At 65.0% G+C, this 56,547-nt stretch carries 52 protein-coding genes (1 of these 52 only partly in view); 17 read left to right on the top strand and 35 right to left on the bottom strand.

Features of this window, described 5'->3' with window-relative positions; all coding sequences use genetic code 11:
* The 5 genes from leuS to PF66_RS20975 all read left to right on the top strand — a co-directional run.
* Positions 1-1,632: the 3' portion of a leucine--tRNA ligase gene (gene leuS / locus PF66_RS20995; protein ID WP_054063737.1), read on the top strand. The gene continues 975 nt to the left of window position 1, outside the view; only the last 1,632 of its 2,607 coding nucleotides appear in the window; its start codon lies beyond the left edge, outside the window; its stop codon occupies positions 1,630-1,632.
* 85 nt (positions 1,633-1,717) lie between these two features.
* On the top strand, positions 1,718-2,323 hold the full coding sequence (gene lptE, locus PF66_RS20990) for an LPS assembly lipoprotein LptE (protein WP_054060071.1): 606 nt from the start codon (positions 1,718-1,720) through the stop codon (positions 2,321-2,323).
* Positions 2,324-2,363: 40 nt separating this feature from the next.
* Positions 2,364-3,401 carry a DNA polymerase III subunit delta gene (holA, locus tag PF66_RS20985; protein ID WP_054060059.1) on the top strand — a complete coding sequence of 346 codons (1,038 nt, stop codon included), beginning with the start codon at positions 2,364-2,366 and terminating at the stop codon, positions 3,399-3,401.
* Between the two features lie 66 nt (positions 3,402-3,467).
* Entirely contained in the window at positions 3,468-3,629 is a 162-nt protein-coding gene (arfA, locus tag PF66_RS20980; RefSeq protein ID WP_017123357.1) for an alternative ribosome rescue factor ArfA, read from the top strand.
* A gap of 72 nt (positions 3,630-3,701) precedes the next feature.
* On the top strand, positions 3,702-5,018 hold the full coding sequence (locus PF66_RS20975; RefSeq protein ID WP_054063736.1) for a lytic murein transglycosylase: 1,317 nt from the start codon (positions 3,702-3,704) through the stop codon (positions 5,016-5,018).
* Positions 5,019-5,205: 187 nt separating this feature from the next.
* Here the strand turns inward: PF66_RS20975 and PF66_RS20970 are convergent, their stop codons facing one another.
* From PF66_RS20970 to PF66_RS20910, 13 genes are all read right to left on the bottom strand, one after another.
* The gene (locus tag PF66_RS20970) at positions 5,206-6,159 is read right to left on the bottom strand and encodes a S66 peptidase family protein (protein ID WP_054063735.1); all 954 of its coding nucleotides are present in this window, start codon (positions 6,157-6,159) and stop codon (positions 5,206-5,208) included.
* Between the two features lie 5 nt (positions 6,160-6,164).
* Positions 6,165-7,193, bottom strand: coding sequence for a lipoyl synthase (lipA, locus tag PF66_RS20965; protein WP_054060062.1), 1,029 nt, complete (start codon positions 7,191-7,193; stop codon positions 6,165-6,167).
* A gap of 1 nt (position 7,194) precedes the next feature.
* On the bottom strand, positions 7,195-7,845 hold the full coding sequence (gene lipB / locus PF66_RS20960) for a lipoyl(octanoyl) transferase LipB (protein ID WP_054060063.1): 651 nt from the start codon (positions 7,843-7,845) through the stop codon (positions 7,195-7,197).
* Positions 7,845-8,120 (bottom strand): DUF493 domain-containing protein, encoded by a 276-nt coding sequence (locus tag PF66_RS20955; RefSeq protein WP_017903133.1) that lies wholly within the window; start codon positions 8,118-8,120, stop codon positions 7,845-7,847. The genes lipB and PF66_RS20955 overlap by 1 nt, the downstream gene beginning before the upstream one ends.
* Positions 8,121-8,228: 108 nt before the next feature.
* Positions 8,229-9,392, bottom strand: coding sequence for a D-alanyl-D-alanine carboxypeptidase family protein (locus PF66_RS20950; RefSeq protein WP_054060064.1), 1,164 nt, complete (start codon positions 9,390-9,392; stop codon positions 8,229-8,231).
* 241 nt (positions 9,393-9,633) lie between these two features.
* Positions 9,634-10,653 (bottom strand): septal ring lytic transglycosylase RlpA family protein, encoded by a 1,020-nt coding sequence (locus PF66_RS20945; RefSeq protein ID WP_054063734.1) that lies wholly within the window; start codon positions 10,651-10,653, stop codon positions 9,634-9,636.
* Entirely contained in the window at positions 10,653-11,663 is a 1,011-nt protein-coding gene (mltB, locus tag PF66_RS20940) for a lytic murein transglycosylase B (protein WP_054060066.1), read from the bottom strand. Before mltB ends, PF66_RS20945 begins: the two co-directional genes overlap by 1 nt.
* A gap of 17 nt (positions 11,664-11,680) precedes the next feature.
* Positions 11,681-12,784, bottom strand: coding sequence for a rod shape-determining protein RodA (gene rodA, locus PF66_RS20935; RefSeq protein WP_010446724.1), 1,104 nt, complete (start codon positions 12,782-12,784; stop codon positions 11,681-11,683).
* 38 nt (positions 12,785-12,822) lie between these two features.
* On the bottom strand, positions 12,823-14,709 hold the full coding sequence (gene mrdA, locus PF66_RS20930) for a penicillin-binding protein 2 (protein ID WP_054060067.1): 1,887 nt from the start codon (positions 14,707-14,709) through the stop codon (positions 12,823-12,825).
* A gap of 9 nt (positions 14,710-14,718) precedes the next feature.
* On the bottom strand, positions 14,719-15,186 hold the full coding sequence (gene rlmH, locus PF66_RS20925) for a 23S rRNA (pseudouridine(1915)-N(3))-methyltransferase RlmH (protein ID WP_003185785.1): 468 nt from the start codon (positions 15,184-15,186) through the stop codon (positions 14,719-14,721).
* Positions 15,187-15,195: 9 nt separating this feature from the next.
* On the bottom strand, positions 15,196-15,621 hold the full coding sequence (rsfS, locus tag PF66_RS20920) for a ribosome silencing factor (RefSeq protein WP_054060068.1): 426 nt from the start codon (positions 15,619-15,621) through the stop codon (positions 15,196-15,198).
* A 66-nt stretch (positions 15,622-15,687) separates the two neighbouring features.
* A complete protein-coding gene (nadD, locus tag PF66_RS20915; protein WP_193394222.1) occupies positions 15,688-16,350 on the bottom strand; it encodes a nicotinate-nucleotide adenylyltransferase in 663 nt (220 codons plus the stop codon).
* Positions 16,351-16,378: 28 nt separating this feature from the next.
* Positions 16,379-17,650 carry a glutamate-5-semialdehyde dehydrogenase gene (locus PF66_RS20910; protein ID WP_054063732.1) on the bottom strand — a complete coding sequence of 424 codons (1,272 nt, stop codon included), beginning with the start codon at positions 17,648-17,650 and terminating at the stop codon, positions 16,379-16,381.
* A gap of 179 nt (positions 17,651-17,829) precedes the next feature.
* On the opposite strand from PF66_RS20910, the gene PF66_RS20905 reads away from it, so the two are divergent.
* Both PF66_RS20905 and PF66_RS20900 read left to right on the top strand, forming a co-directional pair.
* Complete coding sequence (locus tag PF66_RS20905; protein ID WP_054061509.1) at positions 17,830-18,516, top strand: DNA-3-methyladenine glycosylase; 687 nt, start codon at positions 17,830-17,832, stop codon at positions 18,514-18,516.
* A gap of 15 nt (positions 18,517-18,531) precedes the next feature.
* Positions 18,532-19,848, top strand: coding sequence for a bifunctional DedA family/phosphatase PAP2 family protein (locus PF66_RS20900; RefSeq protein ID WP_054063731.1), 1,317 nt, complete (start codon positions 18,532-18,534; stop codon positions 19,846-19,848).
* Positions 19,849-19,877: 29 nt separating this feature from the next.
* Here the strand turns inward: PF66_RS20900 and PF66_RS20895 are convergent, their stop codons facing one another.
* From PF66_RS20895 to PF66_RS20885, 3 genes are read right to left on the bottom strand one after another with little or no spacing between them, the layout of a single operon-like run.
* Complete coding sequence (locus PF66_RS20895) at positions 19,878-20,468, bottom strand: LON peptidase substrate-binding domain-containing protein (RefSeq protein ID WP_054058561.1); 591 nt, start codon at positions 20,466-20,468, stop codon at positions 19,878-19,880.
* Between the two features lie 12 nt (positions 20,469-20,480).
* Entirely contained in the window at positions 20,481-21,197 is a 717-nt protein-coding gene (locus PF66_RS20890) for an LrgB family protein (protein ID WP_054063730.1), read from the bottom strand.
* Positions 21,194-21,556, bottom strand: a complete 363-nt coding sequence (locus PF66_RS20885) for a CidA/LrgA family protein (RefSeq protein ID WP_054063729.1) — start codon at positions 21,554-21,556, stop codon at positions 21,194-21,196. The genes PF66_RS20890 and PF66_RS20885 overlap by 4 nt, the downstream gene beginning before the upstream one ends.
* Before the next feature lie 162 nt (positions 21,557-21,718).
* Between PF66_RS20885 and PF66_RS20880 the strand changes: the two genes are divergently transcribed.
* The 3 genes from PF66_RS20880 (at position 21,719) to PF66_RS20870 (ending at position 24,673) form a co-directional block, all read left to right on the top strand.
* Positions 21,719-22,174 (top strand): MaoC family dehydratase, encoded by a 456-nt coding sequence (locus tag PF66_RS20880; RefSeq protein ID WP_054058564.1) that lies wholly within the window; start codon positions 21,719-21,721, stop codon positions 22,172-22,174.
* 111 nt (positions 22,175-22,285) lie between these two features.
* The gene (locus tag PF66_RS20875) at positions 22,286-24,004 is read left to right on the top strand and encodes a C13 family peptidase (protein WP_054063728.1); all 1,719 of its coding nucleotides are present in this window, start codon (positions 22,286-22,288) and stop codon (positions 24,002-24,004) included.
* Positions 24,005-24,031: 27 nt separating this feature from the next.
* Entirely contained in the window at positions 24,032-24,673 is a 642-nt protein-coding gene (locus PF66_RS20870) for a nucleoside-diphosphate sugar epimerase (protein ID WP_054058566.1), read from the top strand.
* Between the two features lie 308 nt (positions 24,674-24,981).
* On the opposite strand, the gene PF66_RS20865 is transcribed toward PF66_RS20870, so the two are convergent.
* The 7 genes from PF66_RS20865 to PF66_RS20835 form a co-directional block, all read right to left on the bottom strand.
* Positions 24,982-25,269, bottom strand: a complete 288-nt coding sequence (locus tag PF66_RS20865) for a YceK/YidQ family lipoprotein (RefSeq protein WP_054063727.1) — start codon at positions 25,267-25,269, stop codon at positions 24,982-24,984.
* Positions 25,262-25,891 (bottom strand): flavin prenyltransferase UbiX, encoded by a 630-nt coding sequence (gene ubiX / locus PF66_RS20860; protein WP_081009897.1) that lies wholly within the window; start codon positions 25,889-25,891, stop codon positions 25,262-25,264. The genes PF66_RS20865 and ubiX overlap by 8 nt, the downstream gene beginning before the upstream one ends.
* A complete protein-coding gene (gene mpl / locus PF66_RS20855) occupies positions 25,888-27,237 on the bottom strand; it encodes a UDP-N-acetylmuramate:L-alanyl-gamma-D-glutamyl-meso-diaminopimelate ligase (RefSeq protein WP_054058568.1) in 1,350 nt (449 codons plus the stop codon). The genes ubiX and mpl overlap by 4 nt, the downstream gene beginning before the upstream one ends.
* A gap of 114 nt (positions 27,238-27,351) precedes the next feature.
* Positions 27,352-27,720 (bottom strand): glyoxalase superfamily protein, encoded by a 369-nt coding sequence (locus PF66_RS20850; RefSeq protein ID WP_054058569.1) that lies wholly within the window; start codon positions 27,718-27,720, stop codon positions 27,352-27,354.
* Positions 27,721-27,860: 140 nt separating this feature from the next.
* Positions 27,861-28,754: an NAD-dependent epimerase/dehydratase family protein gene (locus PF66_RS20845; protein WP_054063726.1), complete on the bottom strand. Its 894-nt coding sequence runs from the start codon at positions 28,752-28,754 to the stop codon at positions 27,861-27,863.
* Positions 28,755-28,883: 129 nt separating this feature from the next.
* Positions 28,884-29,792, bottom strand: coding sequence for a LysR family transcriptional regulator (locus PF66_RS20840; RefSeq protein WP_054058577.1), 909 nt, complete (start codon positions 29,790-29,792; stop codon positions 28,884-28,886).
* Positions 29,793-29,847: 55 nt separating this feature from the next.
* A complete protein-coding gene (locus PF66_RS20835) occupies positions 29,848-30,438 on the bottom strand; it encodes an NAD(P)H-dependent oxidoreductase (RefSeq protein WP_054058571.1) in 591 nt (196 codons plus the stop codon).
* Positions 30,439-30,632: 194 nt separating this feature from the next.
* Here PF66_RS20835 and PF66_RS20830 point away from each other — a divergent pair, with 194 nt between their 5' ends.
* Together PF66_RS20830 and PF66_RS20825 are read left to right on the top strand one after the other, a co-directional pair.
* Positions 30,633-30,947, top strand: a complete 315-nt coding sequence (locus PF66_RS20830; RefSeq protein ID WP_054058572.1) for a putative quinol monooxygenase — start codon at positions 30,633-30,635, stop codon at positions 30,945-30,947.
* A 134-nt stretch (positions 30,948-31,081) separates the two neighbouring features.
* The gene (locus tag PF66_RS20825) at positions 31,082-31,429 is read left to right on the top strand and encodes a cupin domain-containing protein (protein WP_017903103.1); all 348 of its coding nucleotides are present in this window, start codon (positions 31,082-31,084) and stop codon (positions 31,427-31,429) included.
* Positions 31,430-31,514: 85 nt separating this feature from the next.
* On the opposite strand, the gene PF66_RS20820 is transcribed toward PF66_RS20825, so the two are convergent.
* From PF66_RS20820 to PF66_RS20795, 6 genes are all read right to left on the bottom strand, one after another.
* The gene (locus PF66_RS20820) at positions 31,515-31,958 is read right to left on the bottom strand and encodes a phage infection protein (RefSeq protein ID WP_152973066.1); all 444 of its coding nucleotides are present in this window, start codon (positions 31,956-31,958) and stop codon (positions 31,515-31,517) included.
* A gap of 272 nt (positions 31,959-32,230) precedes the next feature.
* Positions 32,231-33,448, bottom strand: coding sequence for a cytochrome c biogenesis protein DipZ (locus PF66_RS20815; RefSeq protein ID WP_054058573.1), 1,218 nt, complete (start codon positions 33,446-33,448; stop codon positions 32,231-32,233).
* A gap of 94 nt (positions 33,449-33,542) precedes the next feature.
* Positions 33,543-33,779 (bottom strand): DUF2790 domain-containing protein, encoded by a 237-nt coding sequence (locus PF66_RS20810; protein WP_054063725.1) that lies wholly within the window; start codon positions 33,777-33,779, stop codon positions 33,543-33,545.
* Positions 33,780-33,941: 162 nt separating this feature from the next.
* A complete protein-coding gene (locus PF66_RS20805) occupies positions 33,942-36,305 on the bottom strand; it encodes a DNA polymerase II (RefSeq protein ID WP_054063787.1) in 2,364 nt (787 codons plus the stop codon).
* 125 nt (positions 36,306-36,430) lie between these two features.
* Complete coding sequence (mmsB, locus tag PF66_RS20800; RefSeq protein WP_054063724.1) at positions 36,431-37,318, bottom strand: 3-hydroxyisobutyrate dehydrogenase; 888 nt, start codon at positions 37,316-37,318, stop codon at positions 36,431-36,433.
* 14 nt (positions 37,319-37,332) lie between these two features.
* On the bottom strand, positions 37,333-38,856 hold the full coding sequence (locus PF66_RS20795) for a CoA-acylating methylmalonate-semialdehyde dehydrogenase (protein WP_054063723.1): 1,524 nt from the start codon (positions 38,854-38,856) through the stop codon (positions 37,333-37,335).
* A 128-nt stretch (positions 38,857-38,984) separates the two neighbouring features.
* On the opposite strand from PF66_RS20795, the gene PF66_RS20790 reads away from it, so the two are divergent.
* The gene (locus tag PF66_RS20790; protein WP_054060412.1) at positions 38,985-39,932 is read left to right on the top strand and encodes a LysR family transcriptional regulator; all 948 of its coding nucleotides are present in this window, start codon (positions 38,985-38,987) and stop codon (positions 39,930-39,932) included.
* A gap of 35 nt (positions 39,933-39,967) precedes the next feature.
* On the opposite strand, the gene PF66_RS20785 is transcribed toward PF66_RS20790, so the two are convergent.
* The 3 genes from PF66_RS20785 to PF66_RS20775 are packed head-to-tail and all read right to left on the bottom strand — an operon-like array spanning position 39,968 to position 42,229.
* Entirely contained in the window at positions 39,968-40,471 is a 504-nt protein-coding gene (locus PF66_RS20785) for an OmpA family protein (protein ID WP_054060413.1), read from the bottom strand.
* 4 nt (positions 40,472-40,475) lie between these two features.
* The gene (locus PF66_RS20780; RefSeq protein WP_054063722.1) at positions 40,476-41,747 is read right to left on the bottom strand and encodes a diguanylate cyclase domain-containing protein; all 1,272 of its coding nucleotides are present in this window, start codon (positions 41,745-41,747) and stop codon (positions 40,476-40,478) included.
* Positions 41,744-42,229, bottom strand: a complete 486-nt coding sequence (locus PF66_RS20775) for a YfiR family protein (protein ID WP_241494414.1) — start codon at positions 42,227-42,229, stop codon at positions 41,744-41,746. Before PF66_RS20775 ends, PF66_RS20780 begins: the two co-directional genes overlap by 4 nt.
* Positions 42,230-42,664: 435 nt before the next feature.
* Between PF66_RS20775 and PF66_RS20770 the strand changes: the two genes are divergently transcribed.
* The 4 genes from PF66_RS20770 to PF66_RS20755 all read left to right on the top strand — a co-directional run bounded on the left by PF66_RS20770 (position 42,665) and on the right by PF66_RS20755 (position 47,101).
* Positions 42,665-43,516: a sugar phosphate isomerase/epimerase family protein gene (locus PF66_RS20770; protein ID WP_054063720.1), complete on the top strand. Its 852-nt coding sequence runs from the start codon at positions 42,665-42,667 to the stop codon at positions 43,514-43,516.
* Between the two features lie 12 nt (positions 43,517-43,528).
* Positions 43,529-44,587 (top strand): isopenicillin N synthase family dioxygenase, encoded by a 1,059-nt coding sequence (locus tag PF66_RS20765; protein ID WP_054063719.1) that lies wholly within the window; start codon positions 43,529-43,531, stop codon positions 44,585-44,587.
* Between the two features lie 37 nt (positions 44,588-44,624).
* Complete coding sequence (locus PF66_RS20760; protein ID WP_054063718.1) at positions 44,625-45,416, top strand: ABC transporter substrate-binding protein; 792 nt, start codon at positions 44,625-44,627, stop codon at positions 45,414-45,416.
* A gap of 140 nt (positions 45,417-45,556) precedes the next feature.
* Positions 45,557-47,101 carry an amino acid ABC transporter permease/ATP-binding protein gene (locus PF66_RS20755; RefSeq protein WP_054063717.1) on the top strand — a complete coding sequence of 515 codons (1,545 nt, stop codon included), beginning with the start codon at positions 45,557-45,559 and terminating at the stop codon, positions 47,099-47,101.
* A gap of 39 nt (positions 47,102-47,140) precedes the next feature.
* On the opposite strand, the gene recD is transcribed toward PF66_RS20755, so the two are convergent.
* Genes recD through recC form a run of 3 tightly spaced genes read right to left on the bottom strand, consistent with a single transcriptional unit; the run spans position 47,141 to position 56,372 of the window.
* On the bottom strand, positions 47,141-49,228 hold the full coding sequence (recD, locus tag PF66_RS20750; RefSeq protein ID WP_054063716.1) for an exodeoxyribonuclease V subunit alpha: 2,088 nt from the start codon (positions 49,226-49,228) through the stop codon (positions 47,141-47,143).
* Entirely contained in the window at positions 49,225-52,914 is a 3,690-nt protein-coding gene (gene recB / locus PF66_RS20745) for an exodeoxyribonuclease V subunit beta (protein WP_054063715.1), read from the bottom strand. The genes recD and recB overlap by 4 nt, the downstream gene beginning before the upstream one ends.
* Positions 52,911-56,372, bottom strand: a complete 3,462-nt coding sequence (recC, locus tag PF66_RS20740) for an exodeoxyribonuclease V subunit gamma (protein ID WP_054063714.1) — start codon at positions 56,370-56,372, stop codon at positions 52,911-52,913. The genes recB and recC overlap by 4 nt, the downstream gene beginning before the upstream one ends.
* Positions 56,373-56,547: the final 175 nt, after the last annotated feature.

The raw sequence follows: 56,547 nt of genomic DNA, 5'->3' as shown, positions 1-56,547 counted from the left end.
GTCGCCAACTACGTGCTGATGCACTACGGCGACGGCGCCGTAATGGCAGTGCCGGCCCACGACGAACGTGACTTCGAGTTCGCCAGCAAGTACCACCTGCCGATCAAGTCGGTGGTGCGCACCAGCTCCGGCGACACCCACCCGGCCCCGTGGCAGGACGCCTACGGCGAACACGGCACCCTGATCAACTCCGGCGAGTTCGACGGCCTGGACTTCGCCGGCGCGTTCGACGCCATCGAAGCCGCGCTGATCAGGAAGAACCTCGGCGCCTCGCGTACCCAGTTCCGCCTGCGCGACTGGGGCATCAGCCGCCAGCGCTACTGGGGCTGTCCGATTCCGATCATCCACTGCGACAGCTGTGGTGACGTACCGGTACCGGAAGACCAACTGCCGGTCGTGCTGCCGGAAGACGTGGTGCCGGACGGCGCCGGTTCGCCACTGGCGCGCATGCCCGAGTTCTACGAGTGCAACTGCCCGAAATGCGGCCAGCCGGCCAAGCGTGAAACCGACACCATGGACACCTTCGTCGAGTCGTCCTGGTACTACGCCCGCTATGCCTCGCCACGCTACGAAGGTGGCCTGGTCGACCCGAAAGCGGCCAACCACTGGCTGCCGGTGGACCAGTACATCGGCGGTATCGAACACGCGATCCTGCACCTGCTGTACGCGCGCTTCTTCCACAAGCTGATGCGCGACGAAGGCCTGGTCAGCTCGAACGAGCCGTTCAAGAACCTACTGACCCAGGGCATGGTGGTCGCCGAGACCTACTACCGTCGCGAAGCCAACGGTGGCTACACCTGGTACAACCCGGCGGACGTCGAGCTGGAGCGCGACAGCAAGGCCAAGATCATCGGCGCCAGGCTGATCAGCGACGGCCTGCCGGTGGAGATCGGTGGCACCGAGAAGATGGCCAAGTCGAAGAACAACGGCGTCGATCCGCAATCGATGATCGAGCAGTACGGCGCCGACACCTGCCGCCTGTTCATGATGTTCGCCTCGCCGCCCGACATGAGCCTGGAATGGTCCGACTCCGGCGTCGAGGGTGCACACCGCTTCCTCAAGCGTGTCTGGCGTCTGGCCCAGGCCCACGTGACCCAGGGTCTGCCGGGCAAGCTGGACCTGACCGCGCTGAACGACGAGCAGAAAGCGGTCCGCCGCTCCATCCACCTGGCGATCAAGCAGGCCAGCCAGGATGTCGGCCAGAACCACAAGTTCAACACCGCCATCGCCCAGGTGATGACCCTGATGAACGTGCTGGAAAAGACGCCGCAGGGCTCCACCCAGGACCGCGCGCTGATCCAGGAAGGCCTGGAAACCGTGGCCCTGCTGCTCGCGCCGATCACCCCGCACATCAGCCACGAGCTGTGGAAACAGCTGGGCCAGGACGGCGCCATCATCGACGCCGGCTGGCCGGTGCTGGATGAAAGTGCCCTGGTCCAGGACAGCCTGGTGCTGGTGATTCAGGTCAACGGCAAGCTGCGTGGTCAGATCGAGATGCCGGCCAGCGCCACCCGCGAGGAAATCGAAGCGGCGGCCCGGGTCAACGAAAACGTACTGCGCTTCATCGATGGCCTGACGATCCGCAAGGTCATCGTCGTGCCCGGCAAGCTGGTCAACATCGTCGCCAGCTAATTGGACCAGGCGCCCGTCAGAGCGGGCGCCTTACAGGATTTCCGGGGCCGCCATGCCGGCCCGCGGTTTCAAGGGGAGCAACAAGATGATCAAACGCAATCTGCTGGTAATGGGCCTTGCGGTGCTGCTGAGCGCGTGCGGCTTCCAGCTGCGTGGCACGGGCACCTCCGAACTGACGATCAAGGAATTGTCGGTCAGCGCCCGCAACGCCTACGGGGATACGCTCAAGCAACTGACCCAGGTGCTGGAGCACAGCGGCGTCGACGTCCACAAGGGCGCGCCTTACAAGCTGGTACTGACCAACGAGCAGGAAACCCAGCGTGCAGCGAGCTACAGCGGCTCGGGTCGTAACGCCGAGTACGAACTCAACACCGCGCTGAACTACGAGATCCGTGGTGAGAAGGACCTGCTTCTGACTGGCGGCAAGCTGGAAGTGCAGAAATACTATGTGCACGACGGCAACAACATCACCGGCGGTGACGCCGAGGCCGCAGAGCTACGCAAGGAAATGCGTCGTGACCTGGTGCAGCAGATGGTCATCCGCCTGCAGGTGCTGACCCCGCAACAGCTGGACAGCCTCCAGCAGGCCGCTGATGCCAAGGCCAAGGCGGATGCCGATGCCCTGGAAGCCGCGCGCAAGTTCGAGGCCTCGCAGCCACAACAATCGCCTCTGGAACTGCCGACCCCGTAAACCATGTGGGGCGCCCCTGGCGCCCCCTGGCAACCCGCCCATGAAACTCGCTCCCGCCCAACTCGCCAAACACCTGCAGGGTGGCCTCGCGCCGGTCTATATCATCAGCGGCGACGATCCGCTGCTGTGTCAGGAGGCTGCCGACGCCATTCGTGCCACCGCCCGCCAGCAAGGCTTCGATGAGCGCCAGGTGTTCAGTGCCGACGCCAACTTCGACTGGGGCACCCTGCTGCAAGCCGGTGCCAGCATGTCGCTGTTCGCCGAGAAACGCCTGCTGGAACTGCGCCTGCCGTCGGGCAAGCCGGGTGACAAGGGCGCCGCCGCGCTGATGGAGTACTGCGCGCGACCGGCCGACGATACCCTGCTGCTGATCAGCCTGCCCAAGCTCGACGGCAGCGCGCAGAAGACCAAGTGGGGCAAGGCGCTGATCGAAGGCCAGCAGACCCAGTTCATCCAGATCTGGCCGGTGGATGCCAACCAGTTGCCGCAATGGATTCGCCAGCGCCTGGCCCAGGCCGGGCTTTCCGCCCAGCAGGATGCCGTGGAACTGATTGCCGCACGGGTCGAGGGCAACCTGCTGGCCGCCGCCCAGGAAATCGAAAAGCTCAAGCTGATGGCCGAGGGCGGGCAGATCACCATCGAGACGGTGCAGGCGGCGGTGGCCGACAGTGCCCGCTTCGATGTGTTCGGCCTGGTCGATGCCGTGCTCAATGGCGAGGCAGCCCACTCCCTGCGCATGCTCGAAGGGCTGCGTGGCGAAGGGGTCGAGCCGCCGGTGATTCTCTGGGCCCTGGCCCGGGAACTGCGGCTGCTGGCCAACCTGTCCCAGCAGTACAGCCAGGGCGTACCGCTGGACAAGGCCTTCAGCCAGGCCAAGCCGCCGGTGTGGGACAAACGCCGACCACTGATGAGCAAGGCCCTGCAACGCCACTCGGCACAACGCTGGAGCCAGTTGCTGATGGATGCCCAGCGCATCGACGCGCAGATCAAGGGCCAGGCTGCCGGCTCGCCATGGAGCAGCCTGAGCCGACTCAGCCTACTGATGTGTGGACAGCGTCTGGCGCTGCCAGCGGAATAACCCCACTGGACAGACAGGTGCATCTGCCTGATGATTCGCGCTCTTCCAACCCAAGAGTGCACTGCCATGAGCAAGCCGTCCCGGCGCCGTCCCAACAAAGCCAAATCGATCATCGCCCAGCCACTGTTCCGAAGCCGCCAGGAACAGCCGGCCAAAGGCAAGGGCAGCTACCGTCGCGAAGCCTTCCAGTCCAAAAGCTGGGAGGCTTCTGACTTTCTGGCCGCGTGAAAGTGTCATCACGACCTGCACCCCCAAGGCATGATAAGGTCAACACCTGATTCGCATTCTTCGGACCCGCGCATGCCCTTTAGTCTCACCCTCGGTTGGCCTTTGCGCCGACTGTTCGCCGCCACCAGCTTCATCCTGCTCGTCGCCTGTGCGGAAAAGCCCACGGCCGCCGACGCCCAGCCGCTGCCAACACTGCCCGCTACGCCGGTGCCGACTCCCGCAGCAGCACCTGCCACCGATACCCCGTTTATCCAGCCCGCCCAGAGTTTCGAGGATTGGCGCGCGGCATTCCGTATCGAGGCATTGCGCGCCGGGATCACCCCGAATACCTTCGACAACGCCTTCGCCGGCGTCAGCCCCGACATGAGCGTGATCAAGGCCGATCGCAGCCAGCCGGAGTTCACCCGGCCGGTGTGGGAATACCTCGACGGCGCACTGTCGGCGACCCGCGTGCGCAAGGGCCAGGCCCTGCTGGTGCAGAACAGCGCGGTGCTGCAGAGCATCGAGCAGCGTTATGGCGTCGACCGCGAGGCCCTCGTCGCGGTCTGGGGCATGGAGAGCAACTTCGGCCAGTTCCAGGGCGATAAATCGGTGATCCGTTCGCTGGCGACCCTGGCCTACGAAGGCCGTCGTCCGGGCTTCGCCCAGAGCCAATTGCTGGCCGCCCTGCAGATCATCCAGCATGGTGATATCCGTCCGGAACAGATGCTCGGCTCCTGGGCCGGCGCCATGGGCCAGACCCAGTTCATCCCGACCACCTACAACAGCTATGCGGTGGACTTTGACGGCGATGGCCGCCGGGATATCTGGAACGATTCGGCCGATGCCCTGGCCTCGACCGCCAACTACCTGCAAAGCTCGGGTTGGCAGAAAGGCCAGCCTTGGGGTTTCGAAGTCGCGGTACCGGCCGGTTTCGACTACTCGCTGGCCGACGGCGCCATCCGCAAGCCGGTCAGCGAATGGCTGCAGATGGGCGTGCAACTGCCCGCCGGCGTCGCCCTGCCCTATGGCGCCGCACCGCTCTCGGCTTCGCTGCTGCTACCGGCGGGTTATCGTGGGCCGGGGTTCCTGGTGCTCGACAACTTCCGCGCCATCCTCAAGTACAACAACTCGTCGTCCTATGGCCTGGCGGTCGGGCTGCTGTCCCAGCGGTTCAACAGTGGTGGCGTAATTCGCGGCAGTTGGCCCAAGGATGACCTGCCACTGAGCCGCAGCGAGCGGATCGAGTTGCAGACGCTGCTCAGCAGCACGGGCTACGATGCCGGCAACCCGGATGGGATCATCGGGGCCAACACCCGCAAGGCCATTCGCGGTGCACAGCAATCGCTGGGTTGGCCAGCGGATGGCTATCCGAATCACAAGCTGCTCGAGAGCCTGCGCAAACGCTAGAAAGCAACGCGCTCCCTTAGGAGCCGGGCTTGCCCGCGCAGCTTTCAGTGGCTGCGCTGTCCTCTTCGCAGGCAAGCCTTGCTCCTACAGTGCATGTCGTAACAGTTTGGGAGCGGGCCCTGTTCGCGGGCAAGTCGGATCGCCGCACCGCCTGCCTCTACAGGCCTCGTGTCGAATCTGGACGAAATCAGATCCGCACCACATCCTGCTCCAGCACCAGCCGCCGTGCATCGGCCTCCAGGCGCACCTGCGCACCCAGCGGCAGCGTCAGGTTCGGGTCGCAATGCCCACTGCGCCAACCGGCCAGCACCGGAATCCCCAGGGGGCCCAGTTCCTGCTTGAGCAGCCTCGCCAGGGCATCGCTGTCGACCCCGGCAAAATCCCCCACCAGCACGCCCTTCAGGCCTTCGAGCTTGCCTGCCAGGCGCAGGTGGGTGAGCAGCCGATCCACCCGATACATAGGCTCGTTGACGTCCTCGATGAACAGGATCACGCCATCGGTATCGATTTCGTAGGGCGTCCCCAGGCTGGTGCAGATCAACGTCAGATTACCGCCCTGCAGGCGCCCATGGGCGCTTCCCGGGGCCAGGGTGCTCAGTGGATAGGCTTCGGGGTGTTCGAGCGTATCACCGGCCTTGAGACGGCCACCAAGCAGGTCGAACAGGGACGCTTCGGTCGGTGGCAACTTGCCCTTGAGCAGATCGATGTTGAACATCGGTCCATGGAACGTCATGAACCCGGCGTAACGGGCAATTGCCAGGTGCAGGGCGGTGATATCGCTGTAGCCGACCAGCAGCTTGGGATTGCGGGCGAGCAGCGGGTAATCGATCCGCTCCAGCAGCCGCGGGCAGCCATAACCGCCTCGCAGGCAGAGGATGGCGTCGATTTCCGGGTCGGAGAAGGCATCGTGCAGGTCCCGCAGGCGAACCTCGTCGCTGCCGGCCAGGTAACCGTCCCGTTGCGAGACACCTGGAAAGATCCGTAGCTCATAACCGCGCGAGCGTACCCACTGCCGGGCTTCCTGCGGGTCGATGGCGACCGGGCCGGCCGGGGCGATCAGGCCGATCACCCCGCCCTGGGGCAGTGCCGACACCGCGCTTTGTTCCGGGTAGAAGTCCCGCACGGGTCGAAGGCTGCCCATGGGTCTTACGACGCTCCCAGCAGTTCGGCCTTGACCAGCTTTGCCTGCTCGTCGGCGTGGTACGAGGAACGCACCAGCGGGCCCGAGGCAATGTTCTTGAAGCCCATCTTGTAGCCTTCCTCGGCGAACCAGGCGAAGGTGTCCGGATGGACGAAACGCTGCACCGGCAGGTGACTGCGCGATGGCTGCAGGTACTGGCCGAGGGTCAGCATGTCGATGTCATGCTCGCGCATGCGCTTCATCACTTCGATGACTTCGTCGTCGGTCTCGCCCAGGCCGAGCATCAGGCCGGACTTGGTCGGTACGTGCGGGACCATCTGCTTGAAGCGCTGCAGCAGGGTCAGCGACCACTGGTAGTCGGAACCCGGACGCGCGGCCTTGTACAGGCGCGGTACGGTTTCCAGGTTGTGGTTGAACACATCCGGCGGCTCGGCCGCGGTGATTTCCAGGGCGACGTCCATACGGCCGCGGTAGTCCGGGACCAGGGTCTCGAGCTGCACGTTCGGCGACAGCTTGCGGATCTCGCGGATGCAGTCGGCGAAGTGCTGGGCACCGCCGTCACGCAGGTCGTCGCGGTCCACCGAAGTGATCACCACGTACTTCAGGCGCAGGTCGGCAATCGCCACCGCCAGGTTCTTCGGCTCGTCGACGTCCAAAGGCTTCGGCCGGCCATGGCCGACGTCGCAGAACGGGCAACGACGGGTGCAGATGTCACCCATGATCATGAAGGTCGCGGTACCGCCGCTGAAGCACTCGCCCAGGTTCGGGCAGGAGGCCTCTTCGCAGACACTGTGCAGCTTGTGCTTGCGCAGCAATTGCTTGATGCGGTCGACTTCCGGCGACACCGGGATGCGCACGCGAATCCAGTCGGGCTTCTTCGGCAGCTCGGTAGTCGGGATGATCTTCACCGGGATCCGCGCGACCTTCTCGGCACCACGCAGCTTGACGCCGGTTTCGACTTTCGCACGGGCCGGGCGCTCGGAAACATCCAGCGCCGGGATCAGGGTTTGCACAGCGTCTTGCGCAGTAGTCATATCAATCGATTCCGCCCGTGAGGGTCGTCTGCTCAGCATAGTCGAGGTGTTTGACGAGCTGCGCACGCAGCCGGGCACTTACCTCGGCAAATTCAATCGGTCCTGTGTGGTCGCGCAGCTGGGTCATCGCCAGCCCCGCATAACCGCAGGGGTTAATCCGTCGGAACGGCGCCAGGTCCATGTCGACGTTCAACGCCAGGCCATGGAAGGAACAGCCGTTGCGAATCCGTAGGCCCAGGGAGGCGATTTTCGCGCCATTGACGTATACCCCGGGAGCATCGGCCTTGGCCTCGGCCTGCACGCCATACTCGGCGAGCAGTTCGATCAGGCTGCGTTCCATCCGGCTGACCAGTTCGCGCACGCCGAAACCCAGGCGGCGAACGTCCAGCAGCAGATAGGCCACCAGTTGGCCAGGCCCATGATAAGTCACTTGGCCGCCACGATCGACCTTCACCACCGGAATGTCGCCCGGCAGCAGCAGGTGCTCGGCCTTGCCGGCCTGGCCCTGGGTGAAGACCGGCGGGTGCTGCACCAGCCAGACTTCATCGGGAAACTCTTCGGACTTGCGTCCGTCGGTGAATCGCTGCATGGCATGCCAGACCGGCTCGTAAGGCGTCTGGCCGAGCTCGCGAAAGCCCAACATGCCTGCCATCACAGCACCATGTGTACGAAGCCGGTGGCCCGCAACTCGCTGTTGATGTTGTACAACTGGTCCTGGTCGGTGGCCACGATGTGCAGCTGGATCGTGGTGTACTTGCCGTTGCTGCTCTGGCGTTCGTCCACCCGCTGGTCGTTGATCGTCGCATGCTTGCGGACGATCTCGACGATCTTGTCCTTGTTGCCCACACCCGTGTCACTGATCACCTTGACCGGATAGTCGGTAACCGGGAACTCGATTTTCGGAGCTTTTACTTCAGTGTCTGTCATGACAATAACGGCCTCGTAAGCCCAGGCAACGGACGTGCCTCGCACCCGGGTCGGGTGGAGGCACGCAAATCGACACTATGTGATGAAAATGCCGCTGGTGAAACCGCGTCAGTTGAACATGCCGTAGAAGAACATGCGGATGCTATCCCACAGGCGACGGAAGATACCACCTTCCTCCACCGCGTCCAGCGCGATCAGATCAGTGCTGCGCACCACCTTGTCATCCAGTTTGACTTCCACTTTACCGATGACGTCACCCTTGGCGATCGGCGCGACCAGTTTCGGGTTGATGGTCATGCTGGCGGCGAGCTTTTTCAGCTGGCCTTTAGGCATGGTCATGGTCAGGTCTTCGGCCAGGCCGGCCTTCACTTCGTGGGTGGTGCCTTTCCAGACCGGCGCCTTGGCCAGCTCGGTGCCCTTCTGGTAGAAGGTCTGGGTTTCGAAGAAGCGGAAACCGTAGGTCAAAAGCTTCTGGGTCTCGGCCGCACGGGCCGCTTCGCTGTTGGTACCGAACACCACCGCGATCAGGCGCTGGCCGTCACGCACCGCCGAGGACACCATGCAGTAGCCGGCTTCTTCGGTGTGGCCGGTCTTCAGGCCGTCAACGGTCTTGTCACGCCACAGCAACAGGTTGCGGTTGGGCTGCTTGATGCCGTTCCAGAAGAATTCCTTCTGCGAGTAGATGGCGTAGTGCACCGGGTCGACACGGATGATCGCGCGAGCCAGCAGCGCCATGTCGTGGGCCGACGAGTAGTGCTCGGGGTTCGGCAGGCCGGTCGGGTTCATGAAGTGGCTGTTGCTCATGCCCAGATCGCCAGCGGTCTTGTTCATCATGTCGGCGAAGGCATCTTCGCTGCCGGCGATGTGCTCGGACAGCGCCACGCTGGCGTCGTTGCCGGACTGAATGATGATTCCGTGCAGCAGGTCGCTGACGGTCACCTGCGAACCGACCTTGACGAACATCCGCGAACCACCGGTACGCCAGGCGTTCTCGCTGATGGTCACCGGATCGTTCTCGCCGATCTGGCCGCGACGGATTTCCAGGGTCGCGATGTAGGCGGTCATCAGTTTGGTCAGGCTCGCCGGCGGCAGGCGCTGGTCGCCGTTGTTCTCGACCAGCACGTTGCCGCTGGCGGCATCCATGAGCACGTAGGACTTGGCGGCAAGTTGCGGCGACGCCGGCAACGCCATGTCATCGGCAGCCCAGGCGGCGGGCGCCATGATCAACGGCACAAGCAGGCACAAACGTTTGGCAAAGGTGGTGATGTTCATCCGTCTCTCGAAATCGCTAATGGAAACTTGCCCTCACGGGCAAAACTAATCAGACAGCCAGAGGCTGCCCCGTGTTCGGTTGCTCGCTCCACCACCCTTTCCAGGCTTTTATTATTAAACGAACCAACAACCAGGCCCCGGCCCCAGGCTCAGCACCCCATGTATCCGCGCTCGCCCAGGCGGCGTTGAGACATTCTGTACAGAGCCTTGGAAGGCTGCCCAATCCGCCATTTTGCCTGTGTTACTCCGACGTCACCAGACTTGGCGAGCCGAGATTGGCCAGGCGGACACTGTTCTGCACCTGCTGGACCTCATCCGGCGTGCCGATCGGCCCCATCCGCACCCGATGCAGTGTCTGCTGGTTGCGTACGATCGAACTGACGAACACCGGCGCCTTGACCATCGAGCTCAGCTTCGAGCGCAGCAGTTCGGCAGCGTCCGGGTTCGCGAAGGCGCCCACCTGGAGATACTGGCCAGAGGCTGGTACCGCACCGTTTTTTTTTGCATCGGCCTGTGCCTGCACAGGGACCACGTCGGTGGCGTGCTGTTGCGGCGGTGGCGTCCACTGCTCGATGGTGCCGGTGGAAGCCGACAGAGCCGGCGTGGACGTCTGCGCCACCTGCGGTTCATTGAGCATCAGCGGCGCCGGCCGGCCACGCTGGGCCCACCATTGTTGCGGATCGATGCCTTCGACCCGGACCCGCGCCGTGCCGATCTCGGCGTAGCCGAGCTTCTTGGCGGCGGCGTAGGACAGGTCGATGATCCGGTCGGAATAGAACGGCCCGCGGTCGTTGACCCGCAGGATCACACTGCGATTGTTTTCCAGGTTGGTCACCCGCACGTAGCTGGGCAGCGGCAGGGTCTTGTGTGCGGCACTCATGCCGTACAGGTCGTAGACCTCGCCGTTGGCGGTGTTCTGGCCGTGGAACTTGGTGCCGTACCAGGACGCGGTACCCTGGGCGATGTAGTTCTTCGAATCCTGCAGCGGGAAGTAGGTCTTGCCCAGCACCGTGTAGGGGTTGGCCTTGTAGGGACCGGAATGCAGGGTCGGGGTGGCGTCGGGAATCCGCGATACATCGACGTCCCACCATGGCGCGCCGTCCTTGTGGGCCCGGTTGATGTCCAGCCCGGGCTTGGAACGGATCGCATTGGAAGACGACGACTGATAGGGCGAACGGCTGGACGAGCAACTGACCACCAGCACCGCCAGCGCGGTGCAAGCCAACAGCTTCAGTGGTTTGGAAATCGGCAAAGCCTGCATTACTTGACGCCCCGTGCTTGGACCAACAGGTCGGACAGCTGATGCACGGCCATGGCGTACATTACGCTGCGGTTATAGCGCGTGATCGCATAAAAATTCTTCAGGCCCATCCAGTATTCAGGCCCATTGTCGCCTTCCAGGCGAAATGCCGTCACCGGCATGTCATCGCGCAGCGCATCATGACTCGACCAGCCCAGTGCCCGCAACTCCCCCACGGTCTTCACCGGGTCGAGACCGGGGCTCAGCCCCTGGTCGACCTGGTCACCGCGCACATCGGCGCGACTGACCACCGGCTCGCCGGTCACCCAGCCGTGGCGCTTGAAATAGCTGGCGACACTGCCGATGGCGTCGTCGGCGTTGGTCCAGATATTGATGTGGCCGGTGCCGTCGAAATCCACCGCATAGGCGCGGAAACTGCTCGGCATGAACTGCGGCAGGCCCATCGCCCCGGCGTAGGAGCCCTTGAGGCTCAGCGGATCGAGCTGCTCCTCGCGGGCCAGCAGCAGGAACTCGCGCAGTTCCTTGCGGAAGAACTCGGCGCGGGGCGGGTAGTCGAAGCCCAGGGTCGACAGGGCATCGATCACCCGGTAGTTGCCGGTGTTGCGGCCAAAGAAGGTTTCCACGCCGATGATCGCGACAATCACCTGGGCCGGCACGCCATATTCCTGCTCGGCGCGGGCCAGGGCGGCCTCGTGCTGGCGCCAGAAGTCGACGCCACGGGCGACCCGGGCATCGGTGAGGAACATCGGGCGGTATTCCTTCCACGGCTTGACCCGCTCGGCCGGCCGGGAAATCGCATCGAGAATGCTCTGCTTGCGCTCGACCTGACGGAACACGTCCATCAGTTGCTCGCCGGCGAAACCATAGTCGCGGGTCATTTCACCGACGAACTCGGCGACTTGCGGCGATCCTTCGTAATCACCGGCCAGCGCCCCCGGCGCGGCCCCCAGGCAGCCGAGAAGGCCCATCCAGGGAGCGCATCGAGCCGCCCAGTCGCGCATCACTTGCATTGAACTGTTCACCTTAATCAAACCTGTGCGATCCACTTACGGTGGGTATGGATCGACATCAAAATCCCAAACGCTGACAGCAGTGTCACCAGCGAAGTTCCGCCGTAGCTAATGAACGGCAACGGCACCCCGACGACAGGCAACAGGCCACTGACCATACCGATATTGACGAAAACATAAACGAAGAAAGTCATGGTCAGGCTGCCAGCCAGCAGCTTGCCGAACAGGGTCTGGGCCTGGGCGGTGATCACCAGCCCACGACCGATCAGCAACAGGTATAGCAGCAGCAGGACGCAGATCCCCACCAGGCCGAACTCCTCGCCCATCACCGCGATGATGAAGTCGGTGTGGCTTTCCGGCAGGAAGTCCAGGTGCGACTGGGTGCCCAGCAGCCAGCCCTTGCCGAACACGCCGCCGGAACCGATGGCGGCCTTGGACTGGATGATGTTCCAGCCGGTCCCCAGCGGGTCGCTTTCCGGGTCGAGGAAGGTCAGGATCCGCTGCTTCTGGTAGTCGTGCATGATGAAGAACCACATGCCCACCGCCACCGGTACCGCCGCTGCCAGCACGCTGAGGATCCAGCGCCAGCGCAGCCCCCCCATGAACAGCACGAACGCGCCACCCGCCAGCACCAGCAGCGAGGTGCCGAGGTCGGGCTGGCGGACGATCAGGATGAAGGGCACGCCGATCAGCATCAGGCTGATCCCCACATGCTTGAGCTGCGGCGGCAGGGTGCGCTTGGACAGGTACCAGGCGATGGTCGCCGGCATCAGGATCTTCATGAATTCCGACGGCTGGAAACGAATCACCCCGGGAATGTTGATCCAGCGCGTGGCGCCCATGGCGTTGTGGCCCATGACGTCCACCACCACCAGCAGCATGACCCCCAGCACATAGGCCAGGGGCACCCAGCGGGCCATGAAACGCGGCTCGAACTGGGCAATGACGATCATCGACACCAGGCCGATACCGAAGGACGTCGCCTGCTTGATCAGCAGGTCCCAGCTCTTGCCGCTGGCCGAGTACAGGACGAACAGGCTGCCGGCCGCCAGGGTCAGCAGCAGGACCAGCAACGGGCCGTCGATGTGCATGCGCTGCAACAGGGTGGCCCGGCGGCGCATCACATCCTCACTGGAGAGGATGCGATCGAAATTGGCAATCACGGCGTAGCCTCCGCGGTAGTAGTGCCAGCGTATTCAGGTTTGAGCCGGCCATCCGGGCCGAGCAGCCAGGCATCCATCACCTGGCGGACCACCGGCGCCGCGACGCCGGAACCGGACTCGCCGTTCTCGACCATCACCGCGACGACGATCTTGGGGTTGTTGGCCGGGGCAAAGCCGACGAACAACGCGTGGTCGCGATGGCGTTCCAGGACCTTCGAGCGATCATATTTCTCACCCTGCTTGATCGCCACGACCTGAGCCGTACCACTCTTGCCGGCGATCAGGTACTGCGCGCCGATCGAGGCCTTGCGCGCGGTACCACGGGCACCGTGCATCACCTGCTGCATGCCGTGGTTGACCTTGTCCCAGTCCGACGGGTTGCGCAGGACGATATCCGGCATCGGGTTGTCATCCTTGGGCCGCTGGCCCTCGATGGTCTTGGCCAGGTGCGGCCGGTTCCACACGCCCTTGTTCGCCACCAGGGCCGTGGCCTGGGCCAGTTGCAGCGGCGTGGCCTGCATGTAGCCCTGGCCGATCCCGAGGATCAGCGTCTCGCCCGGGAACCAGGCCTGGCGGCGCGTGGTGCGCTTCCACTCGCGCGACGGCATCAGCCCCGGCGATTCCTCGAACATGTCCAGGGAGACCTTCTGGCCCAGGCCGAACTTGTTCATGTAGCTGGCCAGGCGGTCGATCCCCAGCTTGTGGGCCAGGTCGTAGAAATAGGTGTCGTTGGAACGCATGATCGCCGTGTCGAGGTCGACCCAGCCGTCGCCGGTGCGGTTCCAGTTGCGGTATTTGTGATCGTAGTTCGGCAACTCGTAGTAGCCGGGGTCGAAGACTCGCGTCGAGGCGTTGACCACACCGCTGTCCAGGCCGGCGATCGCCACCGCCGGCTTGATGGTCGAGCCGGGCGGGTACAGACCGCGCAACACCCGGTTGAACAGCGGCCGGTCGATGGAATCGCGCAGTTCGGCGTAGGCCTTGAAGCTGATGCCGGTGACGAACAGGTTCGGGTCGAAACTCGGCTGGCTGACCATTGCCAGCACCTCGCCGGTGCTCGGATCGAGCGCCACCACCGCGCCGCGACGGCCACCCAGGGCTTCCTCGGCGGCTTCCTGCAGCTTGATGTCCAGGCTGAGGACGATGTCCTTGCCCGGTACCGGATCGGTGCGCTTGAGCACCCGCAGGATACGGCCGCGGGCGTTGGTCTCGACCTCCTCGTAACCGACCTGGCCATGCAGCTCCGCCTCGTAGAAGCGTTCGATGCCGGTCTTGCCGATATGGTGGGTACCGCTGTAGTTCACCGGGTCGAGGACCTTGGCCTCCTTTTCGTTGATCCGCCCCATGTAACCCACCGAATGGGCGAAGTGCGCACCCTGTGGATAATGGCGAACCAACTGCGCGACCACCTCGACGCCCGGCAGGCGGAACTGGTTCACGGCGACGCGGGCGATCTGCTCCTCGGTGAGCTCGAACAGGATCGGCACCGGCTCGAACGGCCGGCGCCCCTGGCGCATGCGTTTTTCGAAGAGCACGCGATCCTCGGGCGTCAGTTGCAACACCTCGACGATCACATCCAGCACTTCCTGCCAGTTGCCGGCCCGTTCGCGGGTCATGCTCAGGCTGAAACTCGGCCGGTTATCGGCCACCACCACACCATTGCGGTCGTAGATCAGGCCGCGGGGCGGCGGGATCGACTGCACATGGACGCGGTTGTTTTCCGACAGGGTCGAGTGGTAGTCGTACTGGATCACCTGCAGGAAATACAGGCGGGCGATCAGCACACAAATCAGCAGCACGACCACCACCGCGCCGACCACGACACGGTTACGCACCAGACGGGCGTCTTTCTCGTGGTCCTTGAGGCGAATCGGCTGGGTCATTCGGCAGGCTTATTTGTGATAGGGGTGGCCGGACAGCACGGTCCAGGCACGATACAGCTGTTCACCGATCAGAATCCGCACCAGCGGGTGCGGCAGCGTCAGCGGCGACAGCGACCAGCGCTGATCGGCCCGTGCACAGACTTCCGGCGCCAGCCCCTCGGGGCCACCGACCATGAAGTTGACCGTACGCGAATCCAGGCGCCAGCGATCCAGTTCGACCGCCAACTGCTCGGTGCTCCACGGCTTGCCGTGGACCTCCAGCGTGACGATCCGCTCGTTGGGGCCGACCTTGGCCAGCATGGCCTCGCCTTCCTGACGAATGAAACGAGCCACGTCGGCATTCTTGCCCCGGGTATTGAGCGGTATCTCCACCAGTTCCAGCGCCAGTTCGGAAGGCAGACGCTTGGCATACTCATGCCAACCCTCTTCCACCCATTTGGGCATGCGGGAACCGACGGCAATCAGACGCAGACGCACGGGCGACCCTTATTCCATGTCCTTGTTGAGCTTGGCGAAGTGCTCATGGGAGTTTTCCGGGCTGTGGTGGGCAGCGCTGGCCGAACGGCTCTGCTCGGCACCGGCCCACAGGCGCTCCAGGTCATAGAACTGGCGAGCCGAGGCGGTCATCATGTGCACGATGACGGTGTCCAGGTCCAGCAGCACCCAGTCGCTGTCGCCCTTGCCTTCCTCGCCCAGCGGACGCAGGCCCTTGGCCTTCACGTTCTCGCGCACCTTGTCCAGCATCGCGTTGATCTGGCGGTTGGAGGTACCGGTGGCGATCACCATGTAGTCGGTGATGCTGTTCTTGTCACGCACGTCGATGACCTGGATATCCTGGGCCTTGACGTCTTCCAGTGCGGCCTTGGCCACTTCGACGATGTCCGCGCCGTTCAAAACTTCTTTGTTCGTCATATAAAACTCATTCAGCTCGTATGTTTGGCGATTTCTTCGCGCAACTTGCGGCGTTGAAACCCACCTTCAGTTCGACGCACGGTACAGACCGTGCGCATCGATATAGGCCAGGACCGCGTCAGGCACCAGGAAACGTACCGACTTACCGCTGGCCAGCAGTTGACGGATCTGGGTGGCCGACACCGCGAGAGGCGTCTGCCAGACGAATGTAATATGCCCGCCAGGCCCCGGCAGGGCCTTCGGGTCGCTGACCGACCGTGCGGCCAGCAGGTTGCGCAAGGCATCCGGCGGCTCGCTGTCGGCATCCGGGCGTTGCAGCACCAGGATGTGGCAATGCAGGAGCAACTCCTCCCAGCGATGCCAGGTGGGCAGGCCGCAGAATGCGTCCCAGCCCAGCAACAGAAACAACTGGTCCTCGGCGGCCAACTCGGCCCGCATGAGTTCCAGGGTGTCGATAGTGTAGGACGGCTTGTCCCGCTGCAGCTCCCGGTCGTCGACCACCAGCGGCGCGATGCCGGCCACTGCGCATTCGACCATCGCCAGCCGGGCGCGCGCCGAAACCTGCGGCGTGTCGCGATGAGGTGGCCTGGCGCTGGGCATCAGGCGCAACTCATCGAGGTCCATCAGTTCCGCAACCTCCAGGGCACTGCGCAAATGGCCGATGTGCACCGGGTCGAAGGTTCCGCCGAGCACACCGATGCGCCGAGGTGGAACTTCGCGAGGGGGCACGGCGGCTGACTGGCGTTTGCCGACCAAGTCAGAGCGACTCCTGGCCACGCAACTGCCCGTCGCCGACCACGATGTACTTCTCGCAGGTCAGGCCTTCCAGACCGACCGGTCCGCGGGCGTGCAGCTTATCAGTAGAGATGCCGATCTCGGCACCCAGCCCGTATTCGAAACCATCGGCGAAGCAGGTCGGGGTGTTGAGCATCACCGAGCTGGAGTCGACGTCGGCCATGAAGCGCCGGGACTCGGCCAGATCCTCGGTGACGATCGAGTCCGTGTGATGGGAACCGTAGCCGTTGATGTGCTCGACGGCCATGTCCAGGCCGTCGACGACGCGGATCGACAGGATCGGCGCCAGGTATTCGGTGTTCCAGTCCTCTTCGGTCGCCGCCACGGCCTCGATGATCGCCCGGGTCCGCGCGCAGCCACGCAGCTCGACGCCCTTGGCCCGGAACTGCTCGGCCATGGCCGGCAGGAAGGACTCGGCCACGGCCTTGTCCACCAGCAGGGTCTCCATGGCGCCGCAGATGCCGTAGCGATAGGTCTTGGCGTTGAAGGCGATGCGCCGGGCCTTGTCGAGGTCGGCACGGGCGCTGACATACACGTGGCAGATGCCGTCCAGGTGCTTGATCACCGGCACCCGGGCATCGCGGCTGATCCGCTCGATCAGGCCCTTGCCGCCACGGGGTACGATCACGTCGACATACTCGGGCATGCTGATCAGCGCCCCGACGGCGGCCCGGTCGGTGACTTCCACCACCTGCACGACGGCCGCCGGCAGGCCGGCCTCGTCCAGGCCGCGCTGGATGCAGGTGGCGATGGCACGGTTGGAGTGGATCGCTTCGGAGCCGCCACGCAGGATCGTCGCGTTGCCGGACTTCAGGCACAGGCTGGCGGCATCGATGGTCACGTTCGGCCGCGATTCGTAGATGATCCCCACGACCCCCAGCGGCACGCGCATCCTGCCGACCTGGATACCCGACGGCCGGTAGCTCATGTCGCGGATCGCCCCGACCGGGTCCGGCAGGTTCGCTACCTGGCGCAGACCGACGATCATGCTGTCGATCCGCGCCGGCGTCAGTGCCAGACGCTCGACCAGCGCCGGCTCCAGACCATTGGCGCGGGCAGCGGCCAGGTCGAGCTCATTGGCGGCGACCAGTTCGTCACGCGCCGCATCCAGCGCGGCGGCGGCGGCGTGCAGCGCGCGATTCTTCTGCGCGGTGCTGGCACGGCCGATCACGCGGGAAGCCTCGCGGGCTGCGCGACCCAGGCGGGTCATGTAGTCAGGAACGGACTCGGTCATGGTCTTGAGGAGGTCTTGGCAAAGAAGAAAGCGGCCGATTATAGCTGTCGCGCCGCCTGACGGACAGCGGTGCCGGGCGGATGGTCGAAATGCCGCACAAACAGCCGCCATTCAGCCTGAATTAAGCACAAAATCGGTATGATTGGCCTCCAAACAGTCCGGAATGCCCATCAGCGACGATGTCCAATCTGACACCCCTCCCCCTGCCAAACGCCCTGCCAGACAGCTTTTTCGACCGCGACGCGCAACTGCTCGCCCGCGAACTGCTGGGAAAAGTCATACGTCATCGGGTCGGCGATCTGTGGCTCGCGGCACGCATCATAGAGACCGAAGCCTACTACTTCGAGGAAAAAGGCAGCCATGCCTCCCTCGGCTATACAGAAAAGCGTAAGGCTTTGTTTCTGGATGGCGGGCACATCTATATGTACTACGCTCGCGGTGGCGACTCGCTGAACTTCAGTGCCCGGGGGCCGGGGAACGCCGTGCTGATCAAGTCGGCCTATCCCTGGACCGACGACCGCTCAGGCCCCGCCAGCCTGGCGCAGATGCAACTGAACAACCCGGACGCCCAGGGTGGCCCGCGCCCGGCGCAGAAACTGTGTGCCGGCCAGACCCTGCTGTGCAAGGCGCTGGGCCTGAAAGTGCCGATCTGGGACGCCAAGCGCTTCGACCCGCAGCGGCTGTTCGTCGAAGACGTCGGCAACCGGCCGGCACGCATCATCCAGACCACCCGCCTGGGCATCCCCCTGGGCAGGGATGAGCACCTGATGTATCGCTTCGTCGATGCCGAATATGCCACCTGCTGCACCCGCAACCCGCTGCGCCGGGGCCAGGTCGAAGGCAGGGACTACCACCTGCTACCCTGAACAAGGAAATCGCCCATGGGCCCATGGCTCGATAGCATCACCGGCTGGCTGACAGCCAATCCGCAGTGGCTCGGCCTGGCCGTGTTCATCGTCGCCTGCGTCGAATGCCTGGCCATCGCCGGCATCATCGTGCCGGGCACCGTCCTGCTGTTCGCCATCGCCGTCCTGGCCGGCAGCGGTGCCCTGCCGCTGGGTGAAACCCTGCTGCTGGGGTTTCTCGGCGGCCTGCTCGGCGACGGTTTGTCCTACACCCTGGGCAGGCGTTTTCACCAGAACATCCGTCGCCTGCCCGGCCTGCGCCAGCACCCGGAATGGATGAACGGTGCCGAGTCCTACTTCCAGCGCTACGGCATCGCCAGCCTGCTGGTGGGACGCTTCATCGGCCCGTTGCGGCCAATGCTGCCGATGATCGCCGGCATGTGCGACATGCCGCTGCCACGCTTCATCGGCGTCAGCCTGCTTGCCGGCGCCGGCTGGTCGGTGGCCTACCTGCTGCCGGGCTGGGCCACCGGCGCGGCGTTCCGCCTGCCGCTGCCCGAGGGGTTCTGGCCGCAGACCGCGGTGGTCGCGGCGGGCCTCGCGGCCCTGATCGGCCTGTGCATCCATTGCAGCCTCCAGCGCCATCCACGGGCCACGCTGCTGATTTCCGGGCTGAGCCTGTTGCTGCTGGCCGGCCTGTTCCTCGGCTACCCGCACTTGCAGGCGTTCGACCAGGGGCTGATGGCACTGGTCCAGGAACACCGTGACAGCAGCTTCGACCTGATCGCCGTGATCATCACCCGCCTGGGCGACTTCCGCACCCAGTTCACCGTCGCAACGGTGCTCACGCTGCTGTTGCTGCTGGCCCGGCAATGGCGGCATGCGCTGTTTTTTGGCGGCACCCTGGCCGTCACCGCCATCGGCAACACCGCCACCAAGCATCTGTTCGCCCGCATGCGTCCGGAAGTCCTCAGCGACCCGATCACCAGCTACAGCATGCCCAGCGGTCACAGCTCGGGCTCGTTCGCCTTCTTCCTGGTACTGGCGGTGCTGGCCGGCCGCGACCAGCCACCCCGGATGCGCGTCACCTGGCTGCTGCTCGGCTGCCTGCCAGCGTTCGCCGTGGCGTTGTCACGGGTCTACCTGGGCGCGCATTGGCCCACGGACATCCTGGCCGGGGCCTTGCTGGCGATTGCCGTCCTGGCTGCCAGCCTGACCCTGAGCCAGCGCCACCTGCCGCTGGGCAGCATGCCACCACGGGCCTGGTGGCTGATCCTGCCGGCCGCCGTGGCGCTGTACGGCTCACATGCGCTGTGGCACATACCTCAGCAGTTGCTGCGGTATTCCTACTAGTGGCCTGTGCGAATTAGCCACACAGGCCACTAGGCGAACAGTTCGCCCTGCAACTCGTCGAGCAGTTCCTGGATCGCATCCAGGCGCTGCTGCGGATCATCGAGCTCCAGCAGATCGATCTTGTCCAGATCGGAAAACGGCAGCAGATAAGCCAGCTGGTTCGCCAGCGACTGCTGCCCACCGGCCTCGGTGCCCATGTTCAACGCCGCGACCATCGGGTGCTCGGCCAGGGCCTTGAGCAGGGCCACCAGGTCTTCGTCCTCATCCTGCAGCGGCTGTTCGGGAACCTCGTCCAGCCACTGCACCTGGGCGACGGTCAACTGGTCCTTCTGCAATTCGCTGTCGAGCACACGAAAGCGCCGGCCGCCCTCGACCCGGATCCCCAGCAGACCGTTGTCCTGCTGCTGGAAATCGCGAATCAGCGCCTCGCAGCCGATCCGGGCGAAGCCCTGCGGCGCCGGGCCGACCTCTTCGCCTTCAAGGATGCACACCACGCCAAAACCGCTGCCCTGCTTCATGCAGCGACTGATCATGTCCAGGTAACGCGCCTCGAAAATCTGCAGATCGAGGGTGCAGCCGGGAAACAGCACGGTGTTCAGGGGGAACAGCGCCAAGCTCATACAAGGGTTTCCTTAAACCATCCAGGTGACGATCAGGGGCAACAGTACCGCAGTGGTCACGCCCATCAAACTCATCGCCAGCGCCGCGAAGGCACCGCATTCGTCGCTTTCCTGCAGGGCCACCGAGGTGCCCACCGCATGGGCGGTCATGCCCAGGGCCATGCCCCTGGCCTCGGGCCGCAACACACCCAGGCGGGTCAGCATGGGCGGGCCGGCAATCGCGCCGATCACCCCGGTGATCAGCACGAACACCGCGGCCAGGGCGGCCACACCGCCGATCTGCTCGGCCACCAGCATCGCAATGGGGGACGTCACCGATTTCGGTGCCATGGTCATCAGCATCCGCGGCTCGGCGCCGAACCACCAACCCAGCAGCACGCACAGGCCAGTGGCAATCACGCCACCAATCACCAGCGTAGTAAAAATCGGCCAGAACAATTGTCGGATCCGCCGCAGGTTGAGGTACAGCGGCACCGCCAGGGCAACGGTCGCCGGGCCGAGCAGGATGCCGAGAATCTCGGTGCTCTTGCGATACTCGGCATAGTCCAGGCCACACAGCAACAGCACACCGACCACCAGCGCCATCGACGCCAGCACCGGCTGCAGGAAGATCCAGCGGGTTTTCTCGAACCCCGCCAGCACCAGTTGATAGGCGCCCAGGGTGATTCCGATACCGAACAGCGGATGGTGAATCACCGCCGCCCACGCCCCTTGCCAATCCAATGTCATCGTTCGCCCTCGCGTCGATCCTTGCGCCGGATCAGCCAGTTCATCAGCACCCCGACCAGGGCCATGGAAATCAGTACCGACAGCACCAGCGAGCCGACAATGGCCCAGAAATCCGCGGCGATATCGCTGGCATAGACCATCACGCCCACGGCCGGCGGCACCAGCAGCAACGGCAGGTAGCGCAGCAGGCTGCTGGCCGCCTCGCTCAACGGCGCCCCGACCTCACCCCGATTCAGCAGGAAGGCCAGCAACAGCAGCAGGCCGATGATCGGCCCCGGCAACATCGGTACACACAAATGATTGATAGCCGTGCCAAGCAACTGGAACAGCACCAGCCAGGTCAGGCCGCGCAGCAACATCCGTACTCCCCCTTGTCAACGCACCCCATTATAAGCATGCCGATACGCCGGCATTCGCCAAAGCCATGGTCGCTTGACCGGGCACAACGGCCGTGATGATCTACAGTGGATGCCAAGGGCTGCAACCCAAGGCCTGACCCCGAACGACCAAGGAGAGGCTCAATGCCCTATGTACCCGTAGCGCAACTCAAAGACTATGTCGGCAAGGAACTGGGACGTTCCGAATGGTTCACCATCGACCAGGAGCGCATCAACCTGTTCGCGGAGGCCACCGGCGATTATCAGTTCATCCACGTCGACCCGGTCAAGGCCGCGCAAACACCTTTTGGCAGCACCATTGCCCACGGCTTTCTCTCGCTGTCGCTGATCCCCAAGCTGATGGAGGACATCCTGATCCTGCCCGAAGGCCTGAAGATGGTCGTCAACTATGGCCTGGACAGCGTGCGCTTCATCCAGCCGGTCAAGGTCGACTCGCGGGTGCGGCTCAAGGTCGAGCTGGTCGACGCCACCGAGAAAAAGCCGGGCCAGTGGCTGCTCAAGGCAACCGCCACGCTGGAGATCGAAGGCCAGGAAAAACCTGCCTATATCGCTGAACCTCTGTCGCTCTGCTTCGTCTGAAGCGACATCCGGGCTGCGGCACGAAGCGGCGACGGTGCTGTTTCGTGCTTTACCTCTGGACACGACACAATGCTTCGGCATACTCGGTCCCCTAATTGCCCGGATCCCGTCATGCGCCCATTTGCACCCCTTGCCCTGACCCTGTTGCTCACCGCCTGCGGTGATGGCGAATCACTGCTACCGCCGGACGCCCGTCTGCCGGACGGCGGCCGCTACCGCGGGGAAGTGGTCAATGGCCTGCTGCAAGGCCAGGGGCGCATCGACTACCCGAACGGCAGCTGGTATGCCGGCCAGTTCCTCAATGGCCAGTGGCATGGCGACGGCGAGTGGCACGGCAGCAACGGCGAGGTCTACAAGGGCCAGTTCCAGCAGGGCCTGTTCCATGGCCAGGGCACCCTGACCCTTCATGACAGCAGCTACACCGGCGGTTTCAAGCTGGGCCGACGCAACGGCGAAGGCACCCTGAAGGAAGCCGGCATGACCTACCGCGGCGAATTCAGGGACGACCAGTATTCCGGCCTCGGCCACCTCGAACTGGAAGACGGCAGCCAATACCAGGGCGAGTTCGCCCACGGCAAGCCCAACGGCGAGGGCCAGCGCAGCGATGCCAGCGGCAACCAGTTCACCGGGCGCTTCGTCAACGGCCAACTGGAAGGCGTCGGGACCTTCAACAGTGCCGAAGGCGACCAGTACGCCGGCGGTTTCCGGCACAACCAGCTGAACGGCAAGGGCCGCTATGAAAACGCCGACGGCGATGTCTGGATCGGCGAGTTCAAGGACGGCGTACTCAATGGCCAGGGCGAACTGATCGGCGTCGATGGCAGCCATTATCGCGGTGAGTTCAGCGAATGGCGCTTCAACGGTTTCGGCCAGTTGAACCTGGCCGATGGCAGCCACTATGTCGGCGAGTTCGCCAGCGACACGTACGAGGGCCGGGGCATCCTGACCCTGGCGGACGGCCGGGTGCAAAGCGGCATCTGGACCAATGGCCAGCGGGTTCGCGAGGCCGATGGCAAACTGCTGCCGGACCAGCTCGAACTGGGCCTGCTGGCCCAGGGGCCCCTGTTGGAAAAAGCCCTCGCCGCGGTTCCGGCCTCCACGCCGGCCATCGAGCTGTACAGCCTGGTGCTGGCCGGTGACGGCAAGCAGAGCGTCTTCCTGCGTGAAGCCGACTATGTCGGCAAGATGCTCGCCACCCGCTTTGGCGCCTATGGCCAGATCAGCCTGGTGAACCATCGCGATCACCTGATCGACCGGCCGATGGCCACCCGCGAAAACCTGCACCGGGCCGCCCAGGCCCTGGCCGAAAGCAGTGGCCCGGAAGACCTGATCTTCATCTACCTGACCAGCCACGGTACCCACGCCCATGAACTGGTGCTGGACCAGCCACGCCTGGAACTGGCCGACCTGCCCGCCGATGAAATGGCCCAGGCCCTGGCCCCGTTGAAGAACCGCGACAAGGTCATCGTCATTTCGGCCTGTTACTCCGGCGGCTTCATTCCGGCCCTCAAGGATGAAAGAACCCTGATCATGACCGCCTCGCGGGCCGACCGGGTGTCCTTCGGCTGCTCCGAGGAAGCGGACTTCACCTACTTCGGCGATGCCCTGTTCGCCCAGGCCCTGAACCAGACCGACGACCTGCAGCAGGCCTTCAACCTGGCCAAGGCCCATGTTGCCGAACGTGAGCAGGCGGACAATTTCGAGGCGTCGGAACCGCAGATCTGGGCCCCCAAGGGCGTGCTGGCCCACTGGCAGCAGCTACGCAAGCAACAGGCAAGAAAAGCGTTGCAAAGCGCTTCACTGGACAGCAAGGGCGCCAAGAGCAACTAAGCTGATTCGTATCAAGGGAGATATTTTATGTACTTGACGCCTCAGCACATCCTGCTCGCTGGAGCCACCGGCCTGACCGGTGAACATCTGCTGGACCGACTGCTCAACGAACCCACGGTCAGTCGCGTCCTCGCCCCTTCGCGTCGCCCACTGGCGAAACATCCGCACCTGGAGAACCCGGTCGGCGACCCGGCGATCTTCCTGCCGCAACTGAGCGGCCGGGTCGACCTGGCGATCTGCTGCCTGGGCACCACGATCAAGCTCGCCGGCTCCGAAGAAGCCTTTCGCGCTGTCGACCACGATATGGTGGTGGCTTTCGGCAAGCGTGCGCGGGAACTGGGCGCGCGGCACCTGATCGTGGTCAGCGCGGTGGACGCCAACCCGAAATCCAAGGTGTTCTACAGCCGGGTCAAGGGTGAGATGGAGGAGTCGCTGAAGGCCCAGGGCTGGCCGCAGTTGACCATCGCCCGGCCGTCGCTGCTGATCGGCGAGCGTAGCGAACCGCGCCTGGCCGAACAGTTGGCGGCACCGCTGTCGAAGCTGATTCCCGGCAAGTATCGCGGGATCGAGGCCTGCCAACTGGCCCGGGCGCTGTGGCGCCTGGCGCTGGAGGAGCAGGACGGGGTGCGGATCGTCGAGTCGGATGAGTTGCGCCGGCTCGGCAAGTAGCTTTCGCCAGGTAGATTTTTGTTGCCAGGGCGGGACTCTTCGCGGGCAAGCCGCGCTCCTACAGGACCGCGTGAACCGATTCGACCGCCTGCAGGAGCGGGCGGCGCGGCGATCCGGCTTGCCCGCGAAGGGGCAAAACACGATCCCCGGCCCTAGGCTGTGTACGAAATTGTTTGAAACGCAGGTTAGGCAAGGCAAAAACCGGCGAGGAACGGCCGGGGTCGCGCCCGACTTTACTGGAGTAAATGAGCATTCCGAGCCGGTTTTTAACGCCGCATAACCAAGTTTCAAGCGATTTCGTACATAGCCTACAACCCACCCGTCGCCTGAAACCCGACGCCCAACGCCGCGAACACCGACAACGGCAACAGCAGCGTATCGAGCAAGGCACTCGCCGGCAGGTCCAACCCAGGATACCCCGGCGCCTCGGCGCCGAACCGGTCACGGGCACAACAGCCACCCTGCAACGCGTACAGGTCCAACCGCGTGCCGGCATAGACGAGCGGCGCCCCGGCCTTGCCGGCATCCAGCGTCCGCGCCGTCGCACAACCCGCCAGTTGCAGTGCCAGCAGCAGGCCCAGCAGCGCCTTACTCATTGCTGTTCAAATGATGCTCACCCCAGCGCGGCAGCATGTCCTGGGGGATATTCAACAGATTGAGAATCCGCGCCACCACGAAATCCACCAGGTCGTCGATGGTCTGCGGCTGATGATAGAAGCCCGGCGAAGCCGGCAGGATCGTCACGCCCATGTTCGACAGCTTGAGCATGTTCTCCAGATGAATGCTCGAATACGGCGCCTCGCGCGGCACCAGGATCAGTTGCCGACGCTCCTTGAGGGTCACGTCCGCCGCCCGCTCGATCAGGTTGTTGCAGGCGCCCGTGGCGATGGCCGACAAGGTCCCGGTGGAGCATGGCACCACCACCATCGCCGCCGGCGAGCCGGAGCCGGAGGCCACCGGCGACATCCAGTCCTCCTTGCCGTACACGCGGATCTGCCCGGCCTGGGCCCCGGTGTACTCGGTGAGGAACGCCTGCATCGCCTGCGGCTTGGGCGGCAGGGTGACGTCCGTCTCCGTCGCCATCACCAACTGCGCCGCCTTGGAGATCAGGAAGTGCACTTCGCGGTCCTCGCGCACCAGGCAATCGAGCAGGCGCAAGCCATACTGCGCCCCGGAGGCGCCGGTCATCGCCAGGGTGATACGCTCCGGGCCGTTCACCGCAGGGCCTCGGCCAGTTTGCCGTGCAGCCCGCCGAAGCCGCCGTTGCTCATGATCACCACGTGCGTGCCGGGCTTGGCCTGGCTTTTCACCCGTTCGATGATGCCCTCCAGGGAGTCGCTGACAATCGACGGCACACTGCACAAGGCCGCCGTGGCGCCCAGGTCCCAGCCGAGATTGGCCGGCGCGTACCAGATCACCTGATCGGCCTGGACCACGCTCTCCGGCAGGCCATCGCGGTGAGCGCCCAGTTTCATGGAGTTGGAACGCGGTTCGATGATGGCGATCACCGGTGCATCGCCGACCTTCTTGCGCAGGCCGTCGAGGGTCGTGGCAATGGCGGTCGGATGGTGGGCGAAGTCGTCGTAGATGGTCACGCCGTGGACTTCGGCGACCTTTTCCATGCGCCGCTTGACGCTCTTGAACGCACTCAGACCGGCAATACCCATCGTCGGCACCACGCCGACATGCCGCGCTGCGGCCAGGGTGGCCAGGGCATTGGCGACGTTGTGCTGGCCGGTCAGTTCCCACTCGACCGTGCCCTGGGCCACGCCCTCGAACAGCACCTCGAAACGCGAACCGTCCTCGCTGAGCAGGCGCGCCTGCCACTGGCCACCGGCACCGGTGGTCTGCACCGGGGTCCAGCAGCCCATGTCGATCACCCGCTTCAACGCCGGCTCGGTGGTCGGGTGAATGACCAGGCCTTCGCTGGGGATGGTCCGTACCAGGTGGTGGAACTGCCGCTCGATGGCTGGCAGGTCGGGGAAGATGTCCGCGTGGTCGAACTCCAGGTTGTTCAGGATCGCCGTGCGCGGATGGTAGTGGACGAACTTGGAGCGCTTGTCGAAGAACGCGCTGTCGTACTCGTCGGCCTCGATCACGAAGAACGGCGTGCCGCCCAGGCGCGCCGATACCGAGAAATTCTGCGGCACGCCGCCGATCAGGAAGCCCGGGCTCATGCCCGCGTGCTCCAGCACCCAGGCGAGCATGCTGCTGGTGGTGGTCTTGCCGTGGGTGCCGGCCACGGCCAGGACCCAGCGCCCCTGCAGCACATGGTCGGCCAGCCACTGCGGGCCGGACACGTAGGGCAGGCCCTTGTTCAGCACGTACTCGACCGCGGGGTTGCCACGGGACATGGCATTGCCGATCACCACCAGGTCCGGGGCCGGATCGAGCTGGGCCGGGTCATAACCCTGGGTCAGTTCGATACCCTGGGCCTGCAGTTGCGTGCTCATCGGCGGATAGACATTGGCATCGGAGCCCGTCACGTGATGGCCCAGTTCCTTGGCCAGAACAGCCATCGAGCCCATGAAGGTGCCGCAGATACCCAGAATATGAATGTGCATAGTCGACCTCGTAAAACATGGCCGCAGGTTAGCCCAGGGCGGGGGAAATCGCACCTTGTGTTTCAGATTCGAGGTGACTGGCAGGGCTTCGACATCGATTCGAAGCCCTGTGGCTCAGACGCAGATCGCGTTGGTGAACACCAGGCGGTTGCCGAACGGGTCGGCGATCGGCATGTCCATGCTGCCCCAGGGCATGGCCTGGATTTCCGGACGGGCGTAGCCGAAGCCCTTGGCCAGCAGTTGTTCGCGAAAGGCTTCCAGCTCGTCGGTCTCGATACGCAGCGCCGAACCCGGAGTGCTATCACCGTGATGCTCGCTCAGGTGCAACACGCAATTGCCCTTGGACACCTGCAGATACAAGGGGAAACCCGGCTCGAAACGATGCTGCCAGTCGACCTGGAAACCCAGGAAGTCGACGTAGAACTCCAACGCCTTGCCCTCGTCGAAAATTCGCAGAATGGGGGTGGTCTTACCGAAGCTCATGTCAGGTCTTCCTGGCGGTTCTGGATCAAAGCGCTTCGGCCATGGAACGGGTTTCTTTAGTGGCTCAGTGCCATTATTGCGCAAAAGCGCGACCTCGTTCGCAAAAACCTGACGCCAATCACCAGCATAGCCGCTTGGGCTCAAACCATCTCGTTGAGGATCCAGTCGATCACCGAGTTGCGCTTGGGTACCCAGCCCAGCAGTTCACGGGCGTTGCTGCCGCGGACCCGGCTGTTGGAACCCAGGCCGTAATTGGCCATCTCATAACCCCACTCGGCCTCGGCGTCCGCCAGCGGCCAATCCTGCGGCTCACCCAGGTTCAGCGCCCTGGCCATGGCGGTGGTCATGTCTATGAACGAGGCTTCGCCGCTTTCGACGAAATAGAAGGTGCCCGGCGGGTTGCCGGTCAACGCCAGCAGGTACAGCGCCACCACATCCTCGATGTGCACGTTGGACCAGATGTTCTGCCCGCTCCCGACGTGCCGGGCCACGCCACGCTTGCGGGCCTGCTTGAGCAGGCGCGGCAACTGCACGCTGTCACGCTTGACGCCCAGGCTGTGGCCGTAGATCAGGGTGTTGCAGAGCACCGCCGAGCGCACGCCGGATTTCGCCGCGTCGAGCACCCGGTGGTCGATGGCCACCCGCGCCGCCTTGTCGACGGTCGGTTCCGGCAGCCGGCCTTCGTAATAGACGATATCGCTGGCCTTGCCGCCGGAGGCGTCGCCGACGATGCTCGAACCGCTGGTGTGCAGGAACACCTTGTCGGAACCACGCAAGGCGTCGAGCAGCGCCTCGACCGCACCGCGATGGTCGCTGCTGGCAGCGTTGATCACCGCATCGGCCTGGCGCGCCTGCTCGGCGAGCAGTTCGCTGTCGTCCAGGCTGCCGACCACCGGGGTAATGCCCAAATCACGCAGTTCCTGCACCTGCTCGGCACTGCGCACCAGCCCGGTGACCCGATGGCCGGCGGCGACCAGCCCGGTCGCGATGGAACCGCCAATGAAACCGGCGGCGCCGGTAACGAATACGTTCATGGAGAAACTCCCTGCATGGATAAGTGATGGAGCGAGTATCGAAAACTTATCCGTGCCGAATAACCCCCTATTGCCCAATTCACTCTTGCGCTGGAGTCACGAATCAAGAGCTGGCGCCCAGCGTCAGGGCTATGCCACCACGGGCCCCGCATACCCCGCCAGCTTGCCCTGGATGAAATCGAGGAAGCACTGGATACGCAGCGCCAACTGCGAGTTGCGGTAGTACACCGCATGGATCGGCTGGCGGTAGCCGCTGTTGGCTTCGGGGAGGATCACCTGCAGGCGGCCGGACTGGATGTCCTGGTGAGTCATGAAGTGCGACAGGCAGACGATCCCCTGCCCCTCCAGCGCCAGTTGGCGCAGGGTCTCGCCGCTGGAGGCGCTGAGGTCGGGGCGGATCTGCCAGCGGTCGCCCTGGGCATGCCGCAACGGCCAGTGATTGAGCGTTTCGGTCTGGGTGAACCCCAGCAGGGTGTGTCGGGACAGCTCATCGACACTGACCGGCTCGCCGTAACGCGCCAGGTAGGCGGGGCTGGCCAGGATGTTCAGCGGGCTGCTGCCCAGCGAGCGGGCATGCAGGGTCGAATCCGCCAGGTGGCCGATGCGGATGGCGATGTCGGTGCTCTGCTCCAGCAGGTCGATGATCAGGTCGTTGCTGTTGAGTTCCAGCTGGATGTCCGGGTACAGGCTGCGAAACTCGGCGATGTACGGGACCACCGCGTGCAGCATGAACGGCGAGGCGGCGTTGATACGCAGGCGCCCGGCGGGCGTCTGCTGGCGCAGGGCCAGGCGTTCTTCCAGCTCGTCCATCTGCTCGAGGATCTGCTTGGCCCGCTCGAAGAAGAACTTGCCTTCCTCGGTCAGGTCCATGCGTCGCGTGGTGCGATTGATCAGCGTGGTCTCGAGCTTGGCCTCCAGCCGCGACAGGCTGCGGCTGACCGCCGACGGCGTCTGCCCGACCTGTTCGGCCGCCGCGGAAATCGAACCGCACTCGATCACGCAGACGAAGATCTGCAACTCATCCGACCTGGCTTTCACACTCACCTCTCAACTCAAGAGCCTGATATTAGCCGGCCTCGAGGCAAAAGGAACCTCACTTCGGCAAATCGAAAACCTCTGCCAGGTGCTGCTCGTAGCGCCGGATATCCGCCTCGATGGCCGGTACCTTCATCACGTCGACACAGAGAAAGGTCGGCAGGCCGCTCATGCCGAGGAACTGGTTGGCCTTGTGAAACGGGAAGTAGACCGCATCCACGCCCTTGGCCTCGAAGAAATCGGTGGGGTCGTCGAAAGCCTGCCGTGGCGCGTTCCAGGTCAGCGACAGCATGTACTGCTTGCCCTGGATCAGACCACCGCTGCCGTACTTCTGCGAGGCGTCGGAACGCGTCCGGCCATCGTTGGCGTAGAGGCTGCCGTGGCCCGCGGTGAACACTTCGTCGATGTACTTCTTCACCGTCCAGGGCGCGCCCATCCACCAGCCAGGCATCTGGTAGATGATCACGTCGGCCCAGAGAAACTTGGCAACTTCCTCGGCGACATCGTAGCCCTGGTCGATCCAGGTCTGTCTGACATCGCAACCGGAGCGATCGAGGTAGGCCACGGCGGTTTCATGCAGGGTGGCGTTGTAGCGGCCGGCGGAGTGGGCGAACGCCTTGCCGCCGTTGAGTAGCAGGATCTTTTTCATGGTCGGTCTCATGGAGGGCGGCCCCAAGGGCAGCCCGGTCGACAGGTTCAAGTGCGGGCGCAGGTTAGCCCTCGCACGCACGGCGAAAAAGCGTGGCTGACGCAAATCGCTTTTGCCGTAACGGCACGAATGCTCGACGTATTGTTGCCTTAGCATTGACGGCCTCCAGAACCTGTCCTGCCCGGAGTGAATCCATGAGCCAACCCTACGGTTTTATCCTGCATGCCAAGACCCGCCCGGAAAAGGCCGAGGCCTTCGAGGCGCTGTTTCGCGCCTATGTCGAACCCAGCCGCCGGGAAGACGGCTGCATCGAATACCACATGCTGCGCGACCACGCCGACCCGACCCTGTTCATCTTCTACGAGATCTGGCAATCGAAGGCTCACCTGGACGTGCACTCGGCGCTGCCGCACATGCGGGCCTTCCACGAGCAGCGCATGGCGTTCCTCGAGCGGGATTTCGAGATTCGCCTGATCGACATGCTCAGCCCATCCTCGGCCAGCCGCTGATCAACAGCGGCCCCCTGCCGGGCGAAAACGGCCTGTGCGCGCATGGACAGCTGGATGTCGAGCCTGGACATCCCTGCGGCGGGCGCCCCCGTTAGGGTGCAGGCTTCATTCAGAACCTGTGCCCGGAGCCCAGCATGTCCAATCCACCGATTACCGTTCTGCGCGATACCCACCCACTGCCGGTGCTCGACGCCTGCAAATGGGAAAAGCTCGAAGGCGATCCGCACACCGTCAACCTCAACGCCTACAACAGCGAAGACGGCAGCAAGATCATGGGCACCTGGATCTGCACCCCGGGCAAGTGGCGGGTCGATTACGTGAAGTGGGAGTACTGCCACTTCCAGGAAGGCTACTGCATCATCACGCCGGACGGTCAGGCGCCGATCCACTTGAAGGCCGGCGATATCTTCATCGTCGAGCCAGGCATGAAGGGCACCTGGGAAGTCGTCGAGACCGTGCGCAAGTACTTCGTGTTCGCCTGACAGCACCAGGCGCGTTTCGATCCGGGCCCCGTCTCGAAAGACACGAGGCCCTGTCGTGAGGAACGGTTCGAGAGGTCGTCAATCTTCAAGCGACACGACGTTCCAGCAAGCGATCCGAGCCACCTTCGGCTACACGACGCTCCAGCAGGCGATCGGAACCACCTTCCGCCACACGACGCTCCAGCAGGCGATCGGAACCACCTTCCGCCACACGGCGCTCCAGCAGGCGATCGGAACCACCTTCCGCCACACGGCGCTCCAGCAGACGATCGGAACCACCTTCCGCTACACGGCGTTCCAGCAAACGGTCCGAGCCACCCTCCGCCACACGGCGCTCCAGCAGGCGATCGGAACCACCTTCCGCCACACGACGCTCCAGCAGACGGTCAGAACCGCCCTCCGCCAGCCGATGCTGGTTGATCGCGCCGAACCCGGTTGCCGGCACATTGGCCGAAGCGGCATTCGCCAGGCCGAGGCCACCGACCAAAGCCAGGGTGAGGGCCAGGGAAGCGGTAGAGAACTTGAACATGGGTAACACTCCTGCGTTTGTGAGTAAGACTCTGAGGGTTGGGTGGGGCCTGGACCGGCCTCACCGTTCGACAGGTACATTTCAACGCAGGGCTGTATCCACCGTGTGTCGCGAACGGGCGATAAGGTGGCGCACTGTATGGCGGCGGGCCGCGTACACAGTCTGATACAACGTGCCGATGCCCGAGCCCGGTGCCACTCGAACACCCGCCCACAAAAAAGCCGCAAGGTCCGTGGCGGGACCTTGCGGCTATCGCTGCCGGATTCCGGGGCTCAGCTGGCACTGCCAGCCTTGGCCTCCTGCAGCAGGGTCTGGATGACCTTTTCCTGTTCGTCATAACGGCCTTCGCCGAAATGGGTGTAGCGCACCTGCCCCTTGGCATCGATCAGGTAGTGGGCCGGCCAGTACTGGTTATCGAACGCCCGCCAGATACGGTAGTCGTTGTCGATCGCCACCGGGTAACCGATCCCCAGTTCCTTCACCTGCTGGCGCACGTTGCCGAGGATCTTCTCGTAGGCATATTCGGGGGTATGCACGCCGATCACCACCAGCCCGTCCTTCTCGTATTTCTTCGCCCAGTCCTTCACATAGGGCAGGGTGTGCTGGCAGTTGATGCAGTCGAAGGTCCAGAAGTCCACCAGCACCACCTTGCCGCGCAGGGACTCACGGTTGAGCGGCGCCGAGTTCAGCCACTCCACCGCACCGTCCAGCGCAGGCATCGCGCCCTTGGCTTCGAGGTCGACCGCCGTGGCCGCATTGGCCTTGCTGATCACGTAGTCGATGGCCCGCGGAATCTGCTTGAGCAGGCTCTGCTCCACCGACGCCGAGCCCTGTGACGAGGTACCGGCGAGCAGGGTGTTGTTCGCCCCGGTCGAGATCAGCACCGCCGACAGCAGGACCAGCACGCCGGCCCCACGCCGCAGCCAGCCGGTCACCGGGATGGAAGGCTTGAGCCGGTTGACCAGGCCACGGCCGGCGAAGATCAGCGTGCCGAGAGACAACGCACTGCCCAGGCCATAGGCCAGCAGCAACAGGCTGGTCTGTGCATTGGCGCCCTGCAGCATGGCGCTGGTCAGGATCACGCCGAGAATCGGTCCGGCACAGGGCGCCCACAACAGCCCGGTGGCGACGCCGACCAGCAGCGCCGCCAACGGCCCCGACAGCTGCCGCGCCGCCGGATCGAGGCGATTGCCCAGCAGCACGAACGGCCGCGACAGCCAGGCCCCCGCGCGGGCGGAAATCAGTGACAGGGCGAACAGCACCATCACGATCAGCGCCAACTGACGGCCGGCAGCGTTGGCCTGGATCACCCAGGCGCTGCTGACCACCGCCAGGCTCGACACCAGGGCGAAGGTCAGCGCCATGCCGCCCAGGGTCAACAGCACCGACGAGCGGGAACGATCGGCCCGCGCGAAAAGGAAGGGTACGACCGGCAGGATGCAAGGACTGAGCACCGTCAGTATCCCGCCGAGGAAAGCGATAAGCAGCATGACGTCACCTGGCAGATGCAGGCATGAAACCGACCGCGACGCGGTACGGTTTCATGCGGGTGGAGGAGAGAGCGTGAGGCGGGTTCCCAAGGCCTCAGCTGCCCAGGTTGCAACTGGCGAACTTGCCGTATTCCAGGGTGTGGGTCTGGCCCTGGGAGTCCAGGTAGGTCAGGTGCGCCTTGGCGACATCGCAACTGCCCATGGCATCGGTGGTGATCGACACCACGTGCCGGATATCCGGTTTGGCGCTGGCGGCCTGGGCCGGGGCGGCGATGGCCAGGAGGCTCAGGGCGGACAACAGGCCGGCGGTGCAGAGTGCTTTCAGTTTCATGGCGATTTCCTCAAGTGTGTATTCGGTTGGTTGGAGCCAGTGTTGTCTGCCTCCCTGGAACCTATTTGACGCCCTTGAGGTATCTCGAATGTGTGCGCAAGCCGGGGTTCTGAAGTGCGCAAGTATCACCGCCCCTCCCAGATACATTGCAATACAAAACCCTCAGAACAGGCCCATCTGCCCGCCGATCAGGGTGGTGAAATCGTCCTGCACGAACGGCAGGATCGCGTCCGCCACCGGCTGCAACTGCTTGGTGATGTAGTGCTCGTAGTCGATGGGCGACCGACGCACCTCCAGCGGCTCCGGCCCGGCCTGGGCAATCACGTAGCTGATCCAGCCGCCGCCCTGGTACTGTCGCGGCCGCCCCTGGGCGACGTTGTATTCATCGGCCAGGCGTGCCGCCCGCACCTGCGGCGGCACGTTGCGCTCGTAGTCGCCGAGCCGCCGGCGCAGGCGCTTGCGATACACCAGCAGGTCATCCAGCTCGCCCGCCTGGGTACGCCGCACGTAGTCACGGACGTAATCCTGGTAGGGCTGGCGGCTGAAGATGCGTCGGTACAGCTCCTGCTGGAACGCCTGCGCCAATGGCGACCAGTCGCTGCGCACGGTTTCAAGCCCCTTGTAGACCATCTCCTCGCGGCCGTCGGCACGCACCACCAGCCCGGCATAACGCTTCTTGCTGCCCTCCTCGGCCCCGCGGATGGTCGGCATCAGGAAGCGGCTGAAATGGGTTTCGAACTGCAGTTCCAGGGCACTGTCCAGGCCCAGTTCCTGCTTCAGGTGTTCGCGCCACCAGTCGTTGACCCCGGCCACCAGCTGGCGGCCGATCTGCGCGGCCTCCTCCTGGCCATGGGCGCGCTTGAGCCAGACGAAGGTCGAGTCGGTGTCGCCATAGATCACCGTGTAGCCCTGGGCCTCGATCAGTTGCCGGGTGCGGCGCATGATCTCGTGCCCGCGCAGGGTGATCGACGAGGCCAGGCGCGTATCGAAGAAGCGGCAGCCACTGGAACCGAGCACGCCGTAAAAGGCGTTCATGATGATCTTCAGGGCCTGGGACAGCGGCGCATTGCCGTCGCGCTTGGCCGCCTCGCGGCCCTGCCAGACCGTCTCGACGATCGACGGCAGGCAGTGCCGCGTGCGGGAGAAACGCGCCCCGCGAAAGCCCGCCACCGACTCGCTGTCGTCGGGATGCCGCAGGCCCTCGATCAGCCCCACCGGGTCGATCAGGAAGGTACGGATGATCGACGGGTACAGGCTCTTGTAGTCCAGTACCAGCACCGACTCGTACAGCCCGGGCCGCGAGTCCATGACGAAACCGCCGGGGCTGGCCTCGGGCATGCGTTCGCCGAGGTTCGGCGCGACGAAACCCTGGCGATGCATCAGCGGCATGTACAGGTGGGTGAAGGCCGCCACCGAACCGCCGCTGCGATCGGCCGGCAGACCGGTGACGGTGGCGCGTTCGAGCAGGAAGGTCAGTAATTGGGTCTTGTCGAAGATCCGCGTGACCAGCTCGCAGTCCTTGAGGTTGTAGCGCGCCAGGGCCGGCTTGTCCTCGGCGAACATGCGATTGATCTCGTCCATGCGCTGGTAGGGGTTGTCGATCGACTTGCCCTCGCCGAGCAGGTGCTGCGCCACGTATTCGAGGCTGAAGGACGGGAAGCTCCAGGTCGCCGAACGCAGCGCCTCGATGCCGTCGATGATCAGCCGGCCGGCCGCCGCGGCGAAGTAGTGGGTGTTGCGCGCACCGTTGTCGCGCCAGCCCATGACATCGCCCCCACGCCCCAGGCGCAGCGGGATGCTCAGGCGCTGGGCATGTTCATGCAGCACCTTGAGGTCGAATTGCACCAGGTTCCAGCCGATGATTGCATCCGGATCGTGCCGGGCCAGCCAGTCGTTCAGGGCTTCGAGCAGTTCACCGCGGCTCGCTCGATAGTCGAGCTTGAAATCGACCTGGCTGGCGTCACCGTTCGGCGGCCCGAGCATGTACACCTGGCGCTCGCCACAACCTTCCAGGGCGATGGAATACAGCTCGCCCTGCATGGTGGTCTCGATGTCCAGGGACACCAGCCTGAGCCGTGGCCGATAGTCCGCCGTCGCCTTGAGCTGGGTATCGAGCAGCGGCCCGTCGGTATTCGGCGTACCGGCGAACAACACCGGCGCGGTGATGAAACGCTCCATGAGAAAGCGCTCGGGAGGGCGGATATCGGCCTCGTAGACATCCACCCCGCCCTGGCGCAACAGCTTCTCGATGTTCATCAACTGCCGGTGCTGCTGGCAATACAGGCCGCACACCGGGCGGTGGTGAAAATCCATCAGTTCCAGCGGGCGCCATTCCACCCCCCGCTCTTTGCTCAACAGTTGGGCGGCACGCTCACGCTGTTCGGCGGGAATGAAGGCAACCGAGGGTTGTGGCGGCAAGCGCACGTGACGGGGGCCGGCGTCGGTCGCCAACCAGAATTCGACCTGCGTACCCGCGGGGGTGTCGCGCCAATGCCGGGTCAGGACAAAACCCTGCTGTAGATCCACCACCGCCCCCTCGAAACCGATTCTCGGCAGTCATTCTACTGTGCCGGGGGATACGCGGATAACGTTTGGACGCACGGCCCGGAAAAAACCGGGGACCCGCCCGACGCGAGCCCCCGGAAAAAACCTTACTCGGGTTTGCGATAGGCGCCGATGATGGCCGAGAAGTCCTTGCCACCCTCCCCGCGCAGGCTCATGGCCTGGTACAACTGCTGCGCCACGGCACCGAGTACCACCGGCTGGTGGGCCTGGCGCGCGGCCTCGGTGGCCAGGCCCAGGTCCTTGAGCATCAGTTCGGCGCCGAAGCCGCCGGTATAGCCACGCGACGCCGGTGCGGTGTCGATGATGCCCGGCCAGGGGTTGTAGGTGTCGGAACTCCAGCAGCGGCCGGTGGAACTGTTGATCACCCCGGCCAGCACCTGGGTGTCGATGCCCAGGGCGGCGCCCAGGGCCATGGCCTCGCTGACGCCGATCATCGAGATGCCCAGCAGCAGGTTGTTGCAGATCTTGGCGATCTGCCCGGTGCCGACCTCGCCGCAATGGACGATGTTGCGGCCCATCTGTGCCAGCACCGGTTGCAGGGTGGCGAACAATGGCTGGGAAGCGCCGACCATGAAGGTCAGGGTCCCGGCCGCCGCGCCACCGGTACCGCCGGATACCGGCGCGTCGGCCATCGCCACATTCTGTTTCGCCGCCGCGGCGGCAACGTCCTTGGCGGTCTGCGGATCGATGGTGCTGCAGTCCACCGCCGGCACGCCGGCGCCGATCCCGGCCAGCACCCCGTCCTCGCCCAGCCAGACGCTGCGCACATGGGCGGCGGCCGGCAGCATGGTGATCACCAGTTCGCTGCCCTCGGCCGCGGCCTTGGGCGAGGTGCTGATGGTCCCGCCGAGGGCCGCCAGTTCCTTGAGCACCGTCTGGTTCAGGTCGAACAGGTTCAGGCTGTGCCCGGCCTTGATCAGGTTGCGCGCCATTGGCGCGCCCATGTTGCCCAGTCCGATAAATGCGATCTTCATGGCCCGTTCCTCGCTCAGCGCAGGTTGATGGTGGTGTTCACGCCATGGTTCTCGCTGTCGTCATCGAACCAGCGCGCGGTGACCGTCTTGGTCTGAGTGTAGAACTGCACCACCTGCTTGCCGTAGGGACCCAGGTCGCCGAGCTTGGAGCCACGGGAGCCGGTGAAGCTGAAGAACGGCACCGGCACCGGGATCGGGATGTTGATGCCGACCTGGCCGATATCGATCTCGCTCTGGAACTTGCGCGCCGAGGCGCCGCTCTGGGTGAACAGGCCGGTGCCGTTGCCGAAGGGGTTGGCGTTGACCAGGGCGATGGCCTCGTCGAGGGTGTCGACCTCCATCACCGCCAGCACCGGGCCGAAGATTTCCTGGGTGTAGATCTGCATGTCGGTGGTCACCCCGGAAAACAGGGTCGGGCCGACGAAGTTGCCCTGCTCGAAGCCCGGCACGACGATAGCGCGGCCGTCCAGTTCGAGCTTGGCGCCTTCCTGGATGCCGCTTTCGATCAGGCCCAGCACCCGCTCCTTCGCCCGCTTGGAAATCAGCGGACCGACATCGGTGCCCGGCTCGCTGCCGGCGTTGACCTTGAGCTTCTGCGCCAGCGCCTTGAGGTCCGGCAGCCATTGCTTCGCCGCCCCTACCAGCACCACCACCGAGGTGGCCATGCAACGCTGGCCGGCCGCACCGAAACCGGCGCCGACCAGGGCATTGAGGGTCTGCTCGCGGTTGGCGTCGGGCAGCACCACGGCGTGGTTCTTCGCGCCCATCATCGACTGCACGCGCTTGCCATGACGACCGGCGAGGTCATAGACGTGGGTACCGACGGCGGTCGAACCGACGAACGAGACCGCCTTGATGTCCTTGTGGGTGCACAGCGCATCCACCACCTCCTTGCCGCCGTGCACCACGTTGAGCACGCCCGGCGGCACGCCGGCTTCCAGCGCCAGCTCCACCAGCATCAGGGTCGACAGCGGGTCCTGTTCGGACGGTTTGAGAACGAAGGTGTTGCCGCAGGCGATCGCCATCGGGAACATCCACAGCGGGATCATCGCCGGGAAGTTGAACGGGGTGATCCCGGCGCAGACGCCGATCGGCTGGCGCAGGGTGTAGGTGTCCACGCCACCGGCGACGTTCTCGGCGAACTCGCCCATCTGCAGGGTGCCGATCGAGCAGGCGTGCTCGACCACTTCCAGGCCGCGGAAGATATCGCCCTCGGCGTCGGCCAGGGTCTTGCCCTGCTCGGCGCTGAGCACGGCGGCGATGCGCTTGGAATGTTCGCGGATCAGCGCCTGCAGCTTGAGCATGATGCGCATGCGGGCGCCGATGGGGGTCAGCTTCCAGGTCTGGAAGGCACGCTGGGCGGCGTCGATCGCCGCATTCACTTCAGCGGCAGTGGCGAAGGGCACCTTGGCCAGCACTTCCTGGGTCGCCGGGTTGACGATGTCGTGCCACTCACTGCTCTGGGATTCGACCCACTCGCCGTCGATCAGCAACCGGGCGGTCTTGAGGGTGGCGTCGGGCTTGAGAGAAACGTTCATGGAAGTCTCCTGAATTATTGTAATGGCCGAATCCCGGACGGGACGATACCCGAGCATGGTGACTGGACTGTTTTTGGAGTATAGATGTGCATTCTTCTAATAAGAACGCACATAAAAACCGGATCAACATGCAAAAAAACATCACGTCTTTGGGTTCATTGAACTGGGACGACCTGAAGTTTTTCCTTGAGGTTGCCCGTACCCGCAAGGCCAGCAGCGCGGCCAAGCGCCTGGCGGTGGACTACACCACGGTGTCACGGCGCATCAGTTCGCTGGAGGCGGCCCTGGGCACCCTGCTGTTCGAAAAGTCGCGCACCAGCGGCTTCGTCCTCACCGCCGAGGGCCAGCGCCTGATGGGCTATGCCGAGTCCATCGAAAGCACCCTGCACATGGCCTGCGAGCAGGTGTCGGGGTCTGGCGTGGCGCTCTCGGGGCATGTGCGCATGGGCTGCACGGAGGGCTTCGGCAGCTTCTTCATCACCCCGCAACTGAGCCATTTCGTCGACGCCTACCCGGCGATCTCGGTGGATATCCTGCCACTGCCGCACTTCATCAGCCTGTCCAAGCGCGAGGCGGATATCGTCATCGCCCTGGAGCGCCCGGAGCACGGGCCCTATGTGTGCTGCAAGCTGTGCGACTACCGCCTGCAGCTGTACGCGACCCAGCCGTACCTGGACCAGCACCCGCCGATCCGCCGCGCCAGCGACCTGGGCCGGCACCGTTTCGTCAGCTACGTCGACGACCTGGCGTTCAGCAACGAGCTGCTGTACCTGGCCAACCTGCTGCCCAACGCCACCGCCAACCTGCGCAGCACCAGCGTGATCGCCCAGTTCGTCGCGGCGCAACAGGGCCGGGCGCTGGCGATCCTGCCGTGTTTCCTGGCGGCCCAGGACCCGAACCTGCTGCCGGTGTTGCCGGATGAGGTGAGTATCACCCGGCAGTTCTGGATGTATTGCCGGGAGGATCTGCGCAAACTCAAGCGGATCAATCTGTTGTGGGACTACATTCGGGAAGTCACGGAACTGAATCGACCGCTGCTGCTGGGGGAGACGCGGGCGCTTCGGTTCGTCGATTAGAATGCCGCCAGTCGGATAGGCCTCTTCGCGGGCACTCAGTCGGCAATCACCACGATCGCCACCCGGCGGTTTTCTGTCCGCCCGGCCACGGTGCTGTTGCTGGCCACCGGTTCGCGGCTGCCCAGGCCACGGACCTGGATGTTTTCCGGCTTCATCCCGGACTGCCGCAGTACCGTCGCCACACTGTTGGCCCGGCGTACCGACAACTGTTCGTTGTAGTCGTCCTTGCCCGACGCATCGGTGTGCCCATCCACCCGCACCCGCTGGATATCCACGCTGAGCAGGGCCCTGGCGATCCGCTCGACGATGGCCTGGCTTTGCGGGTTCAACCCATCCAGGTCACTGCCGAACAGCACCTTGCCCGACAGGCCGAAAGCCCAGCCATCGTCCGTCAGTTCGAAACCCTGCTGCTTGAGGACGGCGATCTGCGCCGGGCTCAGGCCTTTCTGCGCAGCCGTCTGGCAGCCGCCCAGCGCCAGCAGGGCGGCAAACAGGGCAACGCTGAAAAATCGCAGGGAACGTTGGGTCAAGGTAGACAAGGGTTCAACTCCTGGTGGGGACTGAGGCGGCGCTGTGCTCCGACTGCGCGGTGTGTCGACTGCCTCGGGAAAGGCGCTTGGCCTGGTACATGGCGCCATCGGCGGCATTGAGCAGCGAGCCCGGGGTGTTGCCGTGATCGGGGTAGACGGCGATGCCGATACTCAGCGAGGTGACGACCTGGGTCGGGCCGGGCACCGGGATCGGCAGTTCCATGCTGGCGATGATCTTCTCGGCAATCTGCTCGGCGTCCTCGATGCTGTGCAGCGGGGTCAGCAACACGGCGAACTCGTCGCCGCCAAGCCGCGCCACCAGGTCATCTTCACGCAGTTGCGCACGCACCCGCGTGGCCACGGCCACCAATACCGCATCGCCTGCCGCATGGCCGAAGGTGTCGTTGATTTCCTTAAAGCGGTCGCTGTCGAGAAACAGCACCGCGACCCGCTCGCCCTGCCGGGCACCGTTGCGCAAGGCGCGCATCAGCCGACCTTCGAAGAAGGCCCGGTTGGGCAGGCCGGTCAGGCTGTCGTGGCTGGCCTGGTGCGCCAGGGTCTGGTTTTCGTTCTGCAGGTGCGTCTGCCAGGCTTCCAGCTCATCGAGCAGGGCATTGAAGTCGTTGCCGAGGTTGTCCAGTTCGACAATCTGCGCCGGCGGTACCCGCCGCTCGAAGGCCCGCTCGCTACGCACGGCGTGGGCCACTTCGGCCAGGCTGCGCAGCGGCACGAGGATCCCGCGCAGCAACCGGCGGGCCAGGTACAGGCCGAGCCAGGCCGCCAGCACGCTGCACACCAGGATGCCGGCCAGGCCGCTGAGCAGGTAGCGCATCAGGCTGGCGCCATGACCGGTCAGGCGCACGCTGCCGACCTCGCGGTTCTGGTGCAGGATCGGCAGTTCGATGGGCTGTTCCAGCAGGCTCCTCGCCAGTTGCATTTCCAGCCGCGACAGCAGGCCGGTTTCCGGGCGTTGCCAATGGGCCAGGCGCTGGCCGCTGGCGGTGAAGATCTCGGCCTCGGCCACTTCTTCGGTAGAGGCGATCAGGTCCAGGGCTTCGGTCGCCGCACTGCGGTCGTTGAACACCACCGCCGCCTCGACGGTGTAGCTGATGGAGCGGGCGATCAGGTGCAGGTTGTGGTCGGCGTAGACCCGAAGCGCCAGCACACCGAGCAAGGTCAGCGAAACGCTGACCAGGCCGACCGCCGCCAGGGCCACCAGCATGTGCCCACGCCCCAGCACCGAACGCAGGGTGCGGCGGTTGTCCGGCTTGTGCAGACCGATCATGGCTGTGGGGCCCGCCGGCGGGACAGTTGCAGGACGCTGGGGTGAATGCGCACGCCGCTGCGGGCCACCGAATCCAGGTTGACCTCGAACGCCACCTGCTCGTCGCCGACACGCAGGCAGAACAGGCTGCCGACGACGCAATGGTCGCCTTCTTCGCTGATGCTCAGCACCGCATGGCCGGCCAGTGACGCGAACAACTGGTTGCGCTCGTTGCTGGACAACTGGCCGATGTACACCGCGTCACAGCTGTCGCCGACGGCCGGGTTGCTGGCCAGCAGGCGCTGTACCAGCACCGGGCGGCCGCTGGCCTGGGTCGTGCCCTTGACCAGGTCATCGGTGTATTGGGTCGGCCCGACGATGCACAGGCGCAACTGCGCCGGCTCCACCGGCCAGCGGGCGTAACTGAGAATACCCAGCACCACCTGGGTGACGGCCTGGGCCCGCTGCTCGGCGCCGCCACGGGGAGCGGCGTCTTCGGCCATGCCCGCGTGCATGAACAGGCAACACAGGACGGACACCGCGAACTGTCTTGAGCCAAAAAACCGCCACATCATCCAGGCAGCCATGTTCATGTAAGAATTCTCTGGATACTACGTCAGAATATTGCCGCAACGATAGCATATAGCTGGCAAATCAGCGTTAGATTGAGATCATGCATAGCCCACTAATGGTTTAGAAATCTCTGAAGTATCGATTTGAGGTTTGCTATTTTTTCCCGCCTGCGGGGCTGCCTAAGATCGACCCATCGCCCTTCGCAGGCTGGTTCATGACGCTGCGCAAGCGGCGCCTGGCGTCAGTGAGACCGCCCCACAGAAGAGGGCCGGCTCGACGAAACCTTTCCAACTGCCCTAACCGCTCGCCCAGGCTTCTCGCCGTGGCGGGTCCCGAGCAGCTTGAGGTTTGGTCGAGGTTCACTGATGAAACTGGAGATTTTCCGCACCCTGTGGGGCTACACCGCCAGCAAGGCCCAGGCACTCGACGAGTTGCTGGAGGCCGGCTTCGACGGCATGGAAGCCCGCCTGCCACTGGCGGCCGCAGAACGTGCCGAGTTCGCCGCCTTCCTGCGTGCCAACCGCACGCCTTACATCAGCACCGTCTTCACCGCCTACGATGTGCTCCCCGAGCAGTCGGCAGCCCCCGTCGAGCATCTGCGCGACCTCGAACAGAAACTCGCCTGGGCCGCCGAGCTGGAGCCACGTTTCGTCAACCTGCTGGCCGGCAACGACCGCTGGCCCCTGGCGCAGCAGGTGGAGTTCTTCGGCCAGGCCATGGACCTGGCACGCCGGCAGGGCCAGGCCTGCAGTTTCGAAACCCATCGTGCACGCTCGCTGTTCAACCCCTGGGTGACCCTTGAGCTGATCCGGCAACTGCCCGACCTGCGCTTCACCAGCGACATCAGCCACTGGGTGGTCACCTGCGAGCGCCTGCTCGACGACCCGGCCGACGACCTGCGGCCATTCGTCGAGCGCGTCCACCATATCCAGGCCCGGGTCGGCTATGACCAGGGCCCGCAGGTGCCTCATCCCGGCGCCCCGGAGTACGCCCGCGAGCTGGCCTTCCACCAGGCCCACTGGGAAAGCGTCTGGCGCGCCCAGCAGGCCCGCGGTTACACGGTCAGCACGCTGACCCCGGAGTTCGGTGCCGACGGCTACCTGCATCACCTGCCCTTCACCAACGTTCCGGTCGCCGACCTGTGGTCGCTCAACGTGTGGATGGCCCGCACCGAGCGCGAGCACTTCGACCGTTTCCGTCATTCAACCCAACCGTGAGGCGTTCGCGTCATGCCTGAGAACAGTCACAAGCATCCGGCCCAGGCCAATTTCAAGAGCATTCCGGTGGTGGATATCGCCGGGTTGTTCAGCGTCGAACTGGAACATCGGCTGGCGGTCGCCGAGCAGTTGGGCAACGCAGCCAGCGAGGTCGGTTTCCTCTACATCACCGGGCACGGCATCGACCCACAACTGATCGCCAACCTGCGCCAGGCGGCCAGCGACTATTTCGCCCAACCGTTCGAAACCAAGATGCAGCACTACATCGGCACCTCGAAGACCCACAAGGGCTTCGTGCCCGAGGGCGAAGAGGTGTATGCCAAGGGCAAGCCGGACCACAAGGAAGCCTTCGACATCGGCTTCGAGGTGCCGGCGGACGACCCGCTGGTGCTGGCCGGCACCCCGCTGCTGGGGCCGAACGAATGGCCGACGCTGCCGGGCTTCAAGGAGGCCGCGCAGGCCTACTACGCCGCGGTTTTCGCCCTGGGACGCAAGCTGTTCGGCGGTTTCGCCCTGGCCCTGGGATTGGAGGAAAACACCTTCGATGCGCTGGTCACCCGGCCGCCGTCGAAGCTGCGGCTGATCCACTACCCGTTCGATGACGCCGCCCAGGACGCCCCGGGCATCGGCGCCCACACCGACTACGAGTGCTTCACCATCCTGCTGGCCGACAAGCCCGGCCTGGAGGTGCTGAACGACCAGGGCCAGTGGATCGACGCGCCACCGATCCCCGGCGCCTTCGTGGTGAACATCGGCGACATGCTCGAAGTGATGACCGCCGGTGCCTTCGTCGCCACCGCCCACCGGGTACGTACCGTCAGCGAGGAGCGTTACGCCTTCCCGCTGTTCTACGCCTGCGATTACCACACCCTGATCCGGCCGCTGCCGAGCTTCGCCAAGGCAGGCCAGGAATACGAGCAGATCGCCATCGGCGAACACATGTACGGCCAGGCGCTGCAGACCTACCAGTACCTGCGCCGGCGCGTGGAGAACGGCGAGATCGACCTGCCGGAAAAAGCCCGCAAGCCCTCGAGTTTCGGTCACCTGAAAAACCAGGCGCAGCCTTCCTGAACCTGCCGCTCACCTACCCAACCCGGAGTTATCGTCCATGCTCAAGCACCTCCCTGGCCTGACCCTGCTCGCCACCACCCTGTTCTGCACCGCCAGCGCCTTCGCCGCCGCGACGGCCACGCCCGGCCAACTGAAAATCGGCATGGAAATCACCTATCCGCCCTTCGAGTCCTACGACTCGGACAAGAACGTGGTCGGCTCCGATCCGGAACTGTCCCACGCGCTGGCCAAGCACATGGAGAGCAAGGCGGAGTTCATCGACACCAAGTTTCCGAGCCTGATCATGGGCCTGAACGCCGGCAAGTTCGACGCGATCATTTCCGGCATGTACATCACCCCCGAGCGCCAGACCCAGGCCATGACCATCGCCTACGCCAGGACCGGCGCGGCGATCATGGTGCCCAGGGACAGCGGGCTGAAGCCGGCGACGCCGGAGGACCTGTGCGGACTGAAGGTCGGCCTGGAACAGGGCACCACCTGGGTCGCGCAGTTCCGCAAGCTGTCCAGCGAATACTGCGTGCCCAAGGGCAAGGGGGAGATCACCGTGAGCGAATACCCCTCGGCGCCGGAGGTCACCCAGGCGCTGCTGTCGAACAATATCCAGGCGCAGGTGGAAATCGCCGGTGCGGCGAAGATGATTGCCGAGCGGACCAAGGGCCGGGTGGTGGTGACCACCGAACATCCGATCTACCAGCAGACCCTGGGGATCTTCGTGAAGAAGGGCAATGACGCCACTTACCAGGCACTGCTCAAGGCGTTCGAGGAGACGAAGAAGAGCGGTGAGTACACGGCGATCCTGAACAAGTACGCGCTGGAAGCGGCGGAATAAGCACACGCCCCGTGGAAGACACACCTCCTGTGGGAACCGCCCGGCCGGCTCCCACAAGGAGGGTGTTCACCCCGATCGGTTTCTCCAGGGGCAGTGTTATTCCCCCAAAAGGCGCCAGGCCCTGAATCACCGAGGTTCCCATGCAATTCGATTGGCCCTATTTTCTTTCGCTGTTCTCGATGCCCGCCTTCTGGCAGGCCTGTGTCACGGTGGTCGAGCTCAGCGCCCTGGCCTGGTTCATCGGCATGGTGCTGGGCTTCGTCCTGGCCTCGGCCAAGCTGTCGGCCTCGGCCTGGCTGCGCGCACCGGCCGCGGTGTACATCTGGTTCTTCCGCAGCATTCCGCTGCTGGTGCTGGTGGTGTTCGTCTACAACCTGCCGCAACTGTTGCCGGCCACCGGCCGGGTGCTGTCCAACCCGTTCTACTCCGGGCTGTTCGCTCTGGTGGTCACCGAGGCGGCGTACATGGCCGAGATCCATCGCGGCGGGCTGATCTCGGTCGCCAAGGGCCAGAAGGAGGCCGGCCGCGCCCTCGGCATCGGCCTGCTCGGGCTGCAACGGCTGATCGTGATTCCCCAGGCGTTCCGCATTTCACTGCCAACGCTGATCAACGAATACATCACCGTGGTGAAACTGACGTCGCTGGTCTCGGTGATCTCCCTCACCGAAATCCTCACGGTCGGCCAGCGTCTCTACGCGCAGAACTTCCTGGTGATGGAAACCCTCGGCGCGGTGGCGGTGTACTACGTGCTGATCGTCAGCCTGTTCGGCTGGCTGCTGCAACGCCTGGAGCGCTACCTGGACCTGAACCAGCGCAAGCCGCAAACCCTCGCCGACAGCGCCACCGCCAGCCTCAGGTCGCGCCTGCTGCCGTCACCGGCGAGCCTCCGCCCACTGCCGGTGGCCGGAGCCGCCCCGGCCCTGCAGTTGCGCAATATCCACAAGCGCTACGGCAATCACGAAGTGCTCAAGGGCATCGACCTGAACGTCGGCAGCGGCCAGGTGATCTCGATCATCGGCCCGTCCGGCTCCGGCAAGACCTCGCTGATCCGTACCATCAACGGCCTGGAAAGCATCGACCAGGGCGAAATCGTGCTGTTCGGCGAAAGCTTCATCAGCGCCAGCGACCGCGCCAACAGCCCGCAGGTCCGCCGGGGCGTGCGCAGCATCGGCATGGTGTTCCAGAACTTCAACCTGTTCCCGCACCGCAGCATTCTCGACAACGTCACCCTGGCGCCGCGTTATCACGGGGCCAGCCGTGAACCGAGCGAGCAGCGGGCGCTGGCGCTGCTGGACAAGGTCGGCCTGCTGGCCCATGCCCACAAGTACCCGCACCAGTTGTCCGGCGGCCAGCAGCAGCGGGTGGCGATCGCCCGGGCGCTGGCGATGGAGCCGCAGATCATGCTGTTCGACGAGCCCACTTCGGCCTTGGACCCGGAGCTGGTGGGAGACGTGCTCAAGGTGATCCGCGAGCTGGCCGACGAAGGCATGACGATGCTCATCGTCACCCATGAGATGGATTTCGCCATGTCGATCTCCGACCGGGTGATCTTCATGGAGAACGGCGTGGTGCAGCTCGATGCCAGCCCGCGGGAGATTCGCGAGGGTGATCAGGGGGAACGGGTGCGACGGTTCATGGGGATCGAGCGCCAGGAAGTGGCGGCGCTGGACAGGGTTGGGCGTTGAGGTGAGGGGGCGCCCTTCGCGGGCAAGCCCTGAATCCCGCTACCCCAGCTCCAGCATCAGCCCGCTCAGGCGCTTGACCTTGCGCCGCACCGCCTCCTCGAACACCCCGCCACGCGGTTCGAGCAGGCTGAACCAGTCCTTGGCCCGGGTGATCCCGGTGTAGATCAGTTCCTTGGTCAGCACCGGGTTCAGCGCCTCGGGCAGGATCAGCGCGGTATGGGTGAACTCCGAGCCCTGGGACTTGTGCACGGTCATGGCGTAGACGGTTTCCACATCGTTCAAGCGGCTCGGCAGGACGAACCGCACGCCGCCCTGGCCGTCGTTACGGGGAAACGCCACCCGTAGCACCTGCTTGCCCACTTGCGGCCCATCGCGCTCGGGCAGGCGCAGGGCGATGCCGATATCGCCGTTCATCAGGCCCAGCCCGTAGTCGTTGCGGGTCATCAGCACCGGCCGGCCCTCGTACCAGTGCTGGTCGCTGTCGATCAGCCGCCTCGCATAAAGCGCTTCGGTGATGCGCTGGTTCAAGCCTTCGACGCCCCAAGGCCCCTTGCGCACGGCGCAGAGCAGCTGGAACTCGTCGAAGGCGTGCAGCACCGCACGCGCCCAGTCTTCCCAGCACGGGTCATCGAGGTCACGCTCGACGGACGGACGATGACCGCGCATCACGTCGAGGTAATGCCGATAGCCCTTGCGCTGGCTGCCCTCGCCATCGAGCACCAGCTTGTCGAACTTGCGGTCCTGCTCGCCCTTGAGGGCCAGGGCGAACAGGTCGGCATGCGCGCCCGCCTGCAACAGGGCACGGGCCTCGTCGGCCGCCTGCTGGTTGACCAGCCGCGCCAGTTGGCCGATGCCGCTGCCTTCGCCAAAGCGTCGCGAGTGGCGCAGCATCACCACCTGCTGGGCCAGCGAATGGCTGCCCTCGGCGGCCTCGCGCAGGCCACTGGTGCCGATATCCTCGCCACTGACCGCCTGCAGCCAGGCGCGCGTGCTGGCGCTGTACCAGCCCTCCTCGGCATCGCGGCACAGGTCGCCGAGCACCGCGCCAGCTTCCACCGAAGCCAACTGGTCCTTGTCCCCCAGCAGCACCAGCCGCGCATGCACCGGCAGCGCGTCGAGCAGGTTGGCCATCATTTCCAGGTCGATCATCGATGCCTCGTCCACCACCAGGACATCCAGCGGCAGGCGGTTGCCGGCGTGATGGCGGAAGTGTCGGGTGCCCGGGCGACTGCCGAGCAGGCGGTGCACGGTGGTCACTTCACTGGGGATCCGGGCACGCACCGCTTCATCGATGGTCAGCGAACGCACCTGGGCACTGATGGATTCGGTCAGCCGCGCGGCGGCCTTGCCGGTCGGTGCGGCGAGGCGGATGCGCAGCGGCTTGCCCGCCTCCACCGCCGGCGCCTGGAGCAAGGCCAGCAGACGCACCACGGTGGTGGTCTTGCCGGTGCCGGGACCGCCGGTGACGATGCTGAAAGCACCTCGCGTGGCCAGGGCACAGGCCAGTTTCTGCCAGTCGATGCGCCCGCTGCTGCCGGCGGCGCCAAACAGTTCGGTGAGGCGCCGGGCCAGATCGTCCGGGGTGGCTTCCTGTTCGGCCAGCCGCAGGCGCAAGGCGCTGTCGATCCGCCGCTCATAGGTCCAATAACGACGCAGGTACAACCGCCGACCACTGAGCACCAGCGGCCGCTGTCCGGCCTCCAGGCTCTCATCGTCGGCCAATGCCACCAGCGGGCTGGCCTGCAATGCCCGGCACCAGGCCTCGCCATCCAGCGCCACCAGCAGTTGCGAGGGCAGTAGCAGCGCCGCGCTCTGCACGTCGCCTTCCGGCGGCAGCGACAGGGCGAAGTCCGGCTCGCTCAGGGTTTCCAACAGGTCGAGACAGACATGCCCATGACCCAATTGATGACTGGTCAGGGCGGCCGCCAGCAGCACCAGCGGATCGCCCTGCGGGTCGAGCTCATGCAGGAAGGCCACGAACGCCTTGTCCAGCGCCCGTACCCAGCCGCGCTCGAACCAGCGTTCGAGCAACAGTAGCAGGTCCTCGGCGCGGGTCAGCGGTGCCAGTTCGGCGAGGCTGTCATCATTCAGCGCAGTGGGCAGCAGGTCGGCGAAGGAACGTTTCATAAAAGACTCCCCTGCTCCCAGGCGGGTTCGGATTTCGGTAGCGGCTTGCCCTGGAACAGCAGGTCCAGTTGTTCGATCAACACGCGTGGCGGCCGGGCGAAATAGGCGCCCTGGCTCGGCGCGCGGGTGCCGCGCAGGAACAGGTACAGGGCCCCGCCCATGTGCCGGTCGTAGTCGTAGTCCGGTACCCGTGCCTTGAGCTGGCGATGCAGGGCCAGCAGGTAGAGCACGTACTGCAGGTCGTAGCGGTTCTCGAGGATCGAGGCGGCCATGGCCTGCTCGGTATAGGCCGCATCGTCGGCACCCAGCCAGTTGGACTTGTAGTCGGCCACGTAGTAGCGGCCCTGATGCTCGAAGGTCAGGTCGATGAAGCCCTTGAACATGCCGTTGAGCAGTACCGGTTCGGCCGCCGCCCGGGCGACGCCGCCGTGGGTGTGGCGACGAACCAGTGCATCGACCTGCTGCACGTCGACCTTGTGGCTGGCGAACCAGAATTCCATTTCCACCTGGTAGCTGGCGAGGCTGTTGAGCGCCACCGGCGGCTGGCCGTCGCCAAGGCGGAAAGGCACCTGCAGCAGGTGCGCGAGCCAGTCGCTCAGGGTCTCGATCCAGCCCTTCCAGCCACGCAGGTTGCAGCGCGGCGCGACGGCCTTTTCGATCAGCGCGCGGTCGGCCGTGAAACGTTCGTCACCGGCCCACTCCAGCAGGCCATGGAGAAAGGTGCCGGGATTCGGCCCCCGGGGAAAACGATGGATATCGCCTCCGCTGGCCAGCACTTCGCGCGGCGCGTCCGGGTCCAGCCGCTCGTCGTCGAAGAGTTTCTGCGCCTGGGGGTTTTCCGGCGCTTCATCACTGCCGGCGCCCAACTGCTCACTGATGCGCAAGGCACTGTAGGAAGCGATCCACCAATGCTCGGCGGCCTTGCGCCTGGGCAGCAGCGGTTCGAGCAGGGTCGCCTGGTTGCGCGGCGGTTGGTAAGACAGGTCGTTGGGCGCGGGCAGTTCCTGGCAGGCCAGCGCCGGGCAACCCTGTTGCAGATCGCGCAACCAGCCCGCCAGGCCAGTGGATTCGGCCAGCACCGCACCGCCACCGAGCAGGTAGCCCAGGGCCGACAGGTGCAGCACCGAACTGTTGTGGTTGCCACGCTTGAGGTCGGCCACGCCCAGCCAGCAGGCGTGCCGGGCGCGGGTCAGGGCCACGTAGAGCAGGCGCAGGTCCTCGGCCAGGCGCTCGTCGTCGGCCTGGGCGATCAGTTCGGCGGTAGGCTTGAGGCTGACCTGGGCCTTGCCGTCGCTGTCGTGGTAATGCAGCGGCAGCCGGCTGCCGTCCACCGGCTTGACCGAGCAGATGAAGGGCAGGAACACCAGGGGATATTCCAGGCCCTTGGATTTGTGGATGGTCACGACCTTGACCAGTTGCTCGTCGCTTTCCAGGCGCAGGATCTGTTCTTCACCGGCCTGCCCGGACAGCGCCAGGTGCTCGCCGAGGTGGCGGATCAGCGCCTGTTCGCCATCCAGCTCACCGGAGGCCTGTTGCAGCAGCTCGGACAGGTGCAGCAGGTTGGTCAGCACCCGCTCGCCGTCACTGCGGGCCATCAGCGCCTGGGGCAACTGGAAGTCATGCAGCAGGCGGCGCAGCATCGGCAGCACACCCTGGGTCCGCCACAACATGCGGTAGCCACGGAACTGCATGACCCGCGCCTCCCAGGCCAGTTCGTCCTGGTTCAGCCGCTCCAGTTCGGCCAGCGGCAGGTTCAGGGTGATACAGGCCAGGGCCGCGCGCAGCGGGCGCTCGACATCCGGCTCGGCGCAGGCCTTGAGCCAGGTCAGCAGGTCGTGGGCTTCCTGGGCGGCGAACACCGAGTCCTTGTCCGACAGATACACGCTGCGCACCCCGCGCGCGGCCAGCTCGCCGCGTACCGCCTGCGCTTCCTGGCCGTCGCGGACCAGGATGGCGATGTCCGAGGGCAGCACGCCCTGCAGTTGGCCGTCGCGGCTGAAACCGACGCGGCCCTGCTGCCCGCCATTGAGCAGGCCGACGATCTCGCTGGCGCAACTGGCGGCCAGTTGCTGGCGGTAGACCGCGCCGGACAGCGGCTGCTCGGAGGACAACTGCCAGACGTTCAGGGCCGCCTGGGGCTGGCCATCGATCTGGAACGCCTCCTTGCGGCCCTGGGACTCTACCGACACGAAGGGTACCGGGTTGTCTTCGCCCTCGCGGAACAGGAAGGCACCACGGCCCTGCTCCCGCTGCTCGGCCCGTTCGAACACATGATTGACCGAGCGGACCATCGCATGGCTGGAACGGAAGTTGGTGTCCAGGGTGTGCAGGCGGCCGAGGGTGGCCTGGCGCGCGCGCAGGTAGGTGTAGATATCGGCACCGCGGAAGGCGTAGATCGCCTGCTTCGGGTCGCCGATCAGGAACAGGCCGCCATCGGGGCTGTTGTCCTCGATGCGGTAGATGCTTTCGAAGATCCGGTACTGCACCGGGTCGGTGTCCTGGAATTCGTCGATCAAGGCCACCGGGAACTGCTCGCGGATCAGCCCGGCCAGGCGCTCGCCGCCCTCGGCACGCAGCGCGGCGTCGAGGCGCAGCAGCATGTCGTCGAAGCCCATTTCGGCGCGGCGGCGCTTCTCGTCCTCGAAGCGTGCGCCGACCCAGCGGGCGGCGTGTTCCAGCACCGCGGCGTCAGGGGTCGGCAAGGCATCGAGGCTGGCTTTCAGGGTGGCCATCGCGTCGAGCGCGGGATGCCGTGGGGCCTCGCCCTTCCAGGCTTCGGCCATGCCCTCGGGGGTCAGCCGGGTGAAGCCGGTGCCGATATCCAGTTGTTCCAGGGCTTCGTCTTCGGCCCAGGCGGTGAGCTTTTCGAACCAGGGTTCGAAGTAGCGCGCCTGCATCTTGCGACCGTCGACCGCCTTGCTTGCCACGCCTTGCAGGCAGATCTCGCGCAACTCGGCGGCCCACTGCTTCCAGGGTGCCTTGATCTGCAACAGGGCTTCACGGCGTTCGAGCAGACAGGCCTCGATCAGTTCGGCAGGCTCCGGCTCCTCTTCCTCACTGTCACGAGTCACCTTGCCAAACAGGGCGCGAACCCTCGGCAGCAAGGCGTCGGGCCCGCCCCAGTTGGCGCGCACCCAGTGCAGCGCGTCGCCCTGCATCTTGTAGCAATAGAGCCGCCAGTAGTCGCGCAGCACTTCGCCGAGCAGCTCGCTGTGGTCGGTTTCCAGGGTCTGGGTGAACAGGCTGCCGCTATCGAAGGCGTGCTCGCGCAGCATGCGCTGGCACCAGCCGTGGATGGTCGAGACCGCAGCCTCGTCCATCCATTGCGCGGCGATGTCGAGGCGATTGGCGCAGGCGGGCCATTGCTCGGCGGCGTATTCGGCACGCAGTTGGGCGATCAGGTCGTCCGGGGCCGCGATCTCGTCGCGGAAGAACCGCGCGGCTTCGGCCAGACGGGTGCGGATACGGTCACGCAGCTCCTTGGTGGCGGCATCGGTGAAGGTCACCACGAGGATCTGCGGCGGCAGCAGCTCGCGCCCGAACCCGGCCGCTTCGCCGCCATGGCCGAGGACCAGGCGCAGGTACAGCGCGGAGATGGTGAAGGTCTTGCCGGTACCGGCACTGGCTTCGATCAGTTGGCTGCCGCGCAGCGGGAAGGCCAGGGCCAACGGTGTCTTGTCGCTCATGGGCGCGCCTCCTCGTTCACCAGGGAGCGCCACGGTGCTTCGAGCAAGGGTCGATAGAGGCTGTCGCACCAACCCTCGAATTCCTCGCTGATCACCAGCGCATCGTAGTCGGCGAACTGCCGAGCCAGGGCCGCACTTTCCCGCCGCTCGCCCTCGCTGTTGACGCCATCGCCCTCATAGGCCTTGCGGGCGGCGGCCTCGGCCTTGGCCGGATCCGGCTGGGATAACCAGGCGAACGCGGTCTTGATCGCCACCGGCAAGGGCCGGCGCATGCCCACCTGCCAGGCCAGCAGCAATTCGCCGAGCAGAGTGTGGGCCCGCTCCGGCTCGAAGGGAGGCAGCAACAGGGTATCGTCGCTGGCGACCAGCGCGGTGGATAGCGGCAGGCCGCAGGCACAGGCCACCAGATGCTCGACCCAGGGCCGGGTCAGGCGATGCCATTTGCGGGTCTTGAGCGAGCCGATGCCGTTGGGGATCGTCGTGACAGCCAGGTAGCCGCCATCGCTGCGTTGATGCAGGCCGGCCAGCCAGCCTTCCAGACGCACGCCACTGCTGCTATCGATGCTGACCGGCACGGCGCTGGGCACTGGTGTCGGCCAGAGCGTCAACAGTTGCCGGTAGCGCTCCAGCAGGCCGGGCAGCGGCTCGATCAGTTCCTGTTGCAGCAATTCACCGAAGCCGGCCATGGGCAGCAGGCCGCTGCCCTGCAGGCGCCGGGCCTGGTCGTTCAACGCCTGCTGGGGATTGTCCACCTGCTGCAAGGCGGCATTGAGCAGGCTGTCGCTGAGGCTATAGCGTTGCAGCGCATCGAGGACGAAGGGTTCCTCATCGGCCAATGGCGCTTCGGCGGCCTCGAAGAAGACTTTCAGGCGCTGGCTGAAGAAATGCCGCACGGGGTTGCGCAGGAAATCTTGCAACTGGGCCAGGGTCAGCGGCTCGTCCTGGCTGTAGGGGGCGAGCTCACTGGCAGGCTCGCTGGGGTCCTGCTGCTGGTGCAACTGCTGCCATTCACGGGCGTAGCTGAACAGGCCGGCATCCCCTTCGTGGAAATAGCGGGCACTGAAGGGCTGCAGCGGGTGCTCCCGGGTCAGGGCTTCGAGCAGGCGTTCACCGTCGGCGTCGGGCAGTCGCCAGCCGCTGGCGATATGGTCGCGCAACTGGCCGATCAGTACCGAGGCCGGGCGCTCGCTGTTGTCGCGAATGCTGCGACCGACCCAACTGATGTACAACTGTTCACGGGCCGAGAGCACGGCTTCGAGCAGCAGGTAGCGGTCGTCTTCGCGGCGTGAGCGGTCGCCGGGGCGGTAGTCGCTGCCCATCAGGTCGAAGTCCAGCGGCGGTTGGGCGCGCGGGTAATCGCCGTCGTTCATGCCGAGCAGGCAGACCAGCTTGAACGGGATCGCCCGCATCGGCATGAGGGTGCAGAAGTTCACCGCACCGGCGAGGAAACGCTGGGACAGGCGGCCCTGGTCGAGACCGGCCAGCCAGGCCTCGCGCACCACGGTCAGCGGGAGTTCCTCCTGCAGGTCGACGGCCTCGCAGGTTTCCAGCCAGGTGGCGCGCAGTTGTTCGAGCTGGATCAACAGGTAGTCATCGTGCTCGGTACTGGCGAGAAAGAACAGTTGCAGCAGCGCTTGCAGGCGCTCGCCCCACTGCTGCGGGCGAGCCGGTTCGCAGAGTTCCTGGTGGGCGATTTCCAGGGCATCGAGCAGGGCGACCACCGGACCGATCAGCGCGGCATCGAGGCCGCCGATTTCGTCATAAGGCTCGATGCCTTCGCAGCCTTCACCACTGCCAACGGCGTAACCCAGCAGCATGCGGCGCAGACCGAAACGCCAGCTGTTCTGCTCCAGTTCATCGGGCAGGCCGAGATCGGCGCGTTGCTGGGCACTGAGGCCCCAACGGATGCCCGCGCCTTCGATCCAGCGATGCAAGGTCGGCAGGTCGCGTTCCTGGACATTGAAGCGGGCGCGCAGGGCCGGCACGTCGAGCAGGTCGAGAATTTCGCTGACCGGGAAACGGCTGTCGGGCAGCTTCAGCAGGTGTTCGACGGCGATCAGCAGCGGGTCGCGCCCACGCTGGCCCTGGTCCGCCAGAGTGAAGGGGATGAAGCGCGGATCGCTGCGTTCGAGCTGGCCGAAGACCGCACGGATATGCGGGGCGTAGCTGTCGATGTCCGGGACCATGACGATCACGTCACGGGGGCGCAGATCCGGGTTGGCGCTGAAGCGGGCGAGCAACTGGTCGTGGAGAATCTCCACTTCGCGCTGGGCGCTGTGGGCGACTTCGAAGCGGATCGACTGATCCTGCTGCAGGTCGACGGCGGGCCAGCGTTCACGGGTTTCGGCCAGCGGGCGCAGTTCGAGGATATCGTCCTGCAGTTGGTTGAGCAGGGTCTGCGGCGTGCTGTCGCTGAACAGGTCGATGCGACCATCGCGAAAAGCCGCCCGGTAGCTGTTCGGGTCGTCGTAGCTGTCGAGCAGGTTGATGTAGTCGCGGCCCTGCTTGCCCCAGGCGGCCAGCAGGGGGTGGGCATGCTGGTGCAGGGCCTCGGGGTCGAGGCTCAGGGGCATGCCGGGCTTGCGTGATTGGCGCTTGTATTCGTTACGCAGCAGGTCCTTGTCGGCGACGATGTCGGTCCAGTGGTGACGGCAGGGGTTGTGTACGCAGAGCAGCACCTGGCTGAACCGCGCCAGGCCGGCCAAGGCTTCGAGGGCCTGGGCCGGCAGCGAGGAAATGCCGAAGACGATCACCCGTGGGGGCAGGCCTCGAGGGGCGGCTTCGAGGTTGTTGATACGCTCGATGAACCGCTGGTGCACACCGGCCCGGCTCTGGGCCATGCCTTCGGTACCGACATCCAGCAACAGTGCGCGCCACAGCTCGGCCTGCCAGCAGTTGGCCGGGTTCAGCGGCTTGATCTCGCCGCGGACATTGCGCAACTGGTGGCGGCCGGCAGCCCAGTCTTCCAGCCAGTCGGCACGGTAGACCTGGTATTGGTCGAACAGGTCGGCCAGGCGTTCGGCCAACTGGTAGCGTTTGCGCAGGTCGCTGTCGTGGGTCAGGAAACGCTGCAGGGGTTCGAAGTGCGGCTGGTCGATCAACTCCGGCAACAGACGCATCAGGCGCCAGGTCAGCGGTGCCTTGTCGAGCAGCGACTTGGCCGGAATCTCGTCGCGCCCCAATACCATGCGGTAGAGCTGCCACAGGAAGGTACCGGGTAGTTGCACATCGATGGCGGCGGCAATGCCGCAGCCCCCGGAGTCGTCCTCCTCGGCATCTTCGGCCAGGGCCAGCTTCAACCACTGGGCGATGCCGTTGCTCTGCACCAGGGCAATTTCGTTCTCCAGGGGGGCCAGGGGGTAACGCCGCATCACGTTGATCACCAGGCTGCGCAGTTCCTCAGGGCTGTTGCTCTGCACAACCATGAACGCAGGATTGAGTGACGTCGCGTCCGGCATGACGACTTCCTTGGAGAATTCAGAAACGAAGGCAGAACTTTAACATCTATGCCGGATGAGGATGGTGCTGCCCCCGTGCTGTGACGCGGAGCGTGGTGGCCTCTTCGCGGGCAAGCCCGGCTCCGGACGTTTCAACGCCGGTTTCAACACCGCAAAAGACAAAACCCCTACCTGC

The organism is Pseudomonas asplenii (genome assembly GCF_001293465.1).
Classification (GTDB): Bacteria; Pseudomonadota; Gammaproteobacteria; order Pseudomonadales; family Pseudomonadaceae; genus Aquipseudomonas; species Aquipseudomonas fuscovaginae_B.
This window is presented reverse-complemented; position numbering and strand designations above follow the sequence as displayed.

What these genes read in the sequence shown, in the direction of transcription:
- PF66_RS20770 (WP_054063720.1), top strand. Translation starts at nt 42,665, where the DNA reads ATGAAACTGGAGATTTTCCGCACCCTGTGGGGCTACACCGCCAGCAAG.
- mrdA (WP_054060067.1), bottom strand. Translation starts at nt 14,709, where the DNA reads ATGACCCAGCCGATTCGCCTCAAGGACCACGAGAAAGACGCCCGTCTG.
- PF66_RS20975 (WP_054063736.1), top strand. Translation starts at nt 3,702, where the DNA reads ATGCCCTTTAGTCTCACCCTCGGTTGGCCTTTGCGCCGACTGTTCGCC.
- rsfS (WP_054060068.1), bottom strand. Translation starts at nt 15,621, where the DNA reads ATGACGAACAAAGAAGTTTTGAACGGCGCGGACATCGTCGAAGTGGCC.
- mpl (WP_054058568.1), bottom strand. Translation starts at nt 27,237, where the DNA reads ATGCACATTCATATTCTGGGTATCTGCGGCACCTTCATGGGCTCGATG.
- PF66_RS20755 (WP_054063717.1), top strand. Translation starts at nt 45,557, where the DNA reads ATGCAATTCGATTGGCCCTATTTTCTTTCGCTGTTCTCGATGCCCGCC.
- PF66_RS20905 (WP_054061509.1), top strand. Translation starts at nt 17,830, where the DNA reads ATGTCCAATCTGACACCCCTCCCCCTGCCAAACGCCCTGCCAGACAGC.
- lptE (WP_054060071.1), top strand. Translation starts at nt 1,718, where the DNA reads ATGATCAAACGCAATCTGCTGGTAATGGGCCTTGCGGTGCTGCTGAGC.
- rodA (WP_010446724.1), bottom strand. Translation starts at nt 12,784, where the DNA reads ATGCGCCGCCGGGCCACCCTGTTGCAGCGCATGCACATCGACGGCCCG.
- PF66_RS20910 (WP_054063732.1), bottom strand. Translation starts at nt 17,650, where the DNA reads ATGACCGAGTCCGTTCCTGACTACATGACCCGCCTGGGTCGCGCAGCC.
- PF66_RS20970 (WP_054063735.1), bottom strand. Translation starts at nt 6,159, where the DNA reads ATGGGCAGCCTTCGACCCGTGCGGGACTTCTACCCGGAACAAAGCGCG.
- PF66_RS20765 (WP_054063719.1), top strand. Translation starts at nt 43,529, where the DNA reads ATGCCTGAGAACAGTCACAAGCATCCGGCCCAGGCCAATTTCAAGAGC.
- PF66_RS20850 (WP_054058569.1), bottom strand. Translation starts at nt 27,720, where the DNA reads ATGAGCTTCGGTAAGACCACCCCCATTCTGCGAATTTTCGACGAGGGC.
- holA (WP_054060059.1), top strand. Translation starts at nt 2,364, where the DNA reads ATGAAACTCGCTCCCGCCCAACTCGCCAAACACCTGCAGGGTGGCCTC.
- PF66_RS20845 (WP_054063726.1), bottom strand. Translation starts at nt 28,754, where the DNA reads ATGAACGTATTCGTTACCGGCGCCGCCGGTTTCATTGGCGGTTCCATC.
- PF66_RS20825 (WP_017903103.1), top strand. Translation starts at nt 31,082, where the DNA reads ATGTCCAATCCACCGATTACCGTTCTGCGCGATACCCACCCACTGCCG.
- PF66_RS20955 (WP_017903133.1), bottom strand. Translation starts at nt 8,120, where the DNA reads ATGACAGACACTGAAGTAAAAGCTCCGAAAATCGAGTTCCCGGTTACC.
- mltB (WP_054060066.1), bottom strand. Translation starts at nt 11,663, where the DNA reads ATGCAAGTGATGCGCGACTGGGCGGCTCGATGCGCTCCCTGGATGGGC.
- PF66_RS20865 (WP_054063727.1), bottom strand. Translation starts at nt 25,269, where the DNA reads ATGAGTAAGGCGCTGCTGGGCCTGCTGCTGGCACTGCAACTGGCGGGT.
- PF66_RS20945 (WP_054063734.1), bottom strand. Translation starts at nt 10,653, where the DNA reads ATGCAGGCTTTGCCGATTTCCAAACCACTGAAGCTGTTGGCTTGCACC.
- recC (WP_054063714.1), bottom strand. Translation starts at nt 56,372, where the DNA reads ATGCCGGACGCGACGTCACTCAATCCTGCGTTCATGGTTGTGCAGAGC.
- PF66_RS20820 (WP_152973066.1), bottom strand. Translation starts at nt 31,958, where the DNA reads ATGTTCAAGTTCTCTACCGCTTCCCTGGCCCTCACCCTGGCTTTGGTC.
- arfA (WP_017123357.1), top strand. Translation starts at nt 3,468, where the DNA reads ATGAGCAAGCCGTCCCGGCGCCGTCCCAACAAAGCCAAATCGATCATC.
- PF66_RS20900 (WP_054063731.1), top strand. Translation starts at nt 18,532, where the DNA reads ATGGGCCCATGGCTCGATAGCATCACCGGCTGGCTGACAGCCAATCCG.
- lipA (WP_054060062.1), bottom strand. Translation starts at nt 7,193, where the DNA reads ATGACTACTGCGCAAGACGCTGTGCAAACCCTGATCCCGGCGCTGGAT.
- PF66_RS20775 (WP_241494414.1), bottom strand. Translation starts at nt 42,229, where the DNA reads ATGGCCGAAGACGCCGCTCCCCGTGGCGGCGCCGAGCAGCGGGCCCAG.
- recD (WP_054063716.1), bottom strand. Translation starts at nt 49,228, where the DNA reads ATGAAACGTTCCTTCGCCGACCTGCTGCCCACTGCGCTGAATGATGAC.
- PF66_RS20870 (WP_054058566.1), top strand. Translation starts at nt 24,032, where the DNA reads ATGTACTTGACGCCTCAGCACATCCTGCTCGCTGGAGCCACCGGCCTG.
- PF66_RS20795 (WP_054063723.1), bottom strand. Translation starts at nt 38,856, where the DNA reads ATGAACGTTTCTCTCAAGCCCGACGCCACCCTCAAGACCGCCCGGTTG.
- PF66_RS20880 (WP_054058564.1), top strand. Translation starts at nt 21,719, where the DNA reads ATGCCCTATGTACCCGTAGCGCAACTCAAAGACTATGTCGGCAAGGAA.
- PF66_RS20830 (WP_054058572.1), top strand. Translation starts at nt 30,633, where the DNA reads ATGAGCCAACCCTACGGTTTTATCCTGCATGCCAAGACCCGCCCGGAA.
- PF66_RS20790 (WP_054060412.1), top strand. Translation starts at nt 38,985, where the DNA reads ATGCAAAAAAACATCACGTCTTTGGGTTCATTGAACTGGGACGACCTG.
- PF66_RS20950 (WP_054060064.1), bottom strand. Translation starts at nt 9,392, where the DNA reads ATGAACATCACCACCTTTGCCAAACGTTTGTGCCTGCTTGTGCCGTTG.
- PF66_RS20835 (WP_054058571.1), bottom strand. Translation starts at nt 30,438, where the DNA reads ATGAAAAAGATCCTGCTACTCAACGGCGGCAAGGCGTTCGCCCACTCC.
- PF66_RS20885 (WP_054063729.1), bottom strand. Translation starts at nt 21,556, where the DNA reads ATGTTGCTGCGCGGCCTGACCTGGCTGGTGCTGTTCCAGTTGCTTGGC.
- PF66_RS20890 (WP_054063730.1), bottom strand. Translation starts at nt 21,197, where the DNA reads ATGACATTGGATTGGCAAGGGGCGTGGGCGGCGGTGATTCACCATCCG.
- PF66_RS20780 (WP_054063722.1), bottom strand. Translation starts at nt 41,747, where the DNA reads ATGATCGGTCTGCACAAGCCGGACAACCGCCGCACCCTGCGTTCGGTG.
- lipB (WP_054060063.1), bottom strand. Translation starts at nt 7,845, where the DNA reads ATGGCAGGCATGTTGGGCTTTCGCGAGCTCGGCCAGACGCCTTACGAG.
- PF66_RS20875 (WP_054063728.1), top strand. Translation starts at nt 22,286, where the DNA reads ATGCGCCCATTTGCACCCCTTGCCCTGACCCTGTTGCTCACCGCCTGC.
- PF66_RS20760 (WP_054063718.1), top strand. Translation starts at nt 44,625, where the DNA reads ATGCTCAAGCACCTCCCTGGCCTGACCCTGCTCGCCACCACCCTGTTC.
- recB (WP_054063715.1), bottom strand. Translation starts at nt 52,914, where the DNA reads ATGAGCGACAAGACACCGTTGGCCCTGGCCTTCCCGCTGCGCGGCAGC.
- PF66_RS20810 (WP_054063725.1), bottom strand. Translation starts at nt 33,779, where the DNA reads ATGAAACTGAAAGCACTCTGCACCGCCGGCCTGTTGTCCGCCCTGAGC.
- PF66_RS20895 (WP_054058561.1), bottom strand. Translation starts at nt 20,468, where the DNA reads ATGAGCTTGGCGCTGTTCCCCCTGAACACCGTGCTGTTTCCCGGCTGC.
- mmsB (WP_054063724.1), bottom strand. Translation starts at nt 37,318, where the DNA reads ATGAAGATCGCATTTATCGGACTGGGCAACATGGGCGCGCCAATGGCG.
- PF66_RS20815 (WP_054058573.1), bottom strand. Translation starts at nt 33,448, where the DNA reads ATGCTGCTTATCGCTTTCCTCGGCGGGATACTGACGGTGCTCAGTCCT.